Genomic DNA, 56402 nt, shown 5'->3' with positions numbered 1-56402 from the left:
GCCCTCGCTGTTGACGACGCGGACGATGTCACCCGGACGGACGTTCTCGTAGAACCAGGCGGCGTTCCCGGTGGACATGCCGACGCAGCCGTGGCTGACGTTCTCGACACCCTGGGAGCCCACGGACCACGGGGCGGCGTGCACGTACTCGCCGCTCCAGGTGACCCGGGTCGCGTAGTAGACCGGCAGGTCGTACGAGTCGGAGCTGCCCTCCGAGATGCCGATGCTGGTCCCCCGCATCCGGACGTAGTACTCCTTACCGAGCACCACTTTGATCCCGTTTCGGGTGGAGTAGCCCGGTTTTCCGGTGGTCACCGGAATGGTGTTGATCACTTCTCCGTTGCGCCGCACCGTCATGTAGTGCGAGTCGGCGTCCGCGACCGCCTCGATCCGGTCGCCGATGGTGAGCTTCAGCGGCTTGGAGGCGCCGCCGTAGAGCTTGTCGCCGACCTTGAGCCCGTCCAGGTTGCCGGTGGCGGTGACCACGGCGCCGGTGGGCCAGTACTCCTTGGGGCGGAAGTGCAGCTTCTTGTCGTCCACCCAGTACCAGGAGCCGTCCACGGAGGGCGTGGAGCGGACCTTGAGGGCCCGTTCGACGACCGCGCGGGCCGCCTTGTCCTTGACCGGGACGCTGAGATCGGCGGTGATCGGCTGCCCGACGCCGTAGGTGCCCGCCTCCGGCCCGAATTCGACGGTCAGGGCCCGTTTGGCCGGAGCCGTCTCGAAAGTGAACGTACGGGCCCCAGGAGCGCCGTCGCCGTCCTCGGTGGCCACCTGGACCGTGTAGCGGGCGCCGGCCGCCAGCGCGGCCGTGGAGCGCCATCTGCGCCCGTCCGCGGTGAGCTCGCCGGCCAGGTGGTGGCCGGAGTCGTCCAGGGCGGTCACGTCGGTGATCCGGCCCTCGTCGTCCTTGGCGGTGATCTCCAGCGGCTTCTCGGGGTCGGCCTTCTTGCCCCCGGCGGGGGTGTTGGTCGCGATCTCGTCCGCCGCGTCGTAGGGCTTCGCCGACAGCGGATGGGCGCCCGAGCCGGCGCACGCGGTGGCGCCCGCGGTGACGGTGAGGGCCAGCAGGGTGCAGCTCAGAACAGTCCGAATGCGCGGCGTGTCGTTCATGACCTCACGGTAAGAACGTTTTCCCGCCCCGGCGCGCCGAGCATGGCAAACGAGGGGCCCGGTCACTTCGTCGGACGAAGTGACCGGGCCCCTCGGGGTGTTACCGGGTACCGCGGGCGCTACTGGTTCTGGTTCTCACCGCGGTAGAACTCGAAGACCCAGCCGAAGATGCCGACCAGGATCACCGGGGCGGAGAAGTACAGCAGCCACCAGCCCATCGCGATGGACAGGAAGGCGAGCGCGCCGCCGATGGCCAGCGCGAGCGGCTGCCAGCTGTGGGGGGCGAAGAAGCCCACCTCGCCGGCCTCGTCCGCGACGTCGGCCTCCTTGTCGTCCTGCGCCATGGCGTCGACCCGCTTGGCCGTGAAGGCCAGGTAGTAGCCGATCATGGCGCAGAGGCCGAACGTCAGGAACAGCGCCGTCGTGCCGACCGGCTCCTTCGACCACACGCCATAGAGGATCGCCATGGCGAGGACGAAGACGCTCAGCCAGATGAACATCTTGCCCTGGATCTTCACTTGCCGGTCTCCTTGCCGCCGGTGAGCGCCGCCACCTCGTGACCCTTGTTCTCGAGCTGGTCGAGAGCGGAGATCTCAGGGTGGTGCAGGTCGAACGCCGGGGATTCGGAACGGATCCGCGGCAGGGTGAGGAAGTTGTGCCGCGGCGGCGGGCAGGACGTCGCCCATTCGAGCGAACGGCCGTAGCCCCACGGGTCGTCGACCTCGACCTTCTTGCCGTACTTGGCGGTCTTCCACACGTTGTAGAAGAACGGCAGCATCGACAGGCCGAGCAGGAAGGACGAGATCGTCGAGATCGTGTTCAGGGCCGTGAACCCGTCGGCGTCCAGGTAGTCCGCGTAACGACGCGGCATGCCCTCGGCGCCCAGCCAGTGCTGGACCAGGAAGGTGCCGTGGAAGCCCACGAACAGCGTCCAGAAGGTCATCTTGCCGAGCCGCTCGTCGAGCATCTTGCCGGTGAACTTCGGCCACCAGAAGTGGAAGCCGGAGAACATCGCGAAGACCACGGTGCCGAAGATGACGTAGTGGAAGTGCGCGACGACGAAGTACGAGTCGGAGACGTGGAAGTCCATCGGGGGCGAGGCCAGGATGACGCCGGTCAGACCACCGAAGGTGAAGGTGATCAGGAAGCCGACGGCCCAGAGCATCGGGGTCTCGAAGGACAGTGAGCCCTTCCACATCGTTCCGATCCAGTTGAAGAACTTCACGCCGGTCGGTACGGCGATGAGGAACGTCATGAAGGAGAAGAACGGGAGGAGCACGCCTCCGGTGACGTACATGTGGTGGGCCCACACGGTCACGGAGAGACCGGCGATCGCGATGGTCGCGGCCACCAGACCGATGTAGCCGAACATCGGCTTGCGGCTGAAGACCGGGATGACCTCGGAGATGATGCCGAAGAAGGGCAAGGCGATGATGTACACCTCTGGGTGTCCGAAGAACCAGAAGAGGTGTTGCCAGAGCAGCGCTCCGCCGTTGGCCGCGTCGAAGACGTGGGCACCGAACTTGCGGTCCGCCTCCAGGGCGAACAGCGCCGCCGCCAGCACCGGGAAGGCGAGCAGGACCAGGACACCGGTCAGCAGCACGTTCCAGGTGAAGATCGGCATACGGAACATCGTCATGCCCGGAGCGCGCATGCAGATGATCGTGGTGATGAAGTTGACCGAGCCGAGGATCGTGCCGAAGCCGGAGAAGGCCAGACCCATGATCCACATGTCGGCGCCGACACCCGGCGAGCGGACGGCGTCCGACAGCGGGGAGTAGGCGAACCAGCCGAAGTCCGCCGCACCCTGCGGGGTGAGGAAGCCGGCCACGGCGATGATCGAGCCGAAGAGGTACAGCCAGTACGCGAACATGTTCAGCCGCGGGAACGCCACGTCGGGCGCGCCGATCTGCAGCGGCATGATCCAGTTCGCGAAGCCCGCGAAGAGCGGGGTGGCGAACATCAGCAGCATGATCGTGCCATGCATGGTGAACGCCTGGTTGAACTGCTCGTTCGACATGATCTGCGTGCCCGGACGGGCAAGCTCGGCGCGCATGAAGAGCGCCATCAGACCGCCGATGATGAAGAACACGAACGACGTCACCAGGTACATGGTGCCGATCGTCTTGTGGTCGGTGGTGGTAAGCCACTTCACCACGACATTGCCGGGCTGCTTGCGGCGGACCGGGAGCTCGTTCTCGTACGAGTCCTCAGCCGCTGCCCCGTGGGGTTCGTTGAGAATGCTCACAGCTTGTTCGTCTCCGCATTCCGAGCCGGGTCCGTCTGCTCAATGCCGGACGGGATGTAGCCGGTCTGCCCCTTCTCCGCCAGCTCCTTCAGGTGCTGCTGGTAGCGCTCCGGAGAGACCACCTTGACGTTGAAGAGCATCCGGGAGTGGTCGACACCGCACAGCTCGGCGCACTTGCCGAGGAACGTGCCCTCCTGGGTCGGAGTGACCTCGAAGGCGTTGGTGTGACCCGGGATGACGTCCTGCTTCATGAGGAAGGGGACCACCCAGAAGGAGTGGATGACGTCACGGGAGGTCAGGACGAACCGGACCTTCTCGCCCTTGGGCAGCCACAGGGTCGGGCCCGGGTTGCCGGTCTGCGGGTTCCGGGTACCGGGGATGCCGGCGTCGTAGACGCCGCCCGCGTTCGCGGGGAACGCTTCCTTGTACTTGTCCGGAATGGCCGCGAGGTTCTTGTCCGTCTTGGCGTCGCCCTTCACACCGGGCACGTCCTCGACGTAGTTGAAGCCCCAGCTCCACTGGTAACCGACCACGTTCACGGTGTGGGCCGGCTTCGGGGAGAGCTCGAGGAGCTTCGACTCGTCGCGCGCGGTGAAGTAGAAGAGCACCGAGACGATGATGAGCGGGGTGACCGTGTACAGCGCCTCGATGGGCATGTTGTACCGGGTCTGCGGAGGTACCTCCACCTTGGTGCGGCTGCGCCGGTGGAAGATGGTGGCCCACAGGATCAGGCCCCACACCAGCACGCCCGTGATGAGCGCTGCCGCCCACGAACCCTGCCAGAGGGAGAGGATCCGAGGGGCCTCCTCCGTCACCGGAGTGGGCATGCCAAGGCGGGGGAAGTCTTCCCAGTTGTACGAGCAGCCGGTGGCTGTCGCCAGGATCAGGCCCGCAGTCAGCACCTGCGGCAGCTTCCGCCGCATCGGGCGCCGCGACGCGGGGGTACCGCCCGCGCCTTTCGGGCTGCGGGGGAGGTCGGAGCCGTTGGGACTCACGTAGCGCCTTCCCGAGAGTCTCGGCCCGCGTTGGTCGGCCACGGCCGTCCGTCTCGCTGGTCGGTCGCCGCCCCGGCCGCGGGCAGGGGTTTGGATGTTTATGCGGACCAAACCCTACTGGACGCTATTTGGGGTCGCGCGGGGAGGGTGCCCAACGCGCCGTCCGAGTCCCCGAAGGGGTGGAGTCCGGGGTTCCGGAGGCGGGTTCCGCAGGGCCGATCGGCCCTGTGGACGGTACATCTGACGGGGGCTAACCCGGTTGCCCCGGCCGTGGCGGACGGCGGCCGGACGGCGGGGTTAGCGTGGGCGGATGCCCTACTTCGACACCGCGTCCGCCGCCCCGCTGCACCCCGTCGCCCGCCAGGCGCTGCTCGCCTCCCTGGACGAGGGCTGGGCCGACCCGGCCCGGCTGCACCGGGAGGGGCGGCGGGCCCGGATGCTGCTGGACGCGGCCCGGGAGGCCGCCGCGGAGGCCGTGGGCTGCCGCCCGGACGAGCTCGTGTTCACTCCTTCGGGGACGCGCGCTGTTCACGCGGGGGTCTCCGGGGCGCTCGCCGGGCGCCGGCGGGTCGGCGACCGGCTGGTGGTGTCGGCGGTCGAGCACTCCTGCGTGCTGCACGCCGGGGAGGCCCACGCGGCGGCCGGCGGCTCGGTGGCCGAGGTCCCGGTGGGGCGCTCGGGCGCGGTGGACCCGGAGGTCTTCGCGGCGGCGCTGGACGCCCGTACCGCCCTGGCGTGTCTCCAGTCGGCCAACCACGAGGTGGGCACCGAGCAGCCGGTGGCCGAGGTCGCGGCGGCCTGCCGGGCGGCCGGGGTGCCGCTGCTGGTGGACGCGGCGCAGTCGCTGGGCTGGGCCCCGGTCCCGGAGGGCTGGTCGCTGCTGGCGGCGAGCGCGCACAAGTGGGGCGGCCCGGCCGGGGTCGGACTGCTCGCGGTGCGCAAGGGGGTCCGGTTCGCCCCGCAGGGCCCGGCGGACGAGCGGGAGTCGGGGCGGGCGCCGGGCTTCGAGAACCTGCCGGCGATCGTGGCGGCGGCGGCCTCGCTGCGCGCGGTGCGGGCGGAGGCGGCGGCCGAGGCGGCGCGGCTGCGGGGGCTGGTGGACCGGATCCGGGCGCGGGTGCCGGAGCTGGTGCCGGGCGTGGAGGTGGTGGGCGATCCGGTGCGGCGGCTGCCGCACCTGGTGACCTTCTCCTGTCTCTATGTCGACGGGGAGGCGCTGCTGCACGAGCTGGACCGGGAGGGTTTCTCCGTTTCGTCCGGTTCGTCGTGTACGAGCTCGACGCTGACGCCCAGCCACGTGCTGCGCGCCATGGGGGTGCTGAGCGAGGGGAACGTACGGGTGTCGCTGCCCGCGGGCACCTCCGCGGAGGAGGTGGACCGTTTCCTCGCGGTGCTGCCGGGCGCGGTCGCCGCGCTGCGGGACCGGTCCGGGGCCTTTGGCCCCCCGGCGGCGGCCGTCGCGCCCGCGCCCGGCACGCTGCTGGTGGACGCGCTCGGCAGGCGCTGCCCGATCCCGGTGATCGAGCTGGCGAAGGTCTTCGGCTCGGTGCCGGTGGGCGGCACGGTGACGGTCCTGTCGGACGACGAGGCGGCGCGGCTCGACATCCCGGCCTGGTGCGAGATGCGCGGGCAGGAATACGTGGGCGAGGAGCCCTCGCCGAAGGGCGGCACGGCGTACGTGGTGCGGCGGCTGTCCTGACGGACTGAGGGACTGACGGGCTGAGGAACTGACGGGCTGACGGGCTGACGGGCTGACCGGCCGGGAGACGCCGGAGCCCCGGTCCGCGCCGTACGGGCGGCGGGCCGGGGCTCCGGGGGGGGCCTGGTGGGGCCCGGTGGGGCAGGGGTCAGGCGAGGTGCGCCTGGACCTCGGCGGCGGCCTCGTCGCCGTACGCCTTGGTGAAGCGGTCCATGAAGTTGGCGCGGCGCAGGGTGTACTCCTGGGTGCCCAGGGTCTCGATCACCAGGGTGGCGAGCATGCAGCCGACCTGGGCGGCGCGCTCCAGGCCGACGCCCCAGCCCAGACCGGTGAGGAAGCCGGCGCGGAAGGCGTCGCCGACGCCGGTCGGGTCGACCTTGGCGTCCTCCTCCGGGCAGCCGACCTCGATGACCGGCTCGCCGACGCGCTCGATGCGCACGCCGCGGGAGCCGAGGGTGGTGACCCGGTGGCCGACGCGCTCCAGGATCTCCTGCTCGGTCCAGCCGGTCTTGGACTCGATGAGGCCCTTCTCGTACTCGTTGGAGAAGAGGTAGGTGGCCCCGTCGAGGAGGGTGCGGATCTCCTCGCCGTCCATGCGGGCGATCTGCTGCGAGAAGTCGGCCGCGAAGGGGATCCCGCGGTCGCGGCACTCCTCGGTGTGGCGCAGCATCGCCTCGGGGTCGTCGGCGCCGATCAGGACCAGGTCGAGGCCGCCGACGCGGTCGGCGACGGCCTTCAGCTCGATCAGGCGCGCCTCGCTCATGGCGCCGGTGTAGAAGGAGCCGATCTGGTTGTGGTCGCTGTCCGTGGTGCAGACGAACCGGGCGGTGTGCAGGACCTCGGAGATGCGCACCGAGCCGGTGTCGACGCCGTGGCGGTCGAGCCAGGCGCGGTACTCGTCGAAGTCGTAGCCCGCCGCGCCGACCAGGATCGGGCTGCCGCCGAGCTGGCCCATGCCGAAGCAGATGTTGGGGCCGACGCCGCCGCGCCGGATGTCGAGGTTGTCGACGAGGAAGGACAGGGAGACCGTGTGGAGCTGGTCCGCCACGAGCTGGTCGGCGAACCGGCCCGGGAAGGTCATGAGGTGATCGGTGGCGATGGAGCCGGAGACTGCGATACGCACGGCTGGACGCTCCTGCGGTAAGGACGGCGATGACAGTTCACGCTACCGGGTGCGCGGGGCGTTGCCGAACAGCGGAAACTACCCCAGAGTAGGTCTTTTCTCCGAAGTGGTGGCCTGCGTACGGTGCGGCCATGACCCAGTACCCCGCTCCTCGTGAGCCCCAGGAGTCCGAGTTCAGCCTCGCGCAGCTGTGCGGGGACGGTGCGCGGATGGCCCCGCACTGGGCGGCCCCGGCCGTGCCGCAGGCCGCGCCGGTCTCCCCCGCGCTCATCCACGGCGTCGAGGTGCCGGCCGCCTCGGCCCGGCTGATCGCCGCGACCGCCGAGTACGGGGGCTGACGGAACCGTTCGCCCGCCGCTCCCGTCCCAGGGGTGTCCTTCCCTGGGACGACACGGATGACGCCGTCAGTGAATCTGCCGGTGAATCTGTCAGAAGGAGCGTGCGGTGAGCAGTACGGAGAACCGGTCCCGCAAGCGCGGCCCGCTCCTCGTCGCCTCGGTGGCGGCGGGGGTGCTGCTGGCCGGCGGCGGGGGCGTCTACTACGCGGCCACGGCCGCCGGCGGGTCCGGCGGCGACGCGAAGGCGGTGGCGCCCGGCGCCCCGCCGGTGCTGAGGCTGGACCAGGGCTCCGACGGCGGCCCCGGGATCGCGCCGGGCGAGCCGGACCCGGGCGGCGGCGCGGGCGGGACGGTCTACCGGGCCGCGGGCGCCCTGCCCCGGGGGCCCGCGGAGGCGGCGGTGTACCGGCCCGAGGGGCGGATCACGGCGGCGGAGGTGACCCGGCTCGCGAAGGCACTAGGCCTCGCGGGCACCCCGCGCCTGGTGGGCGAGGTGTGGCGGCTGGCCCCGGACCGGGACGAGTCCGGGCCCCGGCTGGACGTGTCGGCGCTGGCGCCCGGGAGCTGGACGTACAGCTGGTCCCAGGGCGGCCCGGTGGGCGACACCTGCCTGAAGGGCAAGGCGTGTCCGCCGCCCGGGGAGGCCGTGGCCCCGCGGGGTGGCAGCCCGGTGAGCGAGGCGGCGGCGAAGGCGGCGGCGGCACCGGTGCTCAAGGCGGCCGGCCAGGACGGCGCCAAGCTGGACGCGCGGCAGCTGATGAACGGCTCGGTGCGGGTGGTCAACGCGGACCCGGTGGTGGGCGGCCTGCCGACGTACGGCTGGTCGACCGGGGTGCACGTGGGTCCGGACGGTGCGCTGGTGGCCGGGAGCGGGCGGCTGCGGGAGCCGGCGGCGGGTGACGCGTATCCGGTGATCGGGGCGCGGCAGGCGCTGGACGAGCTGAACGAGGCCGCGAAGGGGACCGGACCGGTCGGGATCGGCGGCTGCGCGACCGATCCCCCGGCGGGCGCGGCGGAGCCCCGGTCGGGGGCGGCGGAGCCGCAGGGCGAGCGTCCTGCGGCTCCGTGCCGGACCTCGGCGGGCCCGGCGGAGCCGACGGTGGTGACGGTGACCGGGGCGCGGTTCGGGCTGGCGGCGCAGTACGTGGACGGGGCGCAGGTGCTGGTGCCGGCGTGGCTGTTCGAGGCGCGGGGGGCGGCGGGCTCGGCCCCGTTCACGGTGGTGCGGACGGCGGTGGACGCGCGCTATCTGGCGCCGTCGGCGAAGCCCTCCCCCGGGCCCGGCACGGGGACGGCGCCGGCCCGGCTGGTCACCTCGTTCACGGCGGACCCGACGGCGCGGAAGCTGACGGTGAACTTCTCGGGCGGGGTGTGCAGCACGTACACGGTGACGGCGGAGGAGACGCCGGAGCGGGTCCTGGTGCGGATCGCGGAGCGGGCGACGGACCCGGACCGGGTGTGCATCGCGGTGGCGGTGGAGATCACGCGCTCGGTGGCCCTGGAGCAGCCGCTGGGCGGGCGTCCGGTGGTGGACGCGGCGAGCGGGCAGCCGGTGCCCCGGGGCTGAGCGGGAACGCGGGAGGGCGGCACCCGGTGCGGGTGCCGCCCTCTCGTACGCGGTGGCTCAGCGGCCCGCCGGGCTTAGCTGAAGCTGTCGCCGCAGGCGCAGGAGCCCGTGGCGTTGGGGTTGTCGATCGTGAAGCCCTGCTTCTCGATGGTGTCGACGAAGTCGATGGAGGCGCCGCCGAGGTAGGGGGCGCTCATGCGGTCGGTGACGACCTTGACGCCGTCGAAGTCCTTCACGACGTCGCCGTCGAGCGAGCGCTCGTCGAAGAAGAGCTGGTAACGCAGGCCGGAGCAGCCGCCGGGCTGAACGGCGACGCGCAGCGCGAGGTCGTCGCGGCCTTCCTGGTCGAGGAGGGCCCTGACCTTCCCTGCGGCGGCGTCGGACAGGAGGATGCCGTCGCTGACAGTGGTCTTCTCGTCCGATACGGACATCTGCTTCTCTCCCGGGTGGGTACGGAGACTGCTTGCCGACGGTTGCAACCGGCGGGGCCGCGGATTCATTCCGGGCCGAGGCGCGTCTTTCCCTTTCATGCTCGCACACCTGGTGGGGAAGGCGGGGCGCGGCGAATTCGTCACATCGACACTATGGCCATCGTCAAAGTGACGTGAACCGGTTATGATAGATAGCGTCATTTAGACGAAAAGACCCTCCGAGGCGGACCTCGGGGGCTCAACGCAGAAGTAGAAAGGGTGCGTGACGTGACCACCGCCCAGCCCCTGGACGTCCAGCCGACGCCGCTCGCCCTGCTGCTCCTCGGCCGCGAGGCCGACCCGAAGAGCGAGCGCGGCGTGGAGTGCCCCGGCGACCTGCCGTCGCCCTCCGACCCGGACCTGGTGGAGCGTGCCCGCGCCGCCAAGGAGAAGCTCGGGGACAAGGTCTTCGTCCTCGGGCACCACTACCAGCGCGACGAGGTCATCCAGTTCGCCGACGTCACCGGTGACTCCTTCAAGCTGGCCCGCGACGCCGCCGCCCGGCCGGAGGCCGAGTACATCGTCTTCTGCGGTGTGCACTTCATGGCCGAGTCGGCCGACATCCTGACCTCGGACGAGCAGAAGGTCGTGCTCCCGGACCTGGCCGCCGGCTGCTCGATGGCCGACATGGCCACCGCCGAGCAGGTCGCGGAGTGCTGGGACGTGCTGACCGAGGCGGGCATAGCCGAGCAGGTCGTGCCCGTCTCGTACATGAACTCCTCCGCCGACATCAAGGCGTTCACCGGCAAGCACGGCGGCACCATCTGCACCTCCTCCAACGCGAAGAAGGCCCTGGACTGGGCCTTCGCGCAGGGCGAGAAGGTCCTCTTCCTGCCGGACCAGCACCTGGGCCGCAACACCGCCGTCCGCGACATGGGCATGTCCCTGGACGACTGTGTGCTCTACAACCCGCACAAGCCCAACGGCGGCCTGACCGCCGAGGAGCTGCGGAACGCGAAGATGATCCTGTGGCGCGGGCACTGCTCGGTGCACGGGCGCTTCTCGCTGGAGTCGGTCGAGGACGTCCGCGCCCGGATCCCCGGCGTCAACGTGCTGGTCCACCCGGAGTGCCGCCACGAGGTCGTCGCCGCCGCGGACTACGTGGGCTCGACCGAGTACATCATCAAGGCCCTGGAGGCGGCCCCGGCCGGCTCCAAGTGGGCGATCGGCACCGAGCTGAACCTGGTCCGGCGGCTGGCGAACCGGTTCGCCGCCGAGGACAAGGAGATCGTCTTCCTCGACAAGACGGTCTGCTTCTGCTCGACCATGAACCGCATCGACCTGCCGCACCTGGTGTGGACCCTGGAGTCGCTGGCCGAGGGCAAGCTGGTCAACCAGATCCGGGTCGACCGGGAGACCGAGGCGTTCGCCAAGCTGGCGCTGGAGCGGATGCTGGCTCTGCCGTAACGATTCCCCATCGGCGAAGCAGAGGGGCGCCCCGCGTGATCGCGGGGCGCCCCTTTCCGTGCGTGACGGGCGTGACGGGCCGGATCAGAGGTCCAGCGCGTCCATCAGCGTCGCGTCCGCCGGGCCGACGTCGGGCTGCTCGGCGTTGGCCGTCGCGTCGTCCTCCTCGCGCTTCTTCGCCTTCTTCGCCGCCTTCTTCGCCGCGCGGCGCTCCTTGCGGAGCTCCACCATCGCGTAGAGCGTCGGCACCAGCAGCAGGGTGAGCAGCGTCGAGCTGATCAGGCCGCCGATGACGACCACGGCCAGCGGCTGGGCGATGAAGCCGCCCTGGCCGGTGATGCCGAGGGCCATCGGGAGCAGGGCGAAGATCGTCGCCAGGGCGGTCATCAGGATCGGGCGCAGCCGGTGCCGGCCGCCCTCGACGACCGCCTCGACGACGCCGAGGCCCTGGGCCCGGTACTGGTTGATCAGGTCGATCAGGACGATCGCGTTGGTCACCACGATGCCGATGAGCATCAGCATGCCGATGAGCGCGGGGACGCCCATCGCGGTGCCGGTGAGCACCAGCAGGCCGAGCGCGCCGGTCGCCGCGAACGGGATGGAGACCAGCAGGATCAGCGGCTGGATCAGCGAGCGGAAGGTCGCGACCAGCAGCATGAAGACGATCGCGACGGCGGCGAGCATCGCCAGGAACAGGTTGACGAAGGCGTCGGACTGGTCCTCGGAGACGCCGCCGATGGTGGCGGTCGCGCCGGCCGGCAGCTTCAGCCCGTCGAGCTTGGACTGGAGCGCGGCGCTGACCGCGCCGGTGTTGTCGCCGACCGGGGTGGCGGTGACGGTGGCCGCGCGGGCACCGTCGATCCGGGTCTTGGAGACCGGGCCCGGGACCAGCTCGACCGTGGCGACGTCACCGAGCTTCACCGGGCCGAGGGGCAGCGCCTTCAGCTCGGCGAGGGTGGTGGCCGGCTTGGCCGAGGTGATGAGGACGTCCCGCTCGGTGTCGTCGAGGATCGCCTTGCCGGACGGGGTGCCGTGCACCGCCTGGCCGACGATCATGCCGAGGGTGGTCGCGTCGAAGCCGAAGTCGGCGGCCTTGGCGTTGGGCCGGACGGAGATCCGGGGGACGGACTGCGAGAGGTCGCTCTGCACGTCGGTGACGTCCTTGAGCTCCCCGACCGCGGTCTTCACCTGGTCGGCGGCGGCCTTGAGGACCGCCGGGTCGGCGGCCTTGACCACGACGCTCAGGTCCTGGCTGCCGAAGGCGGCGCCGGCCGAGATGGTGGTGTCGCCGATGCCGTCCAGCTTCGCGAGCGCGGCCTCCACGCTGTCGTGGACCTTGCCGTACGAGGCGGAGTCCACGAGGGCGACCTGGTAGGTGGCCTGGTTGGCGCCGGTGCCGCCGCCGAAGGCCGCCATGAAGCCGGAGGAGCCGACGGTGACCTGGTAGTCCTTGACGCCCTCGGTGTCCCCGAGGATCTTCTCGACCTTCTTGGCGGCCTCGTCGGCCGCGGCCAGGCTGGTGCCGGGCGCCAGCTCCTGGCGGACCGTCAGGACCTCCTGCTCGCCCTGGTCGAAGAAGTTGGTCTTCAGCAGCGGGGTCATGCCGAAGGTGACCACGAGGACCGCCACGGCGATGCCCACGCTGGTGAGGCGGCGCCGGGTGGCGAACCGCAGCACCGGCACGTACAGGCGCTGGAGCCGGCTCCTGTTCTCCTTCTCCTCGGCGAGGCGGCGGGCCTCCTCCTGGTCCTCGGAGGTGCCCTTGGGGGCGCGCAGGAACCAGTACGAGAGGACCGGGACGACCGTCAGCGAGACCAGCAGCGAGGCCAGCAGGGCCGCGGTGACGGTCAGCGAGAAGGAGCCGAAGAGCTGGCCGATCATGCCGCCGGTCAGGCCGATCGGCAGGAAGACGGCGACGGTGGTGAGGGTGGAGGAGGTGACGGCGCCGGCCACCTCGCGGACCGCGGTGAGGATCGCGGTCTCGCGCTCCTCGCCGTACCCGAGGTGCCGCTTGATGTTCTCCAGGACCACGATCGAGTCGTCGACGACCCGGCCGATGGCGATGGTGAGCGCGCCGAGGGTGAGCATGTTCAGGGAGAGGTCGCGGGTCCACAGCACGATGAGCGCGAGGACGACCGAGAGCGGGATGGAGACCGCGGTGACCAGGGTGGAGCGGATCGAGGTCAGGAAGACCAGGATCACCAGGACGGCCATGACCAGGCCGAGCATCCCCTCGGTGGTGAGGCCGGAGATGGACTTGGCGACGGCCGGGCCCTGGTCGGAGACGACGGTCAGCTCGGCGCCGGAGCCGAGGTCCTGGCGCAGCTTCGGCAGCTTGTCCTTGACCGCGTCCGAGATGCCGACGGCGCTGCCGTCCTGGTCCATCGTGGCGTAGACGGCGAGGCTGGGCTTGCCGTTGGTGCGGGTGAGGGAGACCCGCGGGGACTCCTCCTGCTTGACGGTGGCCACGTCGCCGAGGCGGACCGCGCCGCCCCGCTCGGGCTTGATCCGCAGGTCCTGGAGCTGCTGGAGCGAGGTGAAGCCGCCGCCGACCTGGACGGTGCGGCTCTTGCCGTCCTCGGAGAAGGCGCCGGCCGGGAGGGTGGCGCCGCCGTTGCGGACCGCCTCGGCCAGCTTCATGGTGTTCAGGCCCGCCTTGGCCAGCTTCGCCGGGTCGGGGGTGATGGAGACCTGGAGGTCCTGGACGCCCGAGACGGTGACCTGGCCGACGCCGTCGATGCCCTCCAGGGCGGGCACGACGGTCCGCTCCAGCTGGTCGGCGAGCGCCTGCGGGTCCTTGTCCGAGGAGACGGCGAGGACCACGGTCGGCATGTCGTCGGTGGAGCCCGCGATGACCTGCGGGTCCACCGCGTCGGGGAGCTGGGAGCGGACCCGGTTGACGGCCTGCTGGACGTCGGCGACGAGCTGCTTGGTCGACTCGTCGCCGTAGTCGAAGCTGGCCATGATGACCGCGCTGCCCTCGGAGGCGGTCGAGGTGACGCCCTTGATGCCGTCGACGGCCTTCAGGGAGTTCTCGATCGGCTCGACGACCTGCTTCTCGACCACGTCGGGAGAGGCGCCCTGGTAGGGGGCGATGACCGAGACCATCGGGAACTCGATCGACGGGAACAGCTGCTGCTTGAGCTGCGGGATCGCTATCGCCCCGAAGAGCAGGGCGACGAGGGACATCAGGCCGATCAGGGCCCGTTGCTTGAGGCTGAATCTGGACAGCCAGGACATGCGGTCTCACTTCCGTGGCGTACTCGGCAGGCGGCCGGCCACCCCCGGGGAGCGCCGTCCGGGCACCGCCAGGGGTGCCCGGATACACGATCAGCCATGGGGCGGGCCGGATCCTCGCCCCCCGGGCCCAATTCCTTATCCCGCGCATACCGCGTCTGGAGTACGCCGGGGCCCGCTCTCACTCCACCCGTGGACGTACGAGGCCCGATTCGTACGCGGTGACGACCAGTTGGGCGCGGTCGCGGGCGCCGAGCTTGGCCATGGTCCGGTTCACATGGGTCTTGACGGTGAGCGGGCTGACGTCGAGCCGCTCGGCGATCTCGTCGTTGGAGTGGCCGCCCGCGACGAGGACCAGCACCTCGCGCTCGCGGGCGGTCAGCGCCGCCAGCCGGGCGGAGCGGCCGGGGCCCGGGGCGTCCTCCGGCTCCGCGCCGCCGCCCTGCGCGAGGAAGCGGGCGATCAGGCCCTTGGTCGCCGCCGGGGACAGCAGGGCGTCGCCGGCCGCCGCGATCCGGATGGCGCCCAGCAGCTCCTCCGGTTCGGCGCCCTTGCCGAGGAAGCCGGAGGCCCCGGCGCGCAGCGAGCGCACCACGTACTCGTCGACCTCGAAGGTGGTGAGCATGACGATCCGTACGGCGGACAGCTCCGGGTCCGCGGTGATCATGCGGGTGGCGGTCAGCCCGTCGGTGCCCGGCATCCGGATGTCCATCAGGACCACGTCGGCGCGCTCGGAGCGGGCCAGCGCGACCGCGGCGGCCCCGTCGGCGGCCTCGGCGACCACCTCCATGTCCGGCTCGGAGTCCACCAGCACCCGGAAGGCGCTGCGCAGCAGTGCCTGGTCGTCGGCGAGCAGTACCCGGATGGTCACGCTTCCTCCCCGCTGTCGGCGTTCACCGGAAGTATCGCCTGGACCCGGAAGCCGCCCCCGTAGCGGGGCTCGGCGGTGAGTGTGCCGCCGAGCGCGGTCACCCGCTCCCGCATCCCGAGCAGCCCGTGCCCGACCCGGCCGGCCGGGTCGGCGGGGGGCTGCGGCGGGCCGTCGTCCAGGACGGTGACCTCCACCGTGCGGCCGACCCGGACGACGCTGACCTCGGCGCGGGCCTCGGGCCCGGCGTGCTTGCGCACGTTGGTGAGCGCCTCCTGGACGATCCGGTACGCGGCGAGGTCGACGGCGGCGGGCAGGGCGGTGGCGGCGCCGGTGCGGGCCAGCTCCACGGGCAGCCCGGCGTTGCGGAAGGTGGCCAGCAGGTCGTCGAGGACGGCGAGGCCCGCGACCGGCTCGGTGGGGGCCTCCGGGTCGCCGGACTGGCGCAGCAGCCCGACCGTGGCGCGCAGCTCGTCGAGGGCGGAGCGGCTGGCGGCGCGGACGTGCCCGAGGGCCTCCTTGGCCTGGTCGGGGCGCTTGTCCATGACGTGCGCGGCGACCCCGGCCTGCACGTTGACCAGGGCGATGTGGTGGGCGACGACGTCGTGCAGGTCGCGGGCGATCCGCAGCCGCTCCTCGGCGACCCGGCGGCGGGCCTCCTCCTCGCGGGTGCGCTCGGCCCGCTCGGCCCGCTCCCGGATGGCGTCCACGAAGGCGCGGCGGCTGCGCACGGCGTCCCCGGCCGCCGCGGCCATCCCGGTCCAGGCGAAGACGCCCAGGTTCTCCTGCGCGTACCAGGGGGTGCGGCCGAAGAGCATCGCGGAGGCGGTGAGCGCGCCCATGGTGGCGAGGCCGAGCCGCCAGGTGGTGGGGCGGTCGGTGCGGGCGGCGACGGTGTAGAGCGCGACGACGGCGCTCATGGTGACGGGCGCGGGCCGGGCGTCGCCGACCAGTTCGACCAGGGCGAGGACGGTGGTGACGGCCAGCACCGGGATGGGCCGGCGGCGGCGCAGCACGAGCGCGGCGGCGCCCAGCACCATGAGCACGAGGCCCTCGGTGGTGGGCGCGCGGGTGCCGAAGGTGGGGCCGTCGGGGCCGTGCGGGTCGGTGAAGGAGCTGATGACCATGGCCACCAGCACCAGCAGCGCGAGGCCCGCGTCGAAGACCAGGGGGTGGGTGCGCTGGCTCGCGCGGGCGCGGGCGAAGAGGGTGGCGTCGGTCGTCACAGCAGGAAACGGTACGGCGCCGCCGGGCCGGAACGCGTGTCCCGGCCCGGATTTCCGGACACCCTCAGCCCGGGATCAGGCCGTCGTCGGAGAGCATGGCGCGGACCTCGTCGAGGCTCGCGTCAGGCGCCGGGAGGATCAGCTCGGACGGTTCGAGGGCGTCCGCGGCGAGCGGCTCGCCGAGCCGCCGCACCGCGTCGAGGAGGCCGCCGAGGGTGCGCCGGAAGCCTTCCTCGTCCCCCGCCTCCATCTCTTCCAGCAGCTCGTCGTCGAGCGTGTTGAGCTCGGCGAAGTGGCTGTCGGCCAGCTTCCACTGGCCCTCCCCCATGATCCGTACGATCATGACGTGCCGCCCTACTTCTCGAAGCGCGGGTGGGACTGCTGCGTCCGGTCCTGGGGGGCGGCGGCGCCGCCGCCCTCGATGGCCTGCTGCTGCGCCGACGGGCCGCCGGCCAGCTCCGCCTTCATCCGCTGGAGCTCCAGCTCGACGTCCGTGCCGCCGGACAGCCGGTCGAGCTCCGCCTGGATGTCGTCCTTGCCGAGACCGGACTGGTCGTCGAGCGCGCCCGAGGCGAGCAGCTCGTCGATCGCGCCGGCCCGCGCCTGGAGCTGGGCGGTCTTGTCCTCGGCCCGCTGGATCGCGAGGCCGACGTCGCTCATCTCCTCCGAGATGCCGGAGAAGGACTCGGCGATCCGGGTCTGCGCCTGGGCCGCCGTGTAGGTCGCCTTGATGGTCTCCTTCTTGGTGCGGAAGGCGTCGACCTTGGCCTGCAGGCGCTGCGCGGCGAGGGTGAGCTTCTCCTCCTCGCCCTGCAGCGTCTGGTGCTGCACCTCCAGGTCGCTGACCTGCTGCTGCAGCGCGGCGCGCCGGGACAGCGCCTCGCGCGCCAGGTCCTCGCGGCCGAGCGCCAGCGCCTTGCGGCCCTGGTCCTCCAGCTTGGCGGACTGGCCCTGCAGCTGGTTGAGCTGCAGTTCGAGGCGCTTGCGGGAGGTCGCGACGTCCGCGACGCCGCGGCGCACCTTCTGAAGCAGCTCCAGCTGCTTCTGGTACGAGTAATCGAGGGTCTCGCGCGGATCCTCGGCCCGGTCGAGGGCCTTGTTTGCCTTCGCGCGGAAGATCATCCCCATACGCTTCATGACACCGCTCATGGGCTTCGCGCGCCCCCTTCTGACGGACTGGGCTCCAGCTCTCCAACAGAAACCACAGTACGGTTCCTCTCTCCATTACCGCACTGTTCGGGACCCGATGTGCTCCTCCCCAAGGACGACTGACGATCATCCGGCCTCCCGCGCAGGGAGTACGAGGAACCCCGGTGTCCCCTGGCGGAGACGCTGTCCGTTAGCGGATCGTTCCCGCCGACGCTGGGGTCCATGCGCGGCAGCACGTACCCTTGGCCTTGTGTTCCGTAGCCGTTCGAAGGATGAGAAGGCCCCCACCGAGAAGGTGACGGCGGACCTCTCCAAGCAGCCCCGCGACCCCGAGGCCCCCAAGGGCCGCCCGACCCCGAAGCGGAGTGATGCCCAGTCGCAGCGCCGTCGCGCGCAGTCCGCGCCGCTGGACCGCAAGGAAGCCGCCAAGCGCCAGCGCGAGGCGCGCCGCACCGACATGGTCCGGCAGCGCGAGGCCCTGGCCAGCGGTGACGAGCGCTACCTGCCCGCTCGCGACAAGGGTCCGGTGCGCCGCTTCGTGCGCGACTTCGTCGACTCGCGCTTCGCGGTCGCCGAGTTCTTCCTGCCGATGGCCGTGGTGATCCTCGTGCTGTCGCTGTTCGGCAACAAGGCGCCGCAGCTCCAGACGATCTCGCTGCTGCTGTGGGCCGGTGTGATCGTGATGATCGTGATCGACTCGATCGGCATCGTCTTCCGGCTGCGCAAGCAGCTGAACGAGCGCTTCCCGAACGAGTCGAGGCGCGGCGCCGTCGCGTACGGCCTGATGCGCACCCTCCAGATGCGCCGACTTCGGCTGCCGAAGCCGCAGGTCAAGCGCGGAGAGCGGCCCTGAGCGCGGAAGCCCCCGGGCTGCCCGTCGTCGCTCACTGGCCGGTCGTTCCCGGCGGACTGCGTGACACCGTCCGCCAGGAGCTGATCGCCCGGCAGGTCGACGAGCAGATAGCCGGCCGCTACCCGGTGGGGCAGCGGCTGCGCATCCTGGACGCGGGCATGGGGCAGGGCACCCAGGCCCTGCGGCTGGCCCGCGCCGGGCACACGGTGACCGGTCTGGAGGCCGATCCCGAGCTGCTGAAGGCGGCGCGGGAGTCGCTGGCGACCGAGCCGGCCGGGATCCGCGAGCGGGTCCGGCTGATCGAGGGCGAGGGGCGCGAGACCGGGGTGCACTTCCTGCCCGGCAGCTTCGACGTCGTCCTCTGCCACGGCGTGCTGATGTACGCCGACGAGCCCGACGCGCTGCTGGCGGGGCTCGCCCGGATGCTGGCCCCCGGCGGGCTGCTGTCCCTGGTGGTCCGCAACGCGGAGGCGCTGGCCATGCGGCCGGGGCTGGCCGGGGACTGGTCGGGCGCGCTCGACGCCTTCGACTCGGACGTCTACACCGACCGCAACGGCACCAAGGTGCGGGCCGACCGGCTGGACGCGCTGACCGCGACCCTCGCCGGGATCGCGGCGCCGCTGCACGCCTGGTACGGGGTGCGGGTCTTCACCGACGGCATCCCCGGCGACGAGGGCCTGCCGGCCGCGGACGAGCTGGAGCGGCTGCTGGCCGCCGAGGACCGGGCCGGGCGGGCCGATCCGTACCGGCGCATCGCGGGACTGCTGCACCTCTGCGGCGTACGGGGCTGAGCGCCCCGGGTCGCGGGGTGCGGGCTCCTGGCCCGCACCCCGCCTTTCGCGTTTTCGGGGCCGGCCCGCTGCCGCCCCGCCCCGCTTCCTAGCCTTCGGCGTCGAGCGCCATCGGGCCGTAGATCTTCGCCCCGTCCTCGGAGAGCGTCACCTGGTCCGCGCCGCCGTCGAGCAGCTCGCGCCAGTTCTCACCGATCCAGGATTCCGCGTCGCCCTGGGTGGGGAACTCCTCCGGGGTCACCGCCGGTGCCACCTCGGTGCCGTCGGTCTTCTCGAACCGCCACGTCCATGCCATGCCAGCCTCCGGATGATCGGTTTCCTGCCCGCAGCGTAGCCGGGCGCGCACCGCTCGCGGTGACGCGGGAGGATCTGAGGGTGGAACTCACTCTGCTCGGCACCGGCGCGCCCCTCGGACTCCCCCGACCCGACTGTCCCTGCGCCGTGTGCGCGGTGTCCCGCGGGGAGCGGGCGCGGGCGGCGACCTCGCTGCTCGTGGACGGGGCGCTGCTGCTCGACCTGACGCCGGGGGCCGCGCTGGCCGCGGCCCGGTCGGGGCACTCGCTGGTCGGGGTGCGGCAGGTGCTGCTGACCCATCCGCACGACGGGCCCGCCGTGGAGCTGCCCGCCGGGCTGCCGACCGCGGGCCGGGTGCCGGACGGCCGGGAGCTGACGCTGATCAGCGGGCACCGGGTGCGGGCGGTGCCGATGGACGCGCCGGGCACCGGTTACGAGGTGACCTCGGCGGAGGGCGAGCGGCTGCTGTACCTGCCGCCGGGCGGGGCCGCGGCCGGGCTGCCGGACGACCACCGGCCGCCGTACGACATGGTGCTGGCGGACGTGACGGGCCGCCCCGACGCGCTGGCCCGGCTGCGGGCGGCCGGGGCGGTCGGGCCGAGCACCGACGTGATCGCCGTGCACCTGGACCACGACACGCCCGCCGGGCCGGAGCTGGACCGGCGGCTCGCGGCGGCGGGGGCGCGGGCGGTGCCGGACGGGACGACGCTGTACGTGGGCGAGTACCACGCGGTGCCGGACGTGCCGCGCCGGACGCTGGTGACGGGCGGGGCCCGGTCGGGGAAGTCGGTGGAGGCCGAGCGGCGCCTGGAGACCTTCCCCGAGGTGCTGTACGTGGCGACCGGCGGGACCCGCGAGGGCGACCCGGAGTGGGCGCAGCGGGTGGGGCTGCACCGGGACCGGCGGCCGGGCTCCTGGCGTACCGCCGAGACCACCGACCTGGTGCCGCTGCTGGCCGGGGAGGGCCCGGCGCTGCTGATCGACTGCCTGTCGCTGTGGCTGACGGACGCCATGGACCGGGTCGGGGCGTGGGACGACGAGCGGTGGGCCGCGGGCGGCCGGGAGGCGCTGGCGGCGCGGACGGCGGAGCTGGTGGCGGCGGTGCGGGCGACCGGGCGCACGGTGGTGGCGGTGACGAACGAGGTGGGTTCGGGGGTGGTGCCCGCGACGGCCTCGGGGCGCCGCTTCCGCGACGAGCTGGGGCGGCTGAACGCGGCCTTCGCCGACGAGTGCGAGCAGGTGCTGCTGGTGGTGGCGGGGCAGGCGCTGGTGCTGCGGGGGTAGCCGGTCCGGGGCCCCGGGTAGGGTTCGAACGTCCTGTGACCATGGCCACGAACGATCGACGTCCCTAGGCGGAACGAACCTTGAACCTCGACGACTTCTCCGATCTGATCGAGCGCCCCGACGGGGGGATCCGGCGTGACGCCGAGGAGCGCAGGGAGCGGCTGAGCGTGCGCCCCGGGGCGCTCGGGCGGCTGGACGAGCTGGGCGAGTGGCTGTCGGCGGCGCAGGGCGCGGTGCCGCCCCGCCCGGTGGAGCAGCCGAAGGTGCTGCTCTTCGCGGGCGACCACGGGGTGGCCGCGCTGGGCGTCTCCGGGCGGGCCGCGGGCGGCGGGCGGGCGCTGGTGCGCGCGGTGCTGGACGGGTCGAGCCCGGTGGCGGTGCTGGCGCGGGCGCAGGGCGTGCCGGTGCGGGTGGTGGACGCGGGCCTTGACTGCGATCCGGAGCTGCTGCCGGCCGAGGTGACCCGGCACCGGGTGCGGCGCGGCACGGGCCGGATCGACGTGGAGAACGCGCAGACCCTGGAGGAGACCCGCAAGGCCCTGGAGCTCGGCGTCGCGATCGCCGACGAGGAGGCCGACTCGGGCACCGACCTGGTGGTGCTCGGGGACCTGAGCGTGGGCGGCACGACCCCGGCGTCGACGCTGATCGCGGCGCTGTGCGGGACGGACGCCTCGGTGGTGACCGGCCGGGGCGGTGCCGGGATCGACGACCTGGCCTGGATGCGCAAGTGCGCGGCGGTGCGGGACGCGCTGCGCCGGGCGCGGCCCGTGCTGGGCGACCAGCTGGAGCTGCTGGCGGCGGTCGGCGGGCCGGACCTGGCGGCGACGGTCGGTTTCCTGCTCCAGTCCTCGGTGCGGCGGCTGCCGGTGATCCTGGACGGGGTGGTGGGCGCGGCCTGCGCGCTGGTGGCGCAGCGGGCGGCGTTCCGGGCGCCGGACTGGTGGCTGGCGGGGCAGGTGAGCGGGGAGCCGGCGCAGGCGAAGGCGCTGGACCGGATGTCGCTCAACCCTTTGCTCGATCACGGCGTCACTGTGGGCGAGGGAACCGGGGCACTGCTCGCTCTTCCCCTCGTCCGGGCCGCCGCCGCGCTGGCCGCGGAGCTGCCGGAGGTGACCACTCCGGTGGTGGACGAGGTGGTCTGAGCCGGGTGACGCGTCCGGATGCGTCCGTTCCGCCACGTGCGGACGGACGTATCCGGCGCTCAGCCATGCAGAGCGATGCCCCATATGATCGCTTTTCATGGGAGAGGTCCGTTTGTCCACCGAAGAAGCGCCCCGGACCACGGTCCGCTCACGGCGCAGCGCCGCGTTCGCCGTCTGGTACCTGCGGGCCGTCACGTTCGTCAACCTGCTGAGCGCGGTCTGGGTCTCGTTCGGCCAGGACCTGCGCCGGCACAACGTCGACGAGCTCTTCACGCCGTACATGCTCACGGCGGGCTTCGCCTCCGGCGTCTTCACCCTCTTCCTCGCGATCACCATGCGCCGCCGCAAGCGCGCCGCCTGGATCCTCAACCTGGTGCTCAGCGGGCTGTTCCTGCTGCTCTTCGCCGTGGTGATGTTCCTCCCCGAGATCCGCGAGCACGCGCAGAACTGGGTCTCGCTGGCGCTGACCGCCGCCTTCTTCGGCTCCCTGCTGCTGGGCCGCCGGGAGTTCTACGCGAAGGGCGACCGCTCCAATCCGCTGCTCGCCGCCGGGGTGGCGGTCGGCGGGCTGCTGGTGACCTCGCTGCTCGCCGCGCTCCTGGTCACGGCCACCAACACCGCCGCCGGGCACGCCACCTTCCTGGACCGCTGGAAGTACGGCGTGATGCGGCTGATCACGCTGGCCAGCGACGACTCCGCGTACCCCTCGATCACCACCCCGGGCTGGGTGGACGTGGTGATCAACGTCATGTCCACGCTGCTGCTCTTCGCCGTGCTGTTCGCCGCCTTCCGCTCCCGGCGGGCCGTGGACCCGCTGACCGAGGGGGACGAGGAGCGGCTGCGGGCGCTGCTGGACAAGCAGGGCGAGCGGGACTCGCTCGGCTACTTCGCGCTGCGCCGCGAGAAGAGCGTCATCTGGTCGCCCAGCGAGAAGGCGGCGATCGCCTACCGGGTGGTGGGCGGGGTCTCGCTCGCCTCCGGCGACCCGATCGGCGACCCGGAGGCGTGGCCCGGGGCGATCGAGCCCTGGCTGGCCGAGGCGCGCGAGCACGGCTGGATCCCGGCCGTGATGGGCGCCAGCGAGGAGGCCGGAACCATCTACGCCCGGCACGGCCTGGACGCCCTGGAGCTGGGCGACGAGGCGATCGTGGAGACCGACGAGTTCACCCTGGACGGGCGGGCCATGCGGACCGTGCGGCAGGCGTTCAACCGGGTCAAGCGGGCCGGCTACACCGTCCGCATCCGGCGCCACGAGGACATCCCGGCCGACGAGATGGACGAGCTGCTCCGCAAGGCCGACGACTGGCGGGACGGGGCCACCGAGCGCGGCTTCTCGATGGCGCTCGGCCGGCTCGGCGACCCGCGCGACGGGCGCTGCGTGATGCTGGAGTGCTCCGACGAGGCGGGCGAGCTGCGGGCGGTGCTGTCCTTCGTGCCCTGGGGGCCGAAGGGCCTCTCCCTCGACCTGATGCGCCGCGACCGGGACTCCGAGAACGGCCTGATGGAATTCATGGTGATCGAGTTGCTCCAGCGCGCGAAAGAGATCGGGATCACTCAGGTCTCGCTCAACTTCGCGATGTTCCGATCCGTCTTCGAACGCGGCTCGAAGCTCGGGGCGGGACCCGTGCTGCGCATGTGGCGTTCGCTGCTCAGCTTCTTCTCCCGCTGGTGGCAGATCGAGTCGCTGTACCGCGCCAACGCCAAGTACCGACCGATCTGGGAGCCCCGATTCATGCTCTTCGAGAAGAGCGCCGACCTGCTGCGCATCGGCCTCGCCGCCGGCCGCGCCGAGGGCTTCCTGGAGGCCCCCGGACTGCCCAAGTGGCTGCACCGCAAGCACCTGGAGGGGCGCCGGTGACAGGGGCGCGTACGGCGCGCGGCAGGCTGCGGGGCTTCGCCATACGCGAGTGGGGGCCGCTGTACGCGACGGTCCGCACCGCCCTGGTGACCCGGCGCTGGCGGGCCATCCCGATGACGCTGACCGCGGTCTGCCTGACCTCCGTGTTCCAGATCGTCCAGAACCAGGACTGGGGCTACCAGGCGGTCCAGGACATCGGCTCGGTGCGGGCCGAGGACCCGCTGCTCCCGGCCCTGCTGCGGACCCCGCTCTCGCTCTTCGTCCCGGCGCTCGACCTGCCCGTGTGGGGGGCGCTGGCGCAGATCCTGCTGGTCTTCGGCATCGCCGAGATCTGCCTGGGCCGCGGCCGGACCCTGCTCATCGCGTACGCGGCGACCCTGGCCGGCACGCTGTACGCCCGGCTCGGCATCGCGCTCGGCCCGGACAGCCCGCTGGGGCTGCCCGCCTCCGACGCGCGGGTGGTGGACACCGGCCCCTCGGCGGCGGTGGTCGGCCTCGCCGTCTACGTCTGCTGGCGCTACCGGGCCCGCTGGACCGGGACGCTGGTGGTCGTGGCGATGGTCGTCGAGGTGCTGATCAAGAACAACCTGGCCGGCAAGGAGCACATCGCGGCGATCGCCGGGGTGCTGCTGGTCGTCGCCGTCCAGTGGTGGCGCGAGCGCCGCCGGCCCGGTCAGCGCGGCGGCGTGGAGCCCCGCCCCGGGACCCGCTCCTGGAAGCCGCCGATCAGGTCCTGAGCCCGGCGCCGGATCCGGGTCCAGCGCTTGTCGTGCCGGTAGGCGCGGATCCGGGAGCGGGCCCTGGCCCGGTGGCGGCGGCGGTAGAGGTGCCGGGCCCACCAAGAGCCGGGGCGGGCCAGCCGGACCGCGCCGACGACCGCGACGAAGGGCACCAGGGTGCCGAGCAGCGCCATCCGCAGCTTGCCCTTCACCAGCGTGACCAGTACGAAGAGGAAGTTGACCGCGAGCGTCAGCAGGAACGAGGCCCGGTCCTGGCGCTCCTGCGCCGACATGTCGTCCACCCCGAGCGGCGAGAAGCCGGCCAGGGCCAGCAGCACCAGGGCGGCGGTGAGGACGACCACCTCGACGCTCTTGCGCCCGTCCTCCGACCAGTACACGTCGTCCAGGTGCAGGATCAGCGCGAACTCGTCGAGGACCAGCCCGGCGCCGATCCCGAACAGCACCGCGAAGACCGCCGCGCCCACCCCCTCGCGGCCGCTGGCGACGGCGCCGAAGCCGCCGAGGACGGTGAGCACCACACCAGGCACCACGTGGTGGATGTGCAGCCCGCCGGAGGAGACGTTGCGGAAGGGGCCCTTGCCGGCCCGGATCAGGCGCGTCACCACGCGGGTGACCAGGAAGGTCAGCACGAAGGAGGTCAGGGCGAGGAACAGCGGGAGCTTCCCGGGTTCGACGATGTTGCGCGAGAACCAGTGACCCATGCCACCCCTCCGCCGATTGGCCGCTTTCGTGGCCATCCATACCGAATGATCAATTTAGCTTGCCGCCCCGGGGCACTACCCTTCCGCGGATGGACGGCCTGCGTTTCGCCTTCGGCACCCTCACGGTGCTCCCCGCCCGCATCACCCGCTGGGACCGCGACGCGGCCCGCGCCGGGATGCTCTGCGCCCCGCTCGCGGGCCTCGTCGTGGGCCTCTGCGCGGCCGGCGCCGGCGGGGCGCTGCTGCTGCTCGGCTCGGGCCCGCTGCTCGCCGCCGTCCTCACCGTCGCCGTCCCGGCCCTGATGACCCGCGGGCTGCACCTGGACGGGCTCGCCGACACCGCCGACGGCCTCGGCAGCGCCAAGCCCGCCGAGGACGCGCTGCGCATCATGAAGCAGTCCGACATCGGCCCGTTCGGCGTGATCGTGCTGCTCTTCGCCCTGCTCGCCCAGGTCGGCGCCGTGTACGAGCTGTACGGCCGGGGCTGGGCGCACGGCGCCGCCGGGGCCGTCCTCGCGGGCGCCGTCTCCCGGCTCGCCCTCACCCACGCCTCCCGGCGGGGCGTCCCGGCCGCCCGGCCCGAGGGGCTCGGCGCGATCGTCGCCGCGACCGTCCCGCTCCGCCCCGCCGCCCTGCTGACGCTGCTGGTCCTCGCGCTGTGCGCGGCGGCGGGCGCCCTGCTCTCCCCCGCCGACGCCCTCCGCCTCCCGCTCGCCGCGCTGGCCGGCCTGGCCGCCGCCGCGCTGCTGCTGCGGCGCTGTGTGCGGCGCTTCGGCGGGGTGACCGGGGACGTGTTCGGCGCGGTGGAGGAGACGGCGGCGACGGCCGCGCTGGTGGCGCTGACCTTCGGCTAGCAGGCCGAAAGCGCGGTCAGCAGGTCTGGCGCCACACCCCCAGCTCGTACCGCTTGCGCATCGAGCTGAGGCCGAGGGCCCGGGTGCGGGGGCAGAACTCCCGGGGCTCCCGCTCGTACTCGACGTGGAAGACCGCCTTGCCCGCCTTCACGAACGGGGCCAGCCGCTCGCACTCCGCGTACTCGGCGCACTGCTCGTTGACCGCGAAGTCGAAGTCGGCGAGCAGCTCGGGGATCTGGTCCAGGTCGTTCTTGAGGCCCACGGCCAGGCCCCGCTCGTGCGCGAGCCGGGCGATCAGGCGGTTGTAGCGGAGCTGGTCGGCGGCGGTCAGCGGGAAGCCGGTGGCGTTGCGGTAGCCGTCCATGTTGTCGGGCTCGACCGCGTCGAAGCCCTTGGCCCGGCACATGTCCAGACGCGCCGCCATCAGCGGGCCCAGCAGGTCGGTGCGGCGGATGTCGAGCCAGCGTTCGCCCCGCCAGCCGTTGCCCTTGCCCAGGAGCGGCTTCGGGAACTTCGCGGCGTCCGGGCGGAAGTCCTCCCAGGCGCCGGTGGAGAGGTAGCAGATCACCTTGCGGCCCCGGCGGTGCAGGTCGGCGACGGTGGCCGCCGGGTGGTCGAAGCCGTCGATGTCGTAGACCGGCACGTCCACGGACGGGTCGAGCCGCCCGCTGAGCTGCCACTGCCAGGCCAGCCCGGGCGCCGGCCGCCACCGCTCGCCGGGCACGGGCTTCGGCGTCGGCTCCGGGGCGGGCGCGGGGCCCGGCGGGGCGGTGCAGCCGGCCACCAGGAGCAGCAGGGCCAGCAGCGGCGGGAGGCGTCTCATCGGGCGGGCTCCAGGGTGTGCGGGAGGGTGCCCCAGGGGTGGGCGCCGGTGCCCGGCACCGCGCAGTGCACGGGGGTCGCCGGGCGGACATCGGCCGGGGCCGCGTACACCAGGTGGCAGTAGTGGTCGGCGACCGGGAGGTCCAGGTCACGATAGGCGTCCCAGGGGCCCTCGAAGGTCACCAGGAGGTCGGCCAGCGCCTCGTAGCCGGGGGCGGGGTGGGCGCCGTGGTTGAGGACCAGGGTGCGCAGCCCGGCCGCCCGCGCGGCCACGGCGAGGCGCCGGTAGTGGGCCAGCGCCGCCGGTTCGGTCGGCACCTGGTCCAGGAAGGCGCCGTCCGCCGCGTACCAGTCGCGGTGCCGCACCAGGTCGGCGACCACCTCGGGGTGCGGGCGGCGCCCGTAGTCGGTGTCCGCGTAGCCGAGCACCCGCACCCCGGCGGCCCGGAGCCGGCCCGCCAGCTCGGCGAAGGCGGGGTCGGGCGCCCGGCCCGCGCCGCTGGCCGGGTTGAGGACGACCCCGTAGAGCGCGGGGGCCGCCGCCACGACGGCGGCCCAGTCGTCGGGGCGGTCGGCGGGGTGCTCGTAGAAGGGCACCAGAAGGGAGTGGCACGACGGGCCGGAGGAACTGGAGGGGCTGGTAGGGGTGGACGTGCCGGGAGTGTCGGATGTGCTGGAAGGGAGAGTCACGGTTCGGCCCTAGAAGCGGTGGGAGGTCGGACGGACCAGCAGGAGACAGGTGAGCACGCACAGCGCCGCCGCCGCCCCGCCCACCGCGGCCGGGCCCGCGCCCGGCAGCAGGGTCTGGACGGCCGCCGCGAGCAGGCAGACCCCGGCGGCGGCCGACACCCCGCCGAACGCCTGCATCAGCAGCCCCAGCCAGAGCACCGCGCCCACCAGGAGCAGCGCGCCGATCCGGCCGGGGGAGACGGCCGCCGCGCCCGGCCAGAGCGCGGCGGCGGTGACGGTGAGGGCGGCCAGCGCCAGGAGGTAGGCGCCCAGGCAGCGGGCGAGCATCCCGATGACGGCGCGCCGGAACTCGTACGCCGTGGTCAGCAGCCGCAGCCGGGTCAGGCTCCAGTGGCGGAAGCGGTGCAGCAGCCACTCGGCGGGGCCCATGGACAGGGTGAGCGCGATGACCGCGTCGGCCCCGGCGTACAGCACGAGCAGCCCGCTGCCGAGGCCGAACAGGCCGTACGGGAGGGAGGCGGCGAGCGGCGGGCCGCCGCGGCCCCGGGCCGGGCGGGGCTCGCCGGGCGCGGGCCGCAGGGCCAGCGCCGCGCAGACGGCGGTGGCGAGCAGCGAGCCGAGCAGCGGGACGGTCCGCACCGCCTCGGGCAGGTCCTGGTGGAGGGCGGGGACGGCGGGGACGGCGAGGGCGAGCGGCAGCAGGGCGCCCAGCAGGGCCCGTTCGCGGCCGAGCACGAGGAGCACGGTCGCGGCGCCCAGGTAGACCGCCTGCCCGGCGCCGAACAGGGCCGCCGGGGTCTCCCCCGGGCCGGCCGCCGCGACGGCGACGGCCGCTCCCGCCAGGGCGCCCGCCGGGGCGCCGGTGAGCAGGGTGCGGGCGGCGGCCCCTCGGTCGCCGAGGCCGAGCCAGGTGTAGGCGCGGTGGGAGAGCGCCTGGTTCCACACCCAGCCGGTGACGGCCCCGGCGAAGAGCGGGACGGTGCCGGGCGGCAGCCCGTACCGGCCGGGTCCGGTGGCGAGCAGCGGGGCGCCGAGCACGTAGGCGAGCCCGGGGAGGGCGAAGACGAGGCCACGCAGCAGGCAGCCGGCGAGCCCGGTGTGCCAGGGGGCGGCGGGCGGGGCCTCGGGGGCGGGGTGGCGGCGGGCGGTCCGGGCGTAGAGGTCCTCGGCGAGGGCGAAGGAGTCGTCGCGGCCGTAGGTGAGCCGGATGTGGGTGTCGGTCATCCCGTCGGACTCCAGGATGGCCGCTATCTCGTCGGGGTGGACGGCCGCGGCGGCCAGCTCGTCGAGCCGGCCGGCGAGCTCGTCCAGGGGGTCGGCGGCCGGTGCCGGGGGTGTCGGGCCGGCCGTGCGCTGGCGCGGGACGACCGGGAGGGTGTCCGCCGTGGCGCCGGGCCGCAGCCAGAGGGAGCCGCTCATGTCCGGGCACCTCCGAGGAGTTCGGCCCGCCACGGGTCGGTGAGGCGGGTGGTCCAGTCGGCGGGTCCGGCGGTCGGGCCTGCGGGCGGTTCGGGGGCCCCGTGCCCGGCGAGTTCGAGGTAGATGCGGCGGAAGCCGTCGACGGAGCGGTGCAGGGTGAAACGGTCCACCACGCGTTGGCGGGCGTCGCGGGCCAGCGCGGCGCGGCGGGCGTGGTCGCGGAGGAGTCCGGTGGTGGCGGCGGCCATCACGGCGGGTTCGCGGGGCGGGACGACCAGGCCGGTGTCCCCGACGGCCTCGCGGACTCCCCCGACGTCGGTGGAGACGGTGGCCCGCCCGCAGGACATGGCCTCGATGAGGGAGAAGGGGAAGCCCTCGCTGATCGAGGAGAGCATCACGACGTTCCCGGCCGCGTAGGCCCCGGCGACGTCGGAGGTGCGGCCCTCGAAGGCGACCCCGTCGGCGACGCCGAGTTCGGCGGCGAGCTTCTCCAGGCGGGTGCGGTAGTCCTCGTTGCCCGCCGGGACGGGGCCGAAGAGCCGCAGGCGGGTCTCGGGGAGTTCGGCGCGGACGATCGCGTACGCCCGGATCAGGGTCTCCAGGTCCTTGATGGGATCGACCCGGCCGACCCAGCTGAGGGTGGGTGTCTCGGGTTCGGGGCCCGCCCAGGGGAACGCCTCGGGGTCGACGCCGTTGTAGACCGTGCGGATGCGGTCGGCGGGGGCGCCGCCGCGCTCCTCCCAGCGCCGGTTGTACTGGTTGCAGGGGGTGATGAGGTCGGCCTTGCGGTAGCCCAGGGAGTTGAGCTCCCGGTAGAAGCCGAGCATCAGGGCCTTGACGGGCCAGCGCTGGGCCTCGGTGCGGTAGCCGAGGTAGCGCTCGCGGAGGTAGATGCCGTGTTCGGTCAGCAGGAAGGGCACCCCTTCGAAGTGCTGGGCGGCGAGCGCCGGCAGCGTGGCGAGACCGCTGGACACGGCGTGTGCCACGCGGTCGCCGGGTATCCGGGCGGCGAGCGGGCGCAGGGCGTGTTCGAGCAGGTCGGTGGCGGTGAGGGCGTCGTGGACGGTGGGCCGGGCCCCGGCCGTCGGCAGGTGGGGCATGGCCCAGATCCACATCAGGGAGCGCAGCACCCGCTCCGTGCGCAGGGCGGCGGTCAGCCGCCCCTCGCGGGCGAGCCCGGCGAGGGCCTGGAGGCCCTCGCCGAAGTCGCAGCCCGCGGTGGGGTCGAGGATCGAGAGCAGGAAGCGTTCGTACGTGTCGAGGAAGCGCCGGCGGGCCCGGCCGCGGAGCGCCCCGCCCCGCTCCGGGGTGCCCCAGAGCGGGAAGGAGCGGTGTTCCGAGACGTTCGGCGGCAGCTCCCAGGTCACGGGTTCGCGGCCGTTGCCGGTGAGGGCGAGGATGCGGAAGTCGACCTCGGGCATCCCCCGGACGAGCTGGTCGCACCAGGTGCTGACGCCCCCGTGGACGTGCGGATAGGTGCCTTCGGTGAGCATGGTGACGTGACGGCCACTGCTCGGCATGTGTGTGTCCCCCCAGACGGATCCTGACGCGGTCAGGTGGTCGGCAGCTTGAGCGTGATCGAGGTCTGCAGCAGCTCGGGCCCGGTCCAGGCGGACCGGGTGCCCGCGTAGGCCGTGCCGAAGGCCGTGGTGCCGAGCAGGAGCTGCTTGCGGGTGCCCTCGGGGGCGGTGAGCGGGACGTCCACGCCGGAGGGGGCCTTCACGGTGACGGTGGCGCCGATCCGGTAGGCGGTGACCTTGCCGTCGGCGAGGGCCCGCTCCCAGGCGGTGCGGCGCTCCAGCTCGGCGCCGGCCTCCTTCTGACGGGGGTTCACCAGCGGCGTGTTGGCGGCGAACAGGGCGCGGTAGTCGGCGAGGACCCGGTCGAGGACCGGGTAGAGGATGCGCTCCTCGGCGAGGTTCGACTGGTGGACGTAGTGCGGGCGCGGGTCGTTGCCCATGACGTGGGAGAGGGCGGTGCGGGCCTCCTGCGGCGCGATGTGGTCCGCGTAGCCGGTGGCGGTGTCGAGCGGGGCGGGCAGGCAGGTGGAGGCCGGGTTGGACTCGCAGATCCCGCTGCCGCCGTCGGCGCGGGAGGTGTAGATCCAGTTGTACTCGTCGGCCATCTCGGCGGCGGTGCCCACGTTGTAGTACACGTTCATGGGGTGGCGGGGCACGGTCAGCGCGGCGAGGGAGCCGGTGCCGACGGAACGTTGCTGCGCCTCGCGCGAGTTGTCCCCGGCGATCCACTCGACGCCGTTCTCGGCGAGCGCGCCGGCCAGGTTGGGGTTGTCGACGGGCTGCTGCGGCAGGGTCTTCAGGCCGGAGTGCTCGCCGGTGACCAGCTCCGTGCGGTCGACGGAGATCCCCTTGAAGACGGCCCAGTTGAGGTTGTCGCGGATCTGCGCGGAGATCTCGGCGCGGCTCGTCCACTTCACCGCGCCGGTCGCCGGGTCCTTGGCGCACGTCCAGGGGACGGTGGTGGCGTCCTGCACGCAGCCGAGGAAGGGGTGGGTGTACGTGTGGTTGACCCAGCGGTACTGCGCGCGGTCGGCGATCAGCCGGGTGGCGAGCGGGTCGGTGCCGCCGTGCTCGGTCTTCCACTGCTCGCCCTGGCCGCCGTTGTAGACCAGGTCGAGCTGGAAGCCGGCGGCCTTCTGCCAGGCGGCGGCGTACTGGGCGTCGGCGGCGGTCATCCGGATCGGGTTCTCCGCCTCCCCGTCGTCCCCGGCGCAGTCGAGGTCGCCCGGGGTGCAGTTGCGCGCGCTGTCCCAGCGGGCGTCGGGGGCGAGCACGTCGTCGACGTGGACCGAGAGGTAGTTGCGCTCCTGGCCGAGGTGGACGCCCTGGGTGAGCCATTCGACGATGCCGCGGGCCAGCGCGCGGTACTGCCGCTGGTGGCTGTTGTACGCGAAGGTCACCACCAGCTCGCGCCGCCCGTCGTGGGCGTACTCGCCGATCAGGCTGGCCCGGCCGCCGCCCCCGACGGGCAGGTCGAGGAGGCTGGTGTAGCCGGCCCGGGGGCGGCCCGCGAAGCCGTAGCTCTCGTCGACGGAGGGGTCGTTGTCCTCGAACTCGACGGTCCCCTTGAGATAGCGGAAGGGGCCCGCGAGGCCGGCCGGGGTGACGGCGGCGCGGGCGCCGTCGAGGACGCCGGAGTAGCCGCCGTCGGAGGTGTAGTCGAGCCCGACGCCGGGGTGCGCCCAGGTGTACGCGTCGACCTGCGGGATGCCGAAGGTCCTCTCGTACGCGACGAGGGCGGCCTGCTCGGCGGAGTCGGGGGCGAAGACGGCCTCGTGCGGCAGGACGACGCCCTGGTACTTGGCGCGCGGGCGCCCGTCGACCGTGTCGCTGAGGAAGGCCGCGCCGAGCACCGGCCGGTTCGGGTCGTTCAGGTCGAGCGTGCGGTAGGGCACGCCGGTGGAGCGCAGCTCGTCGGTGATCGCCTCGACGGCGGTGCCGCCGTCGTCGACGACGAGGACGGTGAGGTCGATCCGCGGGGCCGGGTCGGCGGCGGTGGCCTGCGCGGACGGCAGGACGGTGGCGAGCAGCCCGGCGGCGGCGAGGACCGCGAGGCGCCCGGCGAGGGGCGCGCGCGGGGCGCGGGCGGGGCGGCGCGCGTGGGGCGCGGAGGCGGTTCTGGGCGTACGGATTCGGCCGGAGTCCATCAGGTGCTGTCCCCCCTCGCAGGCCCCGCCCGGTCGGGGGGACCTGTGAAGATGCTGCGGTGGAGGCGGAGGCGAGCGCGTCGCCCCCGCGTGATTGAGGCGAGTGTGAACGACGTCAGCGAGCTGACGGGGTAAACCCGAAAGAGACACCACGGACGAGTGAACCGCCGCCGCCGTGAGCGAACACCGTGGGCGGGCGTAGGCTCGTTCTCGGCGCTCATCGGGCCGAAATACGATGCGGCGGGGCACGGTCGGCCCATCCCACGACCGCCAAGAACTCAATGGAAGCGAGATTTCACCACCGTGACTGCTCTCACTCTCAGCACCGCCGGAGCGGCGACGCTGCGCGCCGACGCCCTCGTGGTCGGCGTCGCGAAGGCCGGTAAGGCGCTCGTCGTCGCCCCCGGCGCCGAGGCCGTCGACCAGGCTTTCGACGGCGGGCTCGCCGCCGTCCTGGAGACCCTGGGCGCCTCCGGTGGCGAAGGTGAGGCGACCAAGCTGCCCGCCCCCGCCGGGGTGAAGGCCCCCGTCGTCCTGGCCGTCGGCCTGGGCGCGGCGCCGGAGGCGGACGAGACCTACGCGGCCGAGACGCTCCGCCGGGCCGCGGGCACCGCCGCCCGCGTCCTGACCGGCTCGAAGAAGGCCGCCTTCGCGCTGCCGATCGCCTCGCCCGAGGACGCCGCCGCCATCGCGGAGGGCGCCCTGCTCGGCGCGTACGCCTACACCGCCTACCAGGACGTCCCGAAGGACGCCAGGAAGCCGCTGGCCGAGGTCGCCCTGCTCGGCGCCAAGCCCCGTGACAAGGCGTACAAGGCCGCCGCGGAGCGCGCGCAGATCGTCGCCGAGGAGATGAACCGCTCCCGCGACCTGATCAACCAGCCGCCGAACGACCTGCACCCGGTCGCCTTCGCCGCCGCGGCCCAGGCCGCCGGCAAGGAGTACGGCCTCAAGGTCCAGGTGCTCGACGAGAAGGCGCTCGCCAAGGGCGGCTACGGCGGCATCCTCGGTGTCGGCGCCGGTTCGGTGAACCCGCCGCGCCTGGTCCGGATCGCCTACACCCACCCGAAGGCGGAGCAGACCCTGGCCCTGGTCGGCAAGGGCATCACCTACGACTCGGGCGGCATCTCGCTGAAGCCGGCCGGCCACAACGAGACGATGAAGTGCGACATGAGCGGCGCCGCCGCCGTGTTCTCGACCGTCGTCGCCGCGGCCCGCCTGGGCCTGGCCGTCAACGTCACCGGCTGGCTGGCGCTGGCCGAGAACATGCCGTCGGGCTCGGCCACCCGCCCCGGCGACGTGCTGCGCATGTACAGCGGCAAGACCGTCGAGGTCCTCAACACGGACGCCGAGGGCCGTCTGGTCCTCGCCGACGCGCTGACCAAGGCTTCGGAGGAGCACCCGGACGCCATCATCGACGTGGCCACCCTGACCGGCGCCATGGTGCTGGCCCTGGGCGACCGCACCTTCGGCATCATGGCCAACGACGACGACTACCGGACGGCGATCCACGAGACCGCCGAGGAGGTCGGCGAGCAGTCCTGGCCGATGCCGCTCCCGGCGGACCTGCGCAAGTCGATGGACTCCCCCACCGCCGACATCGCCAACATGGGCGTCCGGATGGGCGGCGGCCTGATCGCCGGCCTCTTCCTCCAGGAGTTCGTGGGCGAGGGCATCACCTGGGCCCACCTGGACATCGCGGGCCCGGCCTTCCACGAGGGCGCCCCGTACGGCTACACCCCGAAGGGCGGCACCGGCTCCTCGGTGCGCACCCTGGTGCGGCTGGCCGAGCGCCACGCGGAGGGCGAGCTCTGACCGGCTCGCGGGCGGGCGGCTGAGCGCGCGGGCTCCTGAGCGCGCGGGCCGCCGGGCCCACGGCGACGGCCCCGGGACCCCTGTCCCCGGGGCCGTCGCCCGTTTCGGGCCTGTTCGCCCGCGACGAAATCCGCAGCTTCGTACGCGCGTATTACCCGGCCGTACGGACGATCGCCCGGTCTCATCCACCGGCCCCGCGTCCCGCTGTCCGTCAACAAGTGCGAAGATGGGTTCTCGGCAGGACAGGGCCCCCACCACAGGGCCGAAGAAAATGCGGCCGGACACCAGCCGCCGCCCGGTCACCGCAGACCGGCGACGAGCGCACATGCATGGAGGACGTGACGTGGCGAACGACGCCAGCACCGTTTTCGACCTAGTGATCCTCGGCGGCGGTAGCGGCGGTTACGCCGCGGCGCTGCGCGGAGCGCAGCTGGGCCTGGACGTCGCACTGATCGAGAAGAACAAGCTCGGCGGCACCTGCCTGCACAACGGCTGCATCCCGACGAAGGCCCTGCTCCACGCCGGCGAGGTCGCCGACCAGGCGCGCGAGGCGGAGCAGTTCGGTGTCAAGGCCACTTTCGAGGGCATCGACATCAAGGCCGTGCACAAGTACAAGGACGACGTGATCTCGGGCCTGTACAAGGGCCTGCAGGGTCTCGTCGCCTCCCGCAAGGTGACCTACATCGAGGGCACCGGCCGCCTGTCCTCGCCCACCTCCGTCGACGTGGACGGCCGCCGGGTCGAGGGCCGTCACGTCCTCCTCGCGACCGGCTCCGTGCCGAAGTCCCTCCCGGGCCTGGAGATCGACGGCAACCGGATCATCTCCTCGGACCACGCGCTGACGCTGGACCGGGTCCCGGAGTCCGCGATCATCCTGGGCGGCGGCGTCATCGGCGTCGAGTTCGCCTCGGCGTGGAAGTCCTTCGGCACCGACGTCACCGTCATCGAGGGCCTGAAGCACCTGGTCCCGGTCGAGGACGAGAACAGCTCGAAGCTGCTGGAGCGGGCCTTCCGCAAGCGCGGCATCAAGTTCAACCTGGGCACCTTCTTCCAGTCGGCCGAGTACACCGAGACCGGTGTCAAGGTCACCCTGGCCGACGGCAAGACCTTCGAGGCCGAGGTGCTGCTGGTCGCCATCGGCCGCGGCCCGGTCTCGGCCGGTCTGGGCTACGAGGAGCAGGGCGTCGCGATGGACCGCGGCTACGTCCTCGCCGACGAGTACATGCGCACCAACGTCCCGACGATCTCGGCCGTGGGCGACCTGGTCCCCACGCTCCAGCTCGCGCACGTCGGCTTCGCCGAGGGCATCCTGGTGGCGGAGCGGCTGGCCGGTCTGAAGACCGTCCCGATCGACTACGACGGTGTGCCGCGGGTGACGTACTGCCACCCGGAGGTCGCCTCCGTCGGCATCACCGAGGCCAAGGCCAAGGAGATCTACGGCGCGGACAAGGTCGTCGCCCTCAAGTACAACCTCGCGGGCAACGGCAAGAGCAAGATCCTCAAGACCGCGGGCGAGATCAAGCTCGTCCAGGTCAAGGACGGTGCCGTGGTCGGCGTCCACATGGTCGGTGACCGCATGGGCGAGCAGGTCGGCGAGGCCCAGCTGATCTACAACTGGGAGGCGCTGCCGGCCGAGGTCGCGCAGCTCATCCACGCCCACCCGACGCAGAACGAGGCCCTCGGCGAGGCCCACCTGGCCCTGGCCGGCAAGCCTCTCCACTCGCACGACTGACGCTCACGTCACTCAGGGCGCGACGACCACTTTCCGCACATTCGATAGGAGCAACCGAAACCATGTCGGTTTCCGTAACCCTGCCGGCGCTCGGCGAGAGCGTCACCGAGGGCACCGTCACCCGCTGGCTCAAGGCCGAGGGCGAGCGCGTCGAGGCTGACGAGCCGCTGCTCGAGGTCTCGACCGACAAGGTCGACACCGAGATCCCCGCCCCCGCCTCGGGCATCCTGGCCTCCATCAAGGTCGCCGAGGACGAGACGGTCGAGGTCGGCGCCGAGCTGGCCATCATCGACGATGGCACCGGCGCCCCCGCCGCTGCCCCGGCCCCGGCCGCCGAGCCGGTCGCCGCCCCGGCCCCGGCCGCCCCGGCCCCGGTCGCCGAGGCCCCCGCCGCCGCTCCGGCCCCCGTGGCCGAGGCTCCGGCCGCCGCCCCCGCCGGTGCCGCTCAGGGCACCGACGTCGTGCTGCCCGCGCTGGGCGAGTCCGTCACCGAGGGCACCGTCACCCGCTGGCTGAAGTCGGTCGGCGAGACCGTCGAGGCCGACGAGCCGCTGCTCGAGGTCTCCACGGACAAGGTCGACACCGAGATCCCGGCGCCCGCCTCCGGCGTGCTCCTGGAGATCGTGGTCGGCGAGGACGAGACCGCCGAGGTCGGCGCCAAGCTGGCCGTCATCGGTGCCGCCGGTGCCGCGCCCGCCGCCGCCCCGGCTCCGGCCGCCCCGGCCCCCGTCGCCGCTCCGGCTCCGGTGGCCCCGGCCGCTCCGGCTCCGGCGCCCGCCCCGGTGGCTCCGGCCGCCCCGGTCGCCGCCCCGGCCCCGGTCGCGCCCGCCGCCCCGGTGGCCGCTCCGGCTCCGGTCGCCCCGGCCGCGCCCGCCCCCGTCGCCGCGCAGCCGGCCGACGACGGCGCGTACGTGACCCCGCTGGTCCGCAAGCTCGCCACCGAGAACGGTGTCGACCTGGCGGCCGTCAAGGGCACGGGCGTCGGCGGTCGCATCCGCAAGCAGGACGTCCTCGCCGCCGCCGAGGCCAAGAAGGCCGCTCCGGCCCCGGTCGCCGCTCCGGCTCCGGCCGCCGCCGCTGCCAAGGCCCCGGCCCTGGAGGTCTCCCCGCTGCGCGGTCAGACCGTCAAGATGACCCGGATGCGCAAGGTCATCGGCGAGAACATGATGAAGGCGCTGCACGGCCAGGCCCAGCTGTCCTCGGTCGTCGAGGTCGACATCACCAAGCTGATGAAGCTGCGCGGCCGCGCGAAGGACGCCTTCGCGGCCCGTGAGGGCGTCAAGCTCTCCCCGATGCCGTTCTTCGTGAAGGCGGCGGCCCAGGCGCTGAAGGCCCACCCGGTCATCAACGCCCGGATCAACGAGGCCGAGGGCACCATCACCTACTTCGACTCCGAGAACATCGGGATCGCGGTGGACTCCGAGAAGGGCCTGATGACCCCGGTCATCAAGGGTGCGGGCGACCTGAACATCGCCGGCATCTCCAAGGCCACCGCCGAGCTGGCCGGCAAGGTCCGCGGCAACAAGATCACGCCGGACGAGCTCGCCGGCGCGACCTTCACCATCAGCAACACCGGCTCGCGCGGTGCGCTGTTCGACACGATCATCGTGCCGCCGAACCAGGTCGCCATCCTGGGCATCGGTGCCACGGTCAAGCGTCCGGCCGTCATCGAGACCGCCGAGGGCACCGTCATCGGCGTCCGCGACATGACCTACCTGACGCTCTCCTACGACCACCGTCTGGTGGACGGCGCCGACGCCGCCCGCTACCTGACGGCCGTCAAGGCGATCCTCGAGGCGGGCGAGTTCGAGGTGGACCTCGGCCTGTAAGGCGCGTTGCCGGAAGGCAACGTAACAAGCCTCACCTGCGGTGTCCCCGTCCGGATGTGTTTCCGGGCGGGGACACCGTCGTATTGTTCTCAGGGTCAATGACTCCCTAAGGAGCGGCTTCCATGACCATGCCCGTCGTCCATTCGCTGCGCGAGCAGATCCGCGAGCACATCGTGGAGGGCATCGTCAGCGGGCGCTGGAAGCCGGGCGAGCGGATCGTGGAGCGGCGGATCGCGACCGAGCTGGAGGTCTCCCAGACCCCGGTGCGCGAGGCGCTGCGGGAGCTGGAATCGCTGCGGCTGATCGAGTCGGCGCCGAACAAGGGCGTCCGGGTGCGCAATCTGACCGCGGCCGACCTGGAGGAGAGCTATCCGGTCCGGGCCGGCCTGGAGCAGATCGCGGCGGAGCTCGCGGCGGACCGGCTGGCACGGGACTGCTCGACCCTGGAGCCGCACGTGGCGGCGCTGTACGAGGCGGACGCCGCCGCGGACGGCACGGCGCAGGTGCGACACACGGTGGCCTTCCACCGGGAGCTGGTGAAGGCGGCGGGCAACAGCGTGCTGCTGCACACCTGGGAGACGCTCGGCATCGAGGTCTTCACGGCGCTGTCGATCCGCTGGCTGGGCACGGTGCAGAAGTCGTACGCGGAGGAGCACCAGGAGCTCGTGGAAGCCTTCCGCAGGGGTGACCCGCACATCGGGGCGCTGGTGAAGGCGCACGTCCTCGGCTGCGCGCCGAGGGCGTGATTCCGGCCACGCGCCGACCCCGTATCCCTCGGTCATTCCTTGATCGTTTATTGGGCGGGCCCGTTTCGAACGGGCCCGCTCATTCGTGCGTACGGGGCCTCAATCGCTGCTTCACCTGCGGAAATCCTTCGAAAACTAGGCACCGGGTGCCCTTTTTCGCGGCACCCTGTGCCGACTTTTGTGTTCCAGGCAAGTTTTTCCCTTCAACACTTTGATCGATCATCGATCGTCGGCTTACAGTCTTCGGCGGGCCGTACCCCGGCCCTTCGCCCTGTCCTGCCAGACACGGCTTCTTTTTTCAGCACCCCCTCCTGTCCGGAAGGCGGCGATCATGACCGATCCCGTAGGCAAGATTCCGAGCGAGCTCGACCAGCTCCCGGACCGTGACACCGAGGAGACCGCCGAGTGGGCGGCCTCCCTGGACGCCGTCACCAAGGCCGCCGGTCCGCACCGGGCCGCCTACCTGATGCGCCGCACGCTCCAGCACGCCGAGGGCGCGGGCCTGGCCCTGCCCAAGCTGCTGGAGACGGACTACGTCAACACCATCCCCACCTCCGCCGAGCCCTCGGTCACCGAGTTCGGCGGCGACGAGGAGATGGAGCGGAGGATCACCGCGTGGAACCGCTGGAACGCGGCCGCGATGGTCACCCGCGGCTCCAAGCACGGCGTCGGCGGCCACATCGCCACCTTCGCCTCCGCGGCCTGGCTCTACGAGACCGGCTTCAACCACTTCTTCAAGGGCAAGGAGTCGGGCGCCGCCGAGGGCTCCGGCGACCAGCTCTACATCCAGGGCCACGCCTCCCCCGGCATCTACGCCCGCGCCTTCCTCGACGGGCGGCTGAACGAGGGCCACCTCGACAACTTCCGGCAGGAGTCCGGCGGCAACGGCCTGCCCTCCTACCCGCACCCGCGCCGGCTGCCCTGGCTGTGGGAGTTCCCCACCGTCTCCATGGGCCTCGGCCCGCTCTCGGCGATCTACCAGGCGCGCTTCAACCGCTACCTGACCAACCGCGCCATCAAGGACGTCTCCGCCTCGCACGTGTGGGCCTTCCTCGGCGACGGCGAGATGGACGAGCCGGAGTCGACCGCCGCCCTGGCGCTCGCCGCCCGCGAGGGCCTGGACAACCTGACCTTCGTCATCAACTGCAACCTGCAGCGCCTCGACGGCCCGGTCCGCGCCAACTTCAAGATCGTGCAGGAGCTGGAGGCCCAGTTCCGCGGCGCCGGCTGGAACGTCGTGAAGTCGCTGTGGGGCAACGCCTGGGACGAGCTGTTCGCGCTCGACACCACCGGCGCCCTGGTCCGCCGCCTCCGCGAGGTGCCGGACGCGCAGGTCCAGACGTACCAGACCCGCGACGCCGCCTACATCCGCCAGGACTTCTTCGGCAAGGAGCCGGCCCTCGTCGAGCTGGCGAAGCTGCTCTCGGACGACAAGATCCTGGAGTGCTTCCACCTCTCCCGCGGTGGCCACGAGCCGCGCAAGGTCTACGCCGCGTACAAGGCCGCCCTGGAGTTCAAGGGCGCGCCGACCGTCATCCTGGCGCAGACCGTCAAGGGCTTCACCCTCGGTGAGGGCTTCGCGTCGAAGAACGCGAACCACCAGATGAAGAAGCTCACCACCGACGAGTTCAAGAACATGCGGGACCTCCTCGAACTGCCGATCTCGGACGCGCAGTTCGTCGACGGCCAGGTGCCGTACGGCCACCCGGGCGCCGACGCCCCCGAGGTCCGCTACCTCCAGGAGCGCCGCGCGGCCCTCGGCGGCCCCGCCCCGGCCCGCCGGACGCACCCGCTCGCGCCGCTGCCGGCCCCGGCCGACAAGACCTTCGCCGCCTTCGACAAGGGCTCCGGCTCGCAGTCGATCGCGACCACGATGGCCTTCGTCCGCCTGGTCAAGGACCTGGTCCGCGACAAGGAGACCGGCAAGCGCTGGGTCCCGATCGTCCCGGACGAGGCCCGCACCTTCGGCATGGAGTCGCTCTTCCCCTCGCTCGGCATCTACTCGCCGAAGGGCCAGACGTACGAGCCGGTCGACCGCGACCAGCTGATGTACTACAAGGAGGCCGTCAACGGCCAGATCCTGAACGAGGGCATCACCGAGGCCGGCTCGATGGCCGACTTCATCGCCGCCTCCACGTCGTACGCGACGCACGGCGAGGCGATGATCCCGTTCTACATCTTCTACTCGATGTTCGGCTGGCAGCGGACCGCCGACCAGATGTGGCAGCTCGGCGACCAGCTCGGCCGAGGCTTCCTCGTCGGCGCCACCGCCGGCCGCACCACGCTGACCGGTGAGGGCCTCCAGCACGCCGACGGGCACTCCCCCGTGATCGCGGCCACCAACCCGGCGGCGCTCACCTACGACCCGGCGTTCGCCTACGAGGTCGCGGCCATCGTCAAGGAGGGCCTGCGCCGCATGTACGGCGAGGCGGCCGAGGGCGAGGACCAGAACGTCTTCTACTACCTCACCGTCTACAACGAGCCGATGCCGCAGCCGGCCAAGCCGGCGGGTGTCGACGAGGGCATCGTCAAGGGCCTGTACCGCTTCAACACGGCCGAGTCGGCGGGCCTGGAGCTCCCGGCGAACGCCGCGCGGATCCAGCTCCTCTCCTCCGGCACGGCCATCCACTGGGCCCTGGAGGCGCAGAAGCTGCTCGCCGCCGAGTGGGGCGTGGCCGCCGACGTGTGGTCCGCCACCTCCTGGACCGAGCTGCGCCGCGACGCGCTGGAGGCCGACGCGGCCCTGCTGCGCGGCGAGGAGCGGGTGCCGTACGTCCGCCAGGCCCTGGAGGGCGTGGACTCCCCGGTCCTCGCCGTCTCGGACTACATGCGCCAGGTCCCGGACCAGATCGCGCAGTGGGTCGAGCAGGACTGGTCCTCGCTGGGCGCCGACGGCTTCGGCCTGTCGGACACCCGTGACGCGGCCCGCCGCCACTTCGGCATCGACGCCCAGTCGATCGTCGTCGCCGCGCTCGCCCAGCTCGCCCGCAAGGGGCAGGTCCAGGCCGCGTCGGTGAAGGAGGCGCGGGAGCGCTACGGCCTGTAGGGGCCGACGGCCGACGAGGGCCGCGGGCCCGTAGGGGCCTCTTGATCCGCCCGAGGCGGGCGACGCGCATGATGGAGTCATGCGTGCCGCCCGCCTCATCAAGTTGGTGCTCCTGCTCCAGTCCCGGCCGTCCATGACGGCCGCCGAACTCGCCGCCGAGCTGGAGGTGTCGGAGCGCACCATCACCCGGGACGCCCTCGCCCTCTCGGAGGCGGGGGTGCCGGTCTACGCGGACCGGGGCCGGGCGGGCGGCTACCGGCTGGTCGGCGGCTACCGGACCCGGCTGACCGGGCTGGCGCGCGGCGAGGCCGAGGCGCTGTTCCTGTCGGGGCTGCCGGAGGCGCTGCGGGACCTGGGGCTGGCGGACGCGGCCTCGGCGGCGCGCCTGAAGGTGGCGGCGGCGCTGACGCCCTCGGTGCGGGACGCGCCGGAGGCGGTGGGGCGGCGCTTCCACCTGGACGCGCCCGCCTGGTACCAGGACCCGGAGACGCCCGCGCTGCTCGCGCCCCTCGCGGAGGCGGTCTGGGACGACCGGCCGGTGCGGGCCCGCTACCGGCGGGGCGACGGCGAGGTGGAGCGCGCGCTCCAGCCGTACGGGCTCGTCCTGAAGGCGGGTGTCTGGTACGTGTGCGCCCGGCCGGCGGACGGCGGCTCCTTCCGGACCTACCGGGTGGACCGGTTCACCGAGGTGGCGGCGGCGGACGGGCGCTTCGAGCGGGATCCGGACTTCGACCTGGCGGCGTTCTGGACCGAGCGGTCCGCCGAGTTCGCGCGCTCGCTGCTGCGCGCGGAGGCGGTGCTGCGGCTGAGCCCCGAGGGGGCGCGGCGGCTGCCGCACGTGACGGACCGGGCGGCGGCCGAGGAGGCGCTGGCGGCGGGCGGCGTGGACGCGGCCGGCCGGGTCACGGTGACGCTGCCGGTGGAGAGCGAGGACGTGGCCTTCGCGCAGCTCCTGGGCCTGGGCGCGGAGGCGGAGGTGCTGTCCCCCGCCTCCCTGCGCGAGCGTTTCGCGGCGGCGGCCCGCGCGCTGGCCGGGCTGTACGGATAGTCGGTAGTCCTACCGGGAGGACTAGCGGCAGGACTAGCGATAGTCCTCCACCCGGGTGTCCGGTTCGGTCTCCTTGGCGACGATGAAGCCCCAGGAGTCGGGCCGGGAGCCGTCCGCGTCGGTGAAGCCGTACTCCTTCGCGAGCTGTCCGCTGTCGAGCGAGCGGCCGTTCCAGCGGGCCCGGCCGGGGTCGGCGGCGAGGGCGGCGACGGCCCGGCCGACGTAGACCGGGGACTCGGAGACGCCGAAGTCGGGGAGGTCCTTCACGGCGTCGCGCCAGTTCTCCTCGGTGACGCCGAAGTGGGCGAGCATCTGCTCGGAGCGGAGCCAGCCGGGGCTGACGCAGACGGCGGTGCCGCCGTACTCCTTGAGCTCCTCGCCGAGGCCGAAGGCCATCCGGATCGGGGCGTTCTTGGCGAGGTCGTAGAAGAGGTTCTCGCGGTAGCGGGTGGTGTTGTACGCGGCGGTGCCGTCGGTGACCTCGACGAGCAGTGCGCCGGGGGTGCGGATCAGCAGCGGGAGCGCGGTGTGGGAGGTGATGGCGTGCGTCTTCACGCCGAGTTCCAGCATCCGCAGCCCGCTGTCGAGGTCGTACTCCCAGCTCTTCGTCCCGAAGGTGAGGAGGTGCTCGCCGCCCCAGACGTCGTTGACGAGCACGTCGAGCCGGCCCTGCTCGCGGTCGATCCGCTCGATCAGGGCGCGGACCCGCTCGGGTTCGAGGTGGTCGGTGGGGACGGCGATGCCGGTGCCGCCGGCGGCGGTGACGAGCTCGGCGGTCCCCTCGATGGTCTCGGTGGTGCGGCCGACCTCGCTGACCTTGTCGCGGGTGGTGCGGCCGGTGACGTAGACGGTTGCTCCGGCGGCGCCGAGCTGGACGGCGATGGCCCGCCCGGCGCCTCGGGTGGCGCCGGCGACGAGGGCGATCCGGCCGGAGAGGGGCTGCGTTTCGGTGGTCATGGAGCGACCCTGTCAGCTAATCCCGACATCTTCCGTCCGGATTGTTTTCGGCCGTTTCCGGGTGCGTCGCCCGGCGGCAGCCACGATGCTGGACCCGTGATGGACGAGACGGAGTTCTGGGAGATCATCGACTCCACCCGGGAGGGCGCCGACGGCGACCCGGAGGAGCACGCCGAGCTGCTCGTGGAGCGGCTGACGCAGCTGGACCCGGATGCCGTCCTGGACTTCGCGCGCCATTTCGAGGCCCGCTTCAACCGGGCGTACACCTGGGAGCTGTGGGGCGCGGCGGCGGTGCTGTTCGACGGGGCGGGGGACGACACGTTCGACTTCTTCCGGTGCTGGCTGATCGGCCAGGGCCGGGAGGTGTTCGAGGGGGCGGTGCACGAGCCGGACGCGCTGGCGGAGCTGCTGGACGCCTTCGACGAGGAGATCGACGGGGACGGCGAGGAGCTGGGCTTCGCGGCGGACGAGGCGTACGAGCGGCTGACCGGGGTGGAGGCGCCGGACCTGGGGATCCCGCCGCAGGCGGCGGAACCGGCGGGCACCCCGCTCGACCTGGCGGACGACGGGGTGCTCGCGGGCCGCTTCCCGCGGCTGTGGGCCCGGTTCGGTCCCGGCTGACGGAGGGGGCGGGGGTCGCCGGGACCGGACCGGGCGGTCTCCCACTCCCCGGGCGGGAGCACCGGGGCGTGTCCGCGGCGGGCGTCAGAAGTGCGTGCCGCCGTCGATGCGGACCTCGGTGCCGGTGATGAAGCGGCCGTCCTCGGAGGCGAGCATGGCGACGACGCCGGCGACGGTCTCGGGGCCGGCGAAGCCCTGGCCGAGCGCGGGGGCCAGCTTGCCGAAGAGCGACCAGTCGGTGTCCTCGGGCAGGCCGGGGCCGGCGGACTGCTTGCTGGCGCCGCTGCCGTCGGTCATGCCGGAGGAGATGGAGCCGGGCTGGACGGCGGTGAAGCGGATGCCATGCTTGGCGTACTCGGCGGCGAGCGCGTGGGTCATGGACTGGATGCCGCCCTTGCTGGCCGCGTAGGCCGCCATGTAGGGGTGGGCGAACATCGCGGAGGTGGAGGAGAAGTTGACGACGGCGGCGCCGTCGCCCTCCAGGAGCGCGGGGATGGCCTCGCGGATCATGAGGAAGGTGCCGGTCAGGTTGACCCGCAGCACCTGCTCGAAGGCGTCGAGGCTGGTCTCGTGGGTGTGCGAGGAGCGCAGGATGCCCGCCGCGTTGACCAGCACGTCCAGGCCGCCGAGGGCGGTGACGGCGGCGGCGACACCTTCGCGTACGGAGGACTCGTCGCCGATGTTGACGACGAGGGTCGTGAGGCGGGCGGCGTGCTCGCCGGCCTTGGCGACGGTGTCCTTGAGGCCGTCCTCGCTGATGTCCGCGGCGACGACGCTGCCGCCCTCCGCGAGCATCCGCAGGACGGTGGCCTGGCCGATGCCGGAGCCGCCGCCGGTGACCAGGGCGCGGCGTCCTTCGTAACGGGTGAGCTGGTTCATGACGGCAACCTCTCGATGTCAAGCTATCCGGGGGATGTCTGCCACCGTACGCCCGCATGGCACGTTTTGCCATAGCTGCACGGCATGCACTCTTGGCAGTCGGGGGCGTACGCTGGGTGGTGTGAGCGACACGAACCCGGCCGGCCGCGCCGCCCCCGCGAGGACCCCCTCCCTGACCGAGCGCCGCAAGGCGGCCACCCAGCTGGACATCGCGCGCGCCGCCGCCGAGCTCTTCACCGAGCGCGGCCCGGACGACACCACCGCCGAGGACGTCGCCCAGCGGGCCGGGGTCGCGCTGCGCACCTTCTACCGCTACTTCCGCTCCAAGCAGGACGCGGTGGCCCCGCTGCTCGCGGGCGGCGCCGACCGCTGGCGCGCCGAGCTCGCCGCCGGGACCCCGCCCGGCACGGCGGTGCCCACCGCCCTGGAGCGGTCCATCGCCGCCTCGCTCGCCGCCGAGGGCGAGGAGGCGGCGGAGGGCCTGCGCTGGACCCGGGGGCTGCTGCGCGCGGCGGCGCACGACCCGGCGCTGCGGGCCGTCTGGTACCGGGTCAACCAGGAGTCCGAGGAGCGCCTGCGGGAGGTCCTGGCCGGCCTCGCGGGCCCGGCGGCGGACCCCCTGGAGGTGCGCCTGGCCGCCGCCGCGGCGACGGACGCGATCCGGATCGCCCTGGAGACCTGGTCCGAGACGGACGCCCCGGTCCACGGCGAGGCGTCCCCGGCCGCGCTCGCGGTCCGCTGCCTGCGCGAACTGACGGGCGGCCTGCGGATCCTGGGGGCGGCGGACGGGAAGGGCTGAGCACGGGGCCGGGTGCCGGACGGGGGCGGCGTGGCGCCTAGCGCGCGGGGCCTGGAGCCGGGCGCGCGCGGCCGGGAGCCGGGCGCGCGGGGCCAGGTGCCCGGCGCGCGGGGCCTGGAGCCGGGCGTGTGCGACCCGCGCACTCCGGCGCGCACCCCACGGCCCCGCTCAGTCCGGCCGACGCCCCAAGACCCCGCTCAGTCCAGCGGACGCCCCATGCAGACGTCGTCCACGTACGTCCCCGCCAGCAGGAACTCCCCCGGCAGCACGCCCTCCACGGCGAAGCCCTCCGCCTCGTAGAGCGCGCGGGCCGGGGCGTTGTGGCCGAGGACGCGGAGGGTGATCCGGGTGGCGCCCTGCCGGCGGGCCCGGTCCATGGCGGCGCGCACCAGCGCGCGGGCCACGCCCCGGCCCCGGGCCGCCTCGCCCACCACGAGCCCCTGGATCTGCCGCACATGGGCGTTGCTGGGCAGCGGGATCGCCCGGACCAGCCGGACGAAGCCCACGACACCCGCCTCCGGCACCTCCGCGACCAGGTAGTCCTCGGGGTGGTGCCGCTCGTCGAAGAACGGCTCGTCGCCCTCGGGGGCGGGCAGCACCGCGTGCAGGGGCGACCAGCTGACGCGGTCGAGCTCGGCGAGGGCGGGCTCGTCGCCGAGCCGGGCCACGCGTATCCGAATCTCCGGAGCGATCATGCGGGCCACTGTGCCACGGACCGGCCCGGAAGGGCAGGATGAAGCCATGCAGCCCTCCTCCCGACCCGCCCCCCGCAAGCGCGTCGCCGTCACCGGCGCCACGGGCCTGATCGGCTCCGCGCTCGTGCGCTCCCTGCGCGCCGACGGCCACGACGTCCTGCGCCTGGTCCGGCGGCCCGCCGCCGCGGCCGACGAGGTGGAGTGGGACCCGGCACGGCTCTACGTGGACGCCGCCGGGCTCGTCGGCGTCGACGCGGTCGTGCACCTGGCGGGCGCGGGCGTCGGCGAGCGGCGCTGGAGCGAGGCGTACAAGAAGGAGATCCGCGACAGCCGGGTGCTCGGCACCCGCGCCGTCGCCGAGGCCCTCGCCTCGCTGGCCGCGCCGCCCGAGGTGCTGGTCTGCGGCACCGCGCTCGGCTACTACGGCGACACGGGCTCCCGCGCGGTGGACGAGAGCGCGCCCGCGGGCGAGGGCTTCCTGCCCTCGGTGTGCGTCGAGTGGGAGGCCGCCGCGGCCCCCGCCGAGGCGGCCGGCATCCGGGTCGCGTACGCCCGCACCGGCCTGGTCGTGGCCCGCGAGGGCGGCGCCTGGGGGCGGCTCTTCCCGCTCTTCCGGGCCGGTCTCGGCGGCCGGATGGGCGACGGGAGCCAGTACTGGAGCTTCATCGCGCTGCACGACGAGGTCGCCGCGCTGCGGCACCTGGTGGACACCCCCGGGGTGTCCGGCCCGGTGAACCTGACCGCGCCCGAGCCGGTCACCAACCGCGAGGTGACCGCCGCGATGGGCCGGGTGCTGCACCGCCCGGCCTTCTGCCACGTGCCGGCCGCCGCGCTGCGGCTGGCGCTCGGGGAGTTCGCCCAGGACGTGCTGGGGAGTCAGCGGGTGCTGCCGGGGCGCCTGTTGGAGACGGGTTTCGACTTCGCCTTCCCGACCATCGACGAAGCGGTACGGGCCGCCGCCCGCTGACCACCGCGCCGGCCGCGCCCCCGCTCCGGGGGCGCGCCCGGCCCCGGCAGCCCCCGCCACCTCGTGGCTTTCCCTCCCCGTCCGTCCCGCTTCACCCGCCGTGCGCTCCCCCGTGCTGCGTGCACCCCGTCGCGCGCGGCTCCACGGTGTGGGAGCGCTGCCTACTCTTCTGCGAACTCGGGCATTCCGGGGGCGCGTTGGGGGCATAGGCCCCCCACCAACCGCGCCGACCTGGGGAGGGACACGTGCTCAACAACTCGGACGTCGTCGTCGTAGGAGCCGGGGTCGCGGGTCTCGCGGCGGCCAGGCTGCTGACCGAGGCGGGGCTCTCGGTCACGGTCCTGGAGGCCGCGCCGCGGATCGGCGGCCGGATGGCGACGGACACCGTCGACGGCTTCCGGCTCGACCGGCTCGGGCCGCTGCTGACCACACAGCAACTGGAGGGCGTCCCGCTGCGCCCCTTCGCCCCGGGGGTGGTCGTGCACAGCGACGGCCGCTACGGGCGCTGGGGCGCACCGCACGCCCCGTGGACCTCACGGGGCGCGGGAGCCCCGGGGATGGGGGGAGCGCGTGCCCGGGCACGCGCCCTCGCGAGCGCCCCGCGCAATCCGGCCACCTCGCTCGACCAGGCGCGGCTGGGGGCCTCGCTGGTCCGGCTGGCCACCACGCCCGCGCCGCGGCTGCTCGGCCGCGCGGAGCGGGGCGCCCGCGAGGCGCTGACGGCCCGGCTGCCCGCCCGTACGGTCCAGGGCGTGCTGCGTCCGCTGGTGGCCGCGCTGCTGGGCGACCCGGACCTGTCGACCTCCAGCCGCCGCGCGGACCTCGCGCTGCGGTCCTTCGCCCGGGGCCGGGTGAGCGTGCCGGCGGGCGGCTCGGACGCGCTGCCGGAGCGGCTCGCGGCGGCGCTGCCGCCGGGCACGGTCCGCACCGGGGTGCGGGTCACCGAGGTGTCGATCGCCCGGGTCACGACGGCGGAGCACGGGGTGTTCGGCTGCCGCGCGGTGGTCCTGGCGACCGGCGGCCGGACGGCGGCGGAGCTGCTGCCGGGGCTGTGCGTGCCGGAGTACCACGCGGCGACCGTGCTGCACCACACGGCTCCGTTCGCGCCGACCGGGGAGCCGGTGCTGCTGCTGGAGTCCGACGCGGGCGGGCCGGTGGCGCACTCGGCCGTGATGAGCGCGGTCGACCCGTCGCGGGCGCCGGACGGGCGGGCGCTGATCACCTCGACGGTGCTGGGGACCGCGCCGGACGACACGGAGCGGCGGGTCCGCAAGCACCTGGCGACGCTGTACGGGACGTCCACGGACGAGTGGGAGCTGCTGGGGCTGCGCCACACCCCGTACGCCTTCCCGGCGATGCGGCCCCCGTTCGACCCGGAGCGCCCGGTCCGGGTGCTGTCGGGGCTCTACGTGTGCGGGGACCACCGGGCCACCGGCACCCCGGTGGGCGCGCTCACCTCGGCGCGGCGGGCGGCGCTGACGCTCCTCGCGGACCTGGGGCTGCGCCCGGCGGGCCCGGCGCCGGCGGAGCGGGCGGCCTGACGGGCCGGGGGGCGGGCCGGGCCGAGGGGCGGGCCGGGCGGCGCTATCCCAGCGCCGCCACCCGGTCGCGGTAGGTGCGGACGGCGGGGGCGTCGCGGTAGGGCTCCAGGCGGCGCTCGAAGTCGCGGACGTACTCGACCGCGCGGGCCGAGCGCATCTCGGACGCCTGCTGGGCGGCCTCGGCGCCGAGCGCGCACGCCTGGTCGAGCTCGCCGAGGGCGAGCCGGGCGGAGGCGAGGACGACCCGGCAGAAGAGCCGGCTGCGGGCGTAGCCGGGGGCGCGGAGCTGGAGGGCCCGCTCGGCGTGCTGGGCGGCGGCCCGGTACTGCTGGAGGTCGCGGTGGCAGTGCCCGAACTCGTCCGCGAGCTGGGCCTCGTCGAAGGGCCGCGCCCAGTAGGGCACCTCGTCGCCGGGCCGGGCGGCCTCCAGGGCGCGCTCGGCCCGGGCGAGGGAGGCGCCGCAGGCCCGCGCGTCGCCGAGGACGCCGTGGCCGCGGGCCTCCACCGCGTACAGCAGTGCCTGGACGACGGGCGGGGCGGCGGAGCCGACGCCCTGCTGGGCGACCCGGGCGAGCTGGACGGCCTCGCGGCCGTGCCCGAGGTAGACGGCCTGGTGGCTCATGGTGATCAGGACGTACGAGCCGTACGCGCGGTCCCCGGCGGCCTGCGCGAGCCGCAGCGCCTGGACGAAGTAGCGCTGGGCGAGGCCGTGGGCGGCGATGTCGTACGAGGTCCAGCCGGCCAGCCGGGTGAGGTCGGCGGCGGCGCCGAAGAGCCGCCGGCCGGTGTGCTCGCCGTAGCTGCCGCGCAGCATCGGCTCGGCCTCGTGCTCCAGGTAGCGGACGAGGGCCTGGCGGGCGTGGCCGCCGCCGTAGGCGTGGTCGAGGGTGCGGAAGAGCTCGCCGACCGAGCGCAGGGCCGCGATGTCGCCGCCGGAGACCCGCTGGCCGGGGCCCCGGTCGGTGCCGCGCTGGCGGGGCACCGAGAAGCGGCCCTGGGCGGGCACCCGCTCGGCGGCGGGGCCGCCGGTCTCGCCGCGCGCGACCCGCTCGTCGGCGCGCCCGATCAGCCAGTCGCGGCTGGGGACGACGAGTCCGGCCGGGGTGAAGGCGATCTTCCGCAGCTCGGCGTGGCTGCCGGAGTCCTTGCGCCACAGCCCGCTGACGATGTCCACGGCCTCCTCGGGGGTGGCGGCGAACTCCAGCCCGGCGTAGACCGGGGCGCAGGCGTCGAGCCCCAGGTCCTGGGCGGAGAGCCGGCGCCCGAGGCGCCGGGTGAAGACCTCGGCGATCAGCGCGGGGGTGGTGCCGCGCGGCTGCTGCCCGCGCAGCCAGCGGGTGACCGACGTCTTGTCGTACCGCAGGTCGAGCCCGTGCTCCAGGCCGAGCTGGTCCACCCGTCTGGCGAGGCCCGCGTTGGAGAAGCCGGCCTCGGTGATGAGCGCGGCGAGCTGGCGGTTCGGGATGCGCTGCGGGGGTCGTTCCGTCATCGGCTGTGCGGTCTCCTGCCTTCCGGGCCCGGGTGGCAGCCCGCCCGGCATGGACCTTCTTGGGCCCTCTTGAACCCTCATGGAACGGCGTGAATTTAGCGGCCCGCTCCGCCCTAACCGCCACCTTCGCCCCAGATTCATCCGATCGTGTGAGGAACGCGGAGGGTTATTTACGGCCGTGCCCGAAGCGAAGGGCTCCGGAGCAGCGCGCTCGCGGCCCGGCGCACCTGCCGGACGGCTGTTCGGCGTTCCGCCGTACAGTGGCATGGGCGCGTATGACGCATGGTGCCGAGCCGGCTCCCGCCCCGGGACGATCCCCCGGAACCCGGCCTTCGGCATCCAGGAGGAGGCATGGCCGTGAGTGAGCTGCGATTCGTCCGTCTGGGCTTCGGCGAGGACGCCGTGGAGTACCGGGCGGCCTGGGACAAGCAGCGCGAGGTGCACGCCGCCCGGTTCGCGGACGAGGTCGGGGACACCTGTCTGCTGCTGGAGCACCCGCCCGTGTACACGGCGGGCCGGCGCACCGCCGAGAACGAGCGCCCCCTGGACGGGACCCCGGTCGTCGACGTGGACCGCGGCGGCAAGATCACCTGGCACGGGCCCGGCCAGCTCGTCGGCTACCCGATCATGAAGCTGCCCCGGCCGGTCGACGTGGTCGCCCACGTCCGCCGCCTGGAGGAGGCGCTGATCCGCACGGCCGCCGACTTCGGCCTGGAGACCACCCGGATCGAGGGCCGCAGCGGCGTCTGGGTGCTCGGCGACCCGGTCGAGCGGCGCCCGGCGCTCGGCGGGCTCTCGCTGGACTTCGACCCCCGGCTGACCGACGAGGAGTTCGACCCCCGCCTCAACGGTCCCGAGTACGCCCCCTCCAACGCGGGCCAGCGGCGCGAGGACCGCAAGCTCGCCGCGATCGGCATCCGGGTCGCCAAGGGCGTCACGATGCACGGCTTCGCGCTGAACGTGAACCCGGACAACACCTGGTTCGACCGGATCATCCCCTGCGGCATCCGGGACGCCGGGGTGGCCTCGCTCGCCGCCGAGCTGGGCCGGGACGTCACCATCGAGGAGGTGCTCCCGGTCGTCGAGCGGCACCTGCGCGAGGTCCTGGAGGGCGCGGAGCTCAGGCCCCGCGAGGTCGAGCGCGCCGCCGCGGAGACCACTTCCGCCGCCGTCTGAGGAATGCGTGGTCCTGGCCAGAGGTTGGCCAGACGTAGTAAGGCATGGGAAGCAACGGCGTACCCTGGTGTGCGCCGAAGAATCGAAGCTACAGGAGCCGATGTGTCCGCAGTCGCACCCGACGGACGCAAGATGCTGCGCCTGGAGGTCCGGAACGCCCAGACCCCCATCGAGCGCAAGCCCGAGTGGATCAAGACCCGCGCGAAGATGGGCCCGGAGTACAACAAGCTCCAGGGCCTGGTGAAGAGCGAGGGCCTGCACACGGTCTGCCAGGAGGCGGGCTGTCCCAACATCTTCGAATGCTGGGAGGACCGCGAGGCCACCTTCCTCATCGGCGGCGACCAGTGCACGCGCCGCTGCGACTTCTGCCAGATCGACACCGGCAAGCCGGAGGCGCTCGACCGTGACGAGCCCCGCCGCGTCGGCGAGTCCGTCGTCACGATGGACCTGAACTACGCCACCATCACCGGCGTCGCCCGCGACGACCTGGCGGACGGCGGCGCCTGGCTGTACGCGGAGACCGTCCGCCAGATCCACGAGCAGACCGCGGCCCGCGCCGAGGGCCGCACCAAGGTCGAGCTGCTCGCCCCCGACTTCAACGCGGTCCCGGAGCTCCTCGCGGAGGTCTTCGCGTCCCGCCCCGAGGTCTTCGCGCACAACGTCGAGACGGTGCCGCGGATCTTCAAGCGGATCCGCCCCGGCTTCCGCTACGAGCGCTCGCTGGACGTCATCACCCAGGCCCGTGACTACGGTCTGGTCACGAAGTCGAACCTGATCCTCGGCATGGGCGAGACCCGCGAGGAGATCAGCGAGGCCCTCCAGCACCTGCACGACGCGGGCTGCGAGCTGATCACCATCACGCAGTACCTGCGCCCCTCCGTCCGGCACCACCCCGTCGAGCGCTGGGTGAAGCCGCAGGAGTTCGTGGAGCTGAAGGAGGAGGCCGACGAGATCGGCTTCTCCGGTGTGATGTCGGGCCCGCTGGTCCGCTCCTCGTACCGGGCCGGCCGGCTCTACCAGCAGGCCATCGAGAAGCGCGCGGGCGCGGCCGAGGGCGCCAACGCCGCCCAGGCCGTCTGACCGGGCCTTTTCCCCGCCTCGCCCGACGCGGCCGTCCCCCCGGGACGGCCGCGTCGGCGCATCAGGGTTTCATCAGTGTTTGACCGCCGGGTCACGCACTGGTAACACCGATGCGTGAGGCTGTACTCACTCACCGCCACCGAGCGTTCACGGAGGCCCCCTCCCATGCAGGCCGCGCAGATCCGCGCCACGGCGCTCCCGTCCGTCACCGACGCCCTCCGGGCCGTCGAGTCCCTGCTGCTCTCCCGAGGCCAGCGCAGGGCCCGCCGCAACGCCTGGACGTCGGTCCTGGAGGACCGCCGCCGGGCCAAGGACCGGGTCGAGGCCCAGCACGTGCTGGAGGCGGTGTCGGGCCAGGCGTCCCGGGCCACGTAAACTTCTGGACATGGCGAGGAGTGCAAACACGGGCGGCGCTGACGCCGCGAACCCCGGGCGACTGAAGCAGATCGCCCTCACGTACAAGATGACCCGGAAGGCCGACCCCAAGGTCGGGCTCATCGTCGCGGGCGTGGGCATCGTCGTACTCGGTGTCTTCCTCGCGGTCGGCTTCCTGATCGGGCACCCGGTCTACCTGGGCATCCTCGGCTTCGTGCTGGCGTTCCTGGCGATGGCGATCATCTTCGGCCGGCGCGCCGAGAAGGCCGCCTTCGGGCAGATGGAGGGCCAGCCGGGCGCGGCCGCGGCGGTGCTGCAGAACATCGGGCGCGGCTGGACGGTCACCCCGGCGGTCGCGATGAACCGCAGCCAGGACGTCGTGCACCGGGCGGTCGGCCGTCAGGGCGTCGTGCTGGTCGGCGAGGGCAACCCGAACCGGCTGAAGACGCTGCTCGCGGCCGAGAAGAAGAAGGTCGCCCGCATCGTCTTGGACGTGCCGGTGACCGACATCATCGTCGGCAACGACGAGGACCAGGGCCAGGTGCCGCTGAAGAAGGTCCGCACGAAGATGCTGAAGCTTCCGCGGCTCCTCTCCGGCCCCCAGGTGACCGCCGCCAACGACCGGCTGCGGGCGATGGGCGACCTGATGAGCAACATGCCCCTGCCGAAGGGCCCCATGCCCAAGGGCATGCGGATGCCTCGCGGCGGAAAGATGCGCTGAGCGCCGTACGCGTAGAACGGGAGGCGCCCCGGACCTGACCCGGTCCGGGGCGCCTCCCGTTTCGCGTTCCCGCTCCCGATCCCGGTGTCAGATGCGGACCTGGACGGCGCCGGAGAAACGGTCGTGCAGACCTCGGCCGTCCCGGTCCCAGATCAGGGCCGGCAGGGCCAGGCAGACCAGGACGCTGCGCAGCACCACGCGCGGGAGGGCGAGCCGTCCGCCGCGCGCCGAGACCACCCGGAGGCCGAAGAGGCGCTTGCCGGGGGTGAAGCCGACCGTGCCGACCGTGAGCACGCTCATGACCAGCAGGATGACCAGCGCCCAGTTGCCGGTGGCCTGGCTGTAGCCGTCGGTGATCAGGCCGTATGCGATCACCATGCAGAGGGCCCAGTCGACGGCGAGGGCGCCGAGCCGGCGGCCGGGGCGGGCGATCGAGCCGGGCCCCTCCTCGGGCAGGCCGAGCTGCTGCCCCCGGTAGCCGAAGTCGACACCGGCCTCCTCCGCCGCCGCGCGCGGTCCGGAGAGCCATGATCCGAGTGCTTGCCTGTTGTCCACGCGACCACGGTACTGTGCCCGATTTTGATCACTTCGGCCTGGGTCGGCGAGGGGCGCCGCGTGGCCCGCGGCACACCCGGCCCGGTTAACTTCGACGAAACAAATGGGTCATGCTTGAGAAATCCCGTCTGCCTATGGTCGGGTCCTGCGTGTGCCACCGCACTGGCCGCACGACCGAGCTGCAAACCCCGCCCCTCCCCGGGCCGGGAGTAGGAGGAGTTGGATGTCCGAGAAGCACGGGTTCCAGAACGCCGACGAGGTCCAGAAGTTCATCAAGGACAACGACGTCAAGATGGTCGACGTCCGCTTCTGTGACCTCCCGGGCGTGATGCAGCACTTCACGATCCCGGCGACGGCCTTCGACCCGGCGGAGGAGCTCGCGTTCGACGGCTCGTCGATCCGCGGCTTCCAGGCGATCCACGAGTCGGACATGGCCCTGCGCGCCGACCTGTCGACGGCCCGGGTGGACCCCTTCCGCCGCGACAAGACGCTCAACATCAACTTCTTCATCCACGACCCGATCACGGGCGAGGCGTACAGCCGCGACCCGCGGAACATCGCGAAGAAGGCGGAGACCTACCTGGCCTCCACCGGCATCGCCGACACCGCCTACTTCGGCCCCGAGGCCGAGTTCTACGTGTTCGACTCGGTGCGCTTCGAGACCTCCGCGAACCAGGGGTTCTACCACATCGACTCCGAGGCCGGCGCCTGGAACACCGGTGCGGAGGAGAACAACCGCGGCTACAAGGTCCGTTACAAGGGCGGCTACTTCCCGGCCCCGCCGGTCGACCACTTCGCCGACCTGCGCTCGGAGATGTCCCTGGAGCTGGAGAACGTCGGCCTGCAGGTCGAGCGCCAGCACCACGAGGTCGGCACCGCCGGCCAGGCGGAGATCAACTACAAGTTCAACACCCTGCTCGCCTCCGCCGACGACCTGATGCTGTTCAAGTACATCATCAAGAACGTCGCCTGGCGCAACGGCAAGACCGCGACCTTCATGCCGAAGCCGATCTTCGGCGACAACGGCTCGGGCATGCACGTCCACCAGTCGCTGTGGTCCAACGGCGACCCGCTGTTCTACGACGAGGCCGGCTACGCGGGCCTGTCGGACACCGCGCGCTACTACATCGGCGGCATCCTCAAGCACGCCCCGTCGCTGCTCGCCTTCACCAACCCGACGGTGAACTCGTACCACCGCCTGGTCCCGGGCTTCGAGGCCCCGGTCAACATGGTGTACTCGCAGCGCAACCGCTCCGCCGCCATGCGCATCCCGATCACGGGCTCGAACCCGAAGGCCAAGCGCGTCGAGTTCCGCGCGCCGGACCCGTCCTCGAACCCGTACCTCGCCTTCTCCGCCCTGCTCCTCGCGGGCCTCGACGGCATCAAGAACAAGATCGAGCCGGCCGAGCCGATCGACAAGGACCTGTACGAGCTGGCTCCCGAGGAGCACGCGAACGTCCAGCAGGTCCCGACCAACCTGGAGGCCGTCCTCCACGCCCTGGAGGACGACAACGAGTACCTCCAGGCCGGCGGCGTCTTCACCTCGGACCTGATCGAGACCTGGATCGACTACAAGCGCACCCACGAGATCGCCCCGATCCAGCTGCGCCCGCACCCGCACGAGTTCGAGCTCTACTTCGACCTCTAGGCCACCGGGGGTCCGTGGACCCTCGCGCACCGCGGAGCCGTGACGGACGGGCCCGGTCGGCATCACGCCGGCCGGGTCAGGGTGTCGTTCGACATCTTCTTGCCCTCACGGATGGAGGTCATGAGGTTCGA

At 73.0% G+C, this 56402-nt stretch carries 49 protein-coding genes (1 of these 49 running past the window's edge); 26 read left to right on the top strand and 23 right to left on the bottom strand.

Translation table 11 applies throughout. From position 1 onward, the window contains the following. The 4 genes from AB0C99_RS21825 to coxB form a co-directional block, all read right to left on the bottom strand. Window positions 1-1113, bottom strand: partial view of an Ig-like domain-containing protein gene (locus AB0C99_RS21825; protein ID WP_362477352.1) — the 5' portion only. Its footprint begins 144 nt before the window's first position; only the first 1113 of its 1257 coding nucleotides appear in the window; the start codon lies at window positions 1111-1113; its stop codon lies off the left edge, out of view. A gap of 119 nt (window positions 1114-1232) precedes the next feature. Beyond that, window positions 1233-1631, bottom strand: a complete 399-nt coding sequence (locus AB0C99_RS21820; protein ID WP_362477350.1) for a cytochrome c oxidase subunit 4 — start codon at window positions 1629-1631, stop codon at window positions 1233-1235. Then, window positions 1628-3361 (bottom strand): cytochrome c oxidase subunit I, encoded by a 1734-nt coding sequence (gene ctaD, locus AB0C99_RS21815; RefSeq protein WP_362477347.1) that lies wholly within the window; start codon window positions 3359-3361, stop codon window positions 1628-1630. Before ctaD ends, AB0C99_RS21820 begins: the two co-directional genes overlap by 4 nt. Continuing rightward, complete coding sequence (gene coxB, locus AB0C99_RS21810; RefSeq protein WP_362477475.1) at window positions 3358-4284, bottom strand: cytochrome c oxidase subunit II; 927 nt, start codon at window positions 4282-4284, stop codon at window positions 3358-3360. The genes ctaD and coxB overlap by 4 nt, the downstream gene beginning before the upstream one ends. 382 nt (window positions 4285-4666) lie before the next feature. Between coxB and AB0C99_RS21805 the strand changes: the two genes are divergently transcribed. Further along, a complete protein-coding gene (locus AB0C99_RS21805) occupies window positions 4667-6055 on the top strand; it encodes an aminotransferase class V-fold PLP-dependent enzyme (RefSeq protein WP_362477344.1) in 1389 nt (462 codons plus the stop codon). 148 nt (window positions 6056-6203) lie between these two features. On the opposite strand, the gene AB0C99_RS21800 is transcribed toward AB0C99_RS21805, so the two are convergent. Then, the gene (locus AB0C99_RS21800) at window positions 6204-7178 is read right to left on the bottom strand and encodes a carbohydrate kinase family protein (protein ID WP_362477342.1); all 975 of its coding nucleotides are present in this window, start codon (window positions 7176-7178) and stop codon (window positions 6204-6206) included. 131 nt (window positions 7179-7309) lie between these two features. Between AB0C99_RS21800 and AB0C99_RS21795 the strand changes: the two genes are divergently transcribed. Both AB0C99_RS21795 and AB0C99_RS21790 read left to right on the top strand, forming a co-directional pair. After that, on the top strand, window positions 7310-7516 hold the full coding sequence (locus AB0C99_RS21795; protein WP_362477339.1) for a hypothetical protein: 207 nt from the start codon (window positions 7310-7312) through the stop codon (window positions 7514-7516). Window positions 7517-7622: 106 nt separating this feature from the next. Next, window positions 7623-9083: a hypothetical protein gene (locus tag AB0C99_RS21790; RefSeq protein ID WP_362477336.1), complete on the top strand. Its 1461-nt coding sequence runs from the start codon at window positions 7623-7625 to the stop codon at window positions 9081-9083. A gap of 74 nt (window positions 9084-9157) precedes the next feature. On the opposite strand, the gene AB0C99_RS21785 is transcribed toward AB0C99_RS21790, so the two are convergent. Beyond that, complete coding sequence (locus AB0C99_RS21785; RefSeq protein WP_362477333.1) at window positions 9158-9514, bottom strand: iron-sulfur cluster assembly accessory protein; 357 nt, start codon at window positions 9512-9514, stop codon at window positions 9158-9160. 258 nt (window positions 9515-9772) lie between these two features. Between AB0C99_RS21785 and nadA the strand changes: the two genes are divergently transcribed. Next, window positions 9773-10960 (top strand): quinolinate synthase NadA, encoded by a 1188-nt coding sequence (nadA, locus tag AB0C99_RS21780; RefSeq protein ID WP_362477330.1) that lies wholly within the window; start codon window positions 9773-9775, stop codon window positions 10958-10960. Between the two features lie 84 nt (window positions 10961-11044). Here the strand turns inward: nadA and AB0C99_RS21775 are convergent, their stop codons facing one another. From AB0C99_RS21775 to AB0C99_RS21755, 5 genes are all read right to left on the bottom strand, one after another. Then, window positions 11045-14200 (bottom strand): efflux RND transporter permease subunit, encoded by a 3156-nt coding sequence (locus AB0C99_RS21775; protein WP_362477327.1) that lies wholly within the window; start codon window positions 14198-14200, stop codon window positions 11045-11047. Window positions 14201-14378: 178 nt separating this feature from the next. Further along, window positions 14379-15068, bottom strand: coding sequence for a response regulator transcription factor (locus AB0C99_RS21770; RefSeq protein ID WP_362477324.1), 690 nt, complete (start codon window positions 15066-15068; stop codon window positions 14379-14381). Beyond that, on the bottom strand, window positions 15065-16291 hold the full coding sequence (locus AB0C99_RS21765) for a sensor histidine kinase (RefSeq protein WP_362477321.1): 1227 nt from the start codon (window positions 16289-16291) through the stop codon (window positions 15065-15067). Before AB0C99_RS21765 ends, AB0C99_RS21770 begins: the two co-directional genes overlap by 4 nt. A 64-nt stretch (window positions 16292-16355) precedes the next feature. Then, window positions 16356-16634 (bottom strand): hypothetical protein, encoded by a 279-nt coding sequence (locus tag AB0C99_RS21760; protein WP_362477318.1) that lies wholly within the window; start codon window positions 16632-16634, stop codon window positions 16356-16358. 11 nt (window positions 16635-16645) lie between these two features. Next, window positions 16646-17440, bottom strand: a complete 795-nt coding sequence (locus AB0C99_RS21755; RefSeq protein WP_362477315.1) for a PspA/IM30 family protein — start codon at window positions 17438-17440, stop codon at window positions 16646-16648. 250 nt (window positions 17441-17690) lie between these two features. On the opposite strand from AB0C99_RS21755, the gene AB0C99_RS21750 reads away from it, so the two are divergent. Together AB0C99_RS21750 and AB0C99_RS21745 are read left to right on the top strand one after the other, a co-directional pair. Beyond that, window positions 17691-18293 (top strand): DUF3043 domain-containing protein, encoded by a 603-nt coding sequence (locus AB0C99_RS21750; protein WP_362477312.1) that lies wholly within the window; start codon window positions 17691-17693, stop codon window positions 18291-18293. Between the two features lie 17 nt (window positions 18294-18310). After that, window positions 18311-19084 (top strand): methyltransferase domain-containing protein, encoded by a 774-nt coding sequence (locus tag AB0C99_RS21745; protein WP_362477473.1) that lies wholly within the window; start codon window positions 18311-18313, stop codon window positions 19082-19084. 88 nt (window positions 19085-19172) lie between these two features. Here the strand turns inward: AB0C99_RS21745 and AB0C99_RS21740 are convergent, their stop codons facing one another. After that, window positions 19173-19379: a hypothetical protein gene (locus AB0C99_RS21740; protein WP_362477309.1), complete on the bottom strand. Its 207-nt coding sequence runs from the start codon at window positions 19377-19379 to the stop codon at window positions 19173-19175. An 80-nt stretch (window positions 19380-19459) separates the two neighbouring features. On the opposite strand from AB0C99_RS21740, the gene AB0C99_RS21735 reads away from it, so the two are divergent. From AB0C99_RS21735 to AB0C99_RS21720, 4 genes are all read left to right on the top strand, one after another. Next, window positions 19460-20662 (top strand): bifunctional adenosylcobinamide kinase/adenosylcobinamide-phosphate guanylyltransferase, encoded by a 1203-nt coding sequence (locus AB0C99_RS21735; RefSeq protein ID WP_362477306.1) that lies wholly within the window; start codon window positions 19460-19462, stop codon window positions 20660-20662. An 80-nt stretch (window positions 20663-20742) separates the two neighbouring features. Beyond that, window positions 20743-21804: a nicotinate-nucleotide--dimethylbenzimidazole phosphoribosyltransferase gene (cobT, locus tag AB0C99_RS21730; protein ID WP_362477304.1), complete on the top strand. Its 1062-nt coding sequence runs from the start codon at window positions 20743-20745 to the stop codon at window positions 21802-21804. Between the two features lie 97 nt (window positions 21805-21901). Beyond that, window positions 21902-23662, top strand: coding sequence for a phosphatidylglycerol lysyltransferase domain-containing protein (locus AB0C99_RS21725; protein WP_362477301.1), 1761 nt, complete (start codon window positions 21902-21904; stop codon window positions 23660-23662). Next, a complete protein-coding gene (locus tag AB0C99_RS21720; protein ID WP_362477298.1) occupies window positions 23659-24399 on the top strand; it encodes a hypothetical protein in 741 nt (246 codons plus the stop codon). Before AB0C99_RS21725 ends, AB0C99_RS21720 begins: the two co-directional genes overlap by 4 nt. Here the strand turns inward: AB0C99_RS21720 and AB0C99_RS21715 are convergent. Further along, window positions 24336-25103, bottom strand: coding sequence for a hypothetical protein (locus AB0C99_RS21715; RefSeq protein WP_362477295.1), 768 nt, complete (start codon window positions 25101-25103; stop codon window positions 24336-24338). The two genes, AB0C99_RS21720 and AB0C99_RS21715, sit on opposite strands and share 64 nt — an antisense overlap. A gap of 89 nt (window positions 25104-25192) precedes the next feature. Between AB0C99_RS21715 and AB0C99_RS21710 the strand changes: the two genes are divergently transcribed. Then, window positions 25193-25957, top strand: coding sequence for an adenosylcobinamide-GDP ribazoletransferase (locus AB0C99_RS21710; RefSeq protein WP_362477292.1), 765 nt, complete (start codon window positions 25193-25195; stop codon window positions 25955-25957). A 16-nt stretch (window positions 25958-25973) separates the two neighbouring features. Here AB0C99_RS21710 and AB0C99_RS21705 read toward each other — a convergent pair whose 3' ends face one another. The 5 genes from AB0C99_RS21705 to AB0C99_RS21685 form a co-directional block, all read right to left on the bottom strand. Next, window positions 25974-26780, bottom strand: a complete 807-nt coding sequence (locus AB0C99_RS21705) for an endo alpha-1,4 polygalactosaminidase (protein WP_362477289.1) — start codon at window positions 26778-26780, stop codon at window positions 25974-25976. After that, window positions 26777-27376, bottom strand: a complete 600-nt coding sequence (locus AB0C99_RS21700) for a spherulation-specific family 4 protein (protein WP_362477287.1) — start codon at window positions 27374-27376, stop codon at window positions 26777-26779. Before AB0C99_RS21700 ends, AB0C99_RS21705 begins: the two co-directional genes overlap by 4 nt. A gap of 102 nt (window positions 27377-27478) precedes the next feature. Then, a complete protein-coding gene (locus AB0C99_RS21695) occupies window positions 27479-28888 on the bottom strand; it encodes a hypothetical protein (RefSeq protein WP_362477284.1) in 1410 nt (469 codons plus the stop codon). Beyond that, on the bottom strand, window positions 28885-30408 hold the full coding sequence (gene pelF, locus AB0C99_RS21690) for a GT4 family glycosyltransferase PelF (RefSeq protein WP_362477281.1): 1524 nt from the start codon (window positions 30406-30408) through the stop codon (window positions 28885-28887). Before pelF ends, AB0C99_RS21695 begins: the two co-directional genes overlap by 4 nt. Before the next feature lie 32 nt (window positions 30409-30440). Then, the gene (locus AB0C99_RS21685; protein WP_362477278.1) at window positions 30441-32555 is read right to left on the bottom strand and encodes a hypothetical protein; all 2115 of its coding nucleotides are present in this window, start codon (window positions 32553-32555) and stop codon (window positions 30441-30443) included. Window positions 32556-32858: 303 nt separating this feature from the next. Here AB0C99_RS21685 and AB0C99_RS21680 point away from each other — a divergent pair, with 303 nt between their 5' ends. The 6 genes from AB0C99_RS21680 to AB0C99_RS21655 all read left to right on the top strand — a co-directional run bounded on the left by AB0C99_RS21680 (window position 32859) and on the right by AB0C99_RS21655 (window position 42768). Beyond that, complete coding sequence (locus AB0C99_RS21680) at window positions 32859-34367, top strand: leucyl aminopeptidase (protein ID WP_362477275.1); 1509 nt, start codon at window positions 32859-32861, stop codon at window positions 34365-34367. Between the two features lie 343 nt (window positions 34368-34710). After that, window positions 34711-36099, top strand: coding sequence for a dihydrolipoyl dehydrogenase (gene lpdA / locus AB0C99_RS21675; RefSeq protein ID WP_362477272.1), 1389 nt, complete (start codon window positions 34711-34713; stop codon window positions 36097-36099). Between the two features lie 62 nt (window positions 36100-36161). Continuing rightward, window positions 36162-37928: a 2-oxoglutarate dehydrogenase, E2 component, dihydrolipoamide succinyltransferase gene (gene sucB, locus AB0C99_RS21670; protein WP_362477270.1), complete on the top strand. Its 1767-nt coding sequence runs from the start codon at window positions 36162-36164 to the stop codon at window positions 37926-37928. Between the two features lie 122 nt (window positions 37929-38050). Continuing rightward, window positions 38051-38674: a GntR family transcriptional regulator gene (locus tag AB0C99_RS21665; RefSeq protein WP_362477268.1), complete on the top strand. Its 624-nt coding sequence runs from the start codon at window positions 38051-38053 to the stop codon at window positions 38672-38674. A gap of 331 nt (window positions 38675-39005) precedes the next feature. Beyond that, a complete protein-coding gene (gene aceE, locus AB0C99_RS21660; RefSeq protein WP_362477265.1) occupies window positions 39006-41720 on the top strand; it encodes a pyruvate dehydrogenase (acetyl-transferring), homodimeric type in 2715 nt (904 codons plus the stop codon). Window positions 41721-41799: 79 nt separating this feature from the next. Continuing rightward, complete coding sequence (locus tag AB0C99_RS21655) at window positions 41800-42768, top strand: WYL domain-containing protein (protein WP_362477262.1); 969 nt, start codon at window positions 41800-41802, stop codon at window positions 42766-42768. A gap of 33 nt (window positions 42769-42801) precedes the next feature. Here AB0C99_RS21655 and AB0C99_RS21650 read toward each other — a convergent pair whose 3' ends face one another. After that, the gene (locus AB0C99_RS21650) at window positions 42802-43725 is read right to left on the bottom strand and encodes an SDR family oxidoreductase (RefSeq protein WP_362477259.1); all 924 of its coding nucleotides are present in this window, start codon (window positions 43723-43725) and stop codon (window positions 42802-42804) included. 99 nt (window positions 43726-43824) lie between these two features. On the opposite strand from AB0C99_RS21650, the gene AB0C99_RS21645 reads away from it, so the two are divergent. Then, entirely contained in the window at window positions 43825-44346 is a 522-nt protein-coding gene (locus AB0C99_RS21645) for a DUF4240 domain-containing protein (protein ID WP_362477470.1), read from the top strand. Between the two features lie 84 nt (window positions 44347-44430). On the opposite strand, the gene AB0C99_RS21640 is transcribed toward AB0C99_RS21645, so the two are convergent. Next, complete coding sequence (locus tag AB0C99_RS21640) at window positions 44431-45225, bottom strand: SDR family oxidoreductase (protein WP_362477256.1); 795 nt, start codon at window positions 45223-45225, stop codon at window positions 44431-44433. Window positions 45226-45346: 121 nt separating this feature from the next. On the opposite strand from AB0C99_RS21640, the gene AB0C99_RS21635 reads away from it, so the two are divergent. After that, on the top strand, window positions 45347-46024 hold the full coding sequence (locus AB0C99_RS21635; protein WP_362477253.1) for a TetR family transcriptional regulator: 678 nt from the start codon (window positions 45347-45349) through the stop codon (window positions 46022-46024). Window positions 46025-46221: 197 nt separating this feature from the next. Here the strand turns inward: AB0C99_RS21635 and AB0C99_RS21630 are convergent, their stop codons facing one another. Then, complete coding sequence (locus tag AB0C99_RS21630; RefSeq protein WP_362477250.1) at window positions 46222-46719, bottom strand: GNAT family N-acetyltransferase; 498 nt, start codon at window positions 46717-46719, stop codon at window positions 46222-46224. 46 nt (window positions 46720-46765) lie between these two features. Between AB0C99_RS21630 and AB0C99_RS21625 the strand changes: the two genes are divergently transcribed. Beyond that, window positions 46766-47686, top strand: a complete 921-nt coding sequence (locus AB0C99_RS21625; RefSeq protein WP_362477247.1) for a TIGR01777 family oxidoreductase — start codon at window positions 46766-46768, stop codon at window positions 47684-47686. A 245-nt stretch (window positions 47687-47931) separates the two neighbouring features. Beyond that, complete coding sequence (locus AB0C99_RS21620; RefSeq protein ID WP_362477244.1) at window positions 47932-49227, top strand: NAD(P)/FAD-dependent oxidoreductase; 1296 nt, start codon at window positions 47932-47934, stop codon at window positions 49225-49227. Window positions 49228-49270: 43 nt separating this feature from the next. On the opposite strand, the gene AB0C99_RS21615 is transcribed toward AB0C99_RS21620, so the two are convergent. Continuing rightward, on the bottom strand, window positions 49271-50716 hold the full coding sequence (locus AB0C99_RS21615) for a regulator (protein WP_362477241.1): 1446 nt from the start codon (window positions 50714-50716) through the stop codon (window positions 49271-49273). Window positions 50717-51073: 357 nt separating this feature from the next. Between AB0C99_RS21615 and lipB the strand changes: the two genes are divergently transcribed. The 4 genes from lipB to AB0C99_RS21595 all read left to right on the top strand — a co-directional run bounded on the left by lipB (window position 51074) and on the right by AB0C99_RS21595 (window position 54068). Next, a complete protein-coding gene (lipB, locus tag AB0C99_RS21610) occupies window positions 51074-51892 on the top strand; it encodes a lipoyl(octanoyl) transferase LipB (RefSeq protein ID WP_362477239.1) in 819 nt (272 codons plus the stop codon). 102 nt (window positions 51893-51994) lie between these two features. After that, window positions 51995-52972 carry a lipoyl synthase gene (lipA, locus tag AB0C99_RS21605; RefSeq protein ID WP_362477237.1) on the top strand — a complete coding sequence of 326 codons (978 nt, stop codon included), beginning with the start codon at window positions 51995-51997 and terminating at the stop codon, window positions 52970-52972. Window positions 52973-53137: 165 nt separating this feature from the next. After that, complete coding sequence (locus AB0C99_RS21600; RefSeq protein ID WP_351659363.1) at window positions 53138-53347, top strand: hypothetical protein; 210 nt, start codon at window positions 53138-53140, stop codon at window positions 53345-53347. Window positions 53348-53357: 10 nt separating this feature from the next. After that, window positions 53358-54068 (top strand): DUF4191 domain-containing protein, encoded by a 711-nt coding sequence (locus AB0C99_RS21595; RefSeq protein WP_362477235.1) that lies wholly within the window; start codon window positions 53358-53360, stop codon window positions 54066-54068. A gap of 87 nt (window positions 54069-54155) precedes the next feature. Here AB0C99_RS21595 and AB0C99_RS21590 read toward each other — a convergent pair whose 3' ends face one another. Further along, window positions 54156-54623 (bottom strand): RDD family protein, encoded by a 468-nt coding sequence (locus AB0C99_RS21590; protein ID WP_362477232.1) that lies wholly within the window; start codon window positions 54621-54623, stop codon window positions 54156-54158. Between the two features lie 223 nt (window positions 54624-54846). Between AB0C99_RS21590 and glnA the strand changes: the two genes are divergently transcribed. Continuing rightward, window positions 54847-56271, top strand: a complete 1425-nt coding sequence (gene glnA, locus AB0C99_RS21585; RefSeq protein ID WP_362477229.1) for a type I glutamate--ammonia ligase — start codon at window positions 54847-54849, stop codon at window positions 56269-56271. Window positions 56272-56402 lie beyond the last annotated feature (131 nt).

The sequence above is a fragment of the Streptomyces sp. NPDC048659 genome, assembly GCF_040650575.1.
Taxonomy (GTDB): domain Bacteria; phylum Actinomycetota; class Actinomycetes; order Streptomycetales; family Streptomycetaceae; genus Streptomyces.
The sequence above is the reverse complement of the archived record's forward strand: the minus strand, read 5'-3'. Positions and strand labels throughout refer to the sequence as shown.

Excerpts from the sequence above, each read along its gene's own strand:
- coxB (WP_362477475.1), bottom strand. The coding sequence starts at position 4,284 with ATGCGGCGGAAGCTGCCGCAGGTGCTGACTGCGGGCCTGATCCTGGCG.
- AB0C99_RS21805 (WP_362477344.1), top strand. The coding sequence starts at position 4,667 with ATGCCCTACTTCGACACCGCGTCCGCCGCCCCGCTGCACCCCGTCGCC.
- AB0C99_RS21795 (WP_362477339.1), top strand. The coding sequence starts at position 7,310 with ATGACCCAGTACCCCGCTCCTCGTGAGCCCCAGGAGTCCGAGTTCAGC.
- AB0C99_RS21785 (WP_362477333.1), bottom strand. The coding sequence starts at position 9,514 with ATGTCCGTATCGGACGAGAAGACCACTGTCAGCGACGGCATCCTCCTG.
- AB0C99_RS21775 (WP_362477327.1), bottom strand. The coding sequence starts at position 14,200 with ATGTCCTGGCTGTCCAGATTCAGCCTCAAGCAACGGGCCCTGATCGGC.
- AB0C99_RS21760 (WP_362477318.1), bottom strand. The coding sequence starts at position 16,634 with ATGATCGTACGGATCATGGGGGAGGGCCAGTGGAAGCTGGCCGACAGC.
- AB0C99_RS21755 (WP_362477315.1), bottom strand. The coding sequence starts at position 17,440 with ATGAGCGGTGTCATGAAGCGTATGGGGATGATCTTCCGCGCGAAGGCA.
- AB0C99_RS21740 (WP_362477309.1), bottom strand. The coding sequence starts at position 19,379 with ATGGCATGGACGTGGCGGTTCGAGAAGACCGACGGCACCGAGGTGGCA.
- AB0C99_RS21725 (WP_362477301.1), top strand. The coding sequence starts at position 21,902 with ATGGGAGAGGTCCGTTTGTCCACCGAAGAAGCGCCCCGGACCACGGTC.
- AB0C99_RS21715 (WP_362477295.1), bottom strand. The coding sequence starts at position 25,103 with ATGGGTCACTGGTTCTCGCGCAACATCGTCGAACCCGGGAAGCTCCCG.
- AB0C99_RS21710 (WP_362477292.1), top strand. The coding sequence starts at position 25,193 with ATGGACGGCCTGCGTTTCGCCTTCGGCACCCTCACGGTGCTCCCCGCC.
- AB0C99_RS21705 (WP_362477289.1), bottom strand. The coding sequence starts at position 26,780 with ATGAGACGCCTCCCGCCGCTGCTGGCCCTGCTGCTCCTGGTGGCCGGC.
- AB0C99_RS21695 (WP_362477284.1), bottom strand. The coding sequence starts at position 28,888 with ATGAGCGGCTCCCTCTGGCTGCGGCCCGGCGCCACGGCGGACACCCTC.
- pelF (WP_362477281.1), bottom strand. The coding sequence starts at position 30,408 with ATGCCGAGCAGTGGCCGTCACGTCACCATGCTCACCGAAGGCACCTAT.
- AB0C99_RS21685 (WP_362477278.1), bottom strand. The coding sequence starts at position 32,555 with ATGGACTCCGGCCGAATCCGTACGCCCAGAACCGCCTCCGCGCCCCAC.
- sucB (WP_362477270.1), top strand. The coding sequence starts at position 36,162 with ATGTCGGTTTCCGTAACCCTGCCGGCGCTCGGCGAGAGCGTCACCGAG.
- AB0C99_RS21665 (WP_362477268.1), top strand. The coding sequence starts at position 38,051 with ATGACCATGCCCGTCGTCCATTCGCTGCGCGAGCAGATCCGCGAGCAC.
- aceE (WP_362477265.1), top strand. The coding sequence starts at position 39,006 with ATGACCGATCCCGTAGGCAAGATTCCGAGCGAGCTCGACCAGCTCCCG.
- AB0C99_RS21655 (WP_362477262.1), top strand. The coding sequence starts at position 41,800 with ATGCGTGCCGCCCGCCTCATCAAGTTGGTGCTCCTGCTCCAGTCCCGG.
- AB0C99_RS21650 (WP_362477259.1), bottom strand. The coding sequence starts at position 43,725 with ATGACCACCGAAACGCAGCCCCTCTCCGGCCGGATCGCCCTCGTCGCC.
- AB0C99_RS21645 (WP_362477470.1), top strand. The coding sequence starts at position 43,825 with ATGGACGAGACGGAGTTCTGGGAGATCATCGACTCCACCCGGGAGGGC.
- AB0C99_RS21640 (WP_362477256.1), bottom strand. The coding sequence starts at position 45,225 with ATGAACCAGCTCACCCGTTACGAAGGACGCCGCGCCCTGGTCACCGGC.
- AB0C99_RS21630 (WP_362477250.1), bottom strand. The coding sequence starts at position 46,719 with ATGATCGCTCCGGAGATTCGGATACGCGTGGCCCGGCTCGGCGACGAG.
- AB0C99_RS21625 (WP_362477247.1), top strand. The coding sequence starts at position 46,766 with ATGCAGCCCTCCTCCCGACCCGCCCCCCGCAAGCGCGTCGCCGTCACC.
- AB0C99_RS21615 (WP_362477241.1), bottom strand. The coding sequence starts at position 50,716 with ATGACGGAACGACCCCCGCAGCGCATCCCGAACCGCCAGCTCGCCGCG.
- AB0C99_RS21600 (WP_351659363.1), top strand. The coding sequence starts at position 53,138 with ATGCAGGCCGCGCAGATCCGCGCCACGGCGCTCCCGTCCGTCACCGAC.
- AB0C99_RS21595 (WP_362477235.1), top strand. The coding sequence starts at position 53,358 with ATGGCGAGGAGTGCAAACACGGGCGGCGCTGACGCCGCGAACCCCGGG.
- glnA (WP_362477229.1), top strand. The coding sequence starts at position 54,847 with ATGTCCGAGAAGCACGGGTTCCAGAACGCCGACGAGGTCCAGAAGTTC.